Here is a 57,671-nt window from a genome sequence, read left to right as displayed (position 1 = left end):
GGCGTCCCCGGCGATCTCCTCGGGCAGGGCGACCTCGACGAAGGCCTCCTGTCCGCGGATCCACACCTTGCGCATCCCCTGGAAGCAGGGACCGTACTCGGTGCGTTCGTAGGTGCCGTCGACCGGCACCGGCTGGGCGTCCGCCGGCGGCCAGACGGGGACGTCGAACGGGGCGGTGTGCTCCGCTGCGGCGAGGGATCCGGTGGCGTGCCGGGTCCAGGGGGCGTCGACGGCGTCGGACGGGCGGGAGTAGAACGCGATGGTGCGGGTCCCCTCCTCGTCCGGGGCGCCGAGGACGACCTGGAGGGCGGTGGGCACCTTCTCGTCGAGCACCATCGGGGTGGACAGGACGAGTTCCTGGACCCGGCCGCAGCCGACCTGGTCGGCGGCGCGGACGGCCATCTCCAGGTAGCCGGTGCCGGGCAGGATGACCGTGCCGCCGACCTTGTGGTCGAGCAGCCAGGGGTGGACCTGCATGGAGATCTGGCTGGTGAACAGCGCGCCCTCGGAGTCGGCCAGCGGCACGGCGGCGCCGAGCAGCGGGTGGTCGGCGGAGACCAGGCCGGCGGAGCTGACGTCGCCGGTCAGGGCGGCCGGGCGGGGCCAGAACCGCTCCCGCTGGAAGGGGTAGGTCGGCAGTTCGGTGCGGCGTGCGCCGGTGCCCTCGAACCAGGCCGCCCAGTCGACGCGGACACCGGCGGTGTGGAGCCGGGCGAGGCCGGTGAGCAGCGCGGTCTCCTCGTCGCGGTCCGCGCGCAGCGCGGGCACGGCGACGGTGTCGGGGCCGGTGTCCAGGCAGCGCTGGGTCAGCGCGGTGAGGACACCGCCGGGTCCGGCTTCGAGGAACGCGCTCACTCCGGCGTCGGCCAGGGCGCGTACGCCGTCGGCGTAGCGGACGGTGCCGCGGACGTGGCGCACCCAGTAGTCGGCGGAGCACAGCAGTTCCGGGCCGGCGATCTCGCCGGTCACGTTGGAGACGACGGGGATGCGCGGCTCGGTGTACGTCAGTCCCTCCGCGACGGCGCGGAAGGCGTCGAGCATCGGCTCCATGAGCGGCGAGTGGAAGGCGTGGCTCACCGACAGGCGCTGCGTCTTGCGGCCCTGCGCGGCGAACTCGTCCGCCAGCGCGACGACTTCGTCCTCGGCACCGGACAGGACGACGGAGTCGGGTCCGTTGACGGCGGCCAGGGCCACGTCGGCGGTCAGCCTGGGGGTGATCTCCTCCTCGGTGGCCTGTACGGCGATCATGGCGCCGCCGGAGGGGAGTTCCTGCATCAGCCGGGCACGCGCCGCGACCAGCGTGCAGGCGTCCTCCAGCGACAGCACCCCGGCCACGTGCGCGGCCGTGATCTCGCCGACGGAGTGACCTGCCACGTGGTCGGGCCGTACGCCCCAGGACTCGACGAGCCGGTAGAGCGCGACCTCGACGGCGAACAGCGCGGGCTGGGTGTAGCCGGTGGTGTCGAGGAGCTCCGCCTCCGGCGTGTCCTCCTCTGCGAACAGCACGGTGCGCAGGGGGACTTCGCCGTCGGTGTCCAGGCGGGCCAGTACGGCGTCCAGGGCCTCGGCGAACACCGGGAAGGAGGCGTACAGTCCACGCCCCATCCCGGCCCGCTGGGAGCCCTGGCCGGAGAACAGGACGGCGGTGGTGCGGTACGCGGCGCGGCCCCGCGCCACCTCGAGGGGATCCCCGCCGGGTGAGGCGAGGAGGACCGCTCGGTGGTCGAGCAGGGCGCGGCCGGTGGCCAGGGAGTGGCCCACGTCCAGCGGGGACCTGCCGGTCAGGGCGGCGACGTTGGCCACCTGGGCGTCCAGGGCCTCCTCGGACTTCGCGGAGACGGGCCACGGCACAACCGTCGGGTGGGCCGCCGTACCGGTCGGCGCGGGGGCCGCCTCGGGTTCGGGTGCCTGCTCGATGATGGTGTGGGCGTTGGTGCCGCTGATGCCGAAGGACGAGATGCCCGCGCGCCACGGCCTGCCGGTCTCCGGCCAGGGGGACGGCTCGGTGAGCAGGCGCACCGCGCCCGCCTCCCAGTCGACGTGCGTGGAGGGCCGGTCGACGTGGAGGGTCTTCGGCAGGACGGCGTGCCGCATCGCCATGACGGTCTTGATGATGCCGGCGACGCCGGCGGCTGCCTGGGTGTGGCCGATGTTCGACTTGATGGAGCCGAGCAGCAGCGGGCGCTCCGGGTCGCGGCCCTGGCCGTAGGTGGCCAGCAGGGCCTGTGCCTCGATGGGGTCGCCGAGGGGGGTGCCGGTGCCGTGGCCCTCGACGGCGTCCACGTCGGCGGGGGTGAGCCCGGCGCTCGCCAGGGCTTGGCGGATGACGCGCTGCTGGGAGGGGCCGTTGGGCGCGGTCAGGCCGTTGGAGGCGCCGTCCTGGTTGATGGCCGAGCCGCGGACCACGGCGAGCACCTCGTGCCCGTTGCGGCGGGCGTCCGAGAGACGCTCCACCACGATCAGGCCGACGCCCTCGGACCAGCCGGTGCCGTCGGCGGCGTCCGCGTACGCCTTGCAGTGGCCGTCGGTGGCGAGACCGTTCTGCAGGGTGAAGCCGGAGAATCCGGACGGGGTGCTCATGAGGGTGACGCCGCCCGCTACGGCGAGGTCGCACTCGCCGGCCCGCAGCGCCTGGAGCGCCCAGTGCAGGGCGACCAGGGAGGAGGAGCAGGCGGTGTCGACGGTGACCGCCGGGCCCTCCAGGCCGAAGGTGTAGGCGAGCCGGCCGGAGACGACGCTGGCGGCGAGTCCGGTGCCGGCGTGGCCCTCCAGGTCCTCGCGGGAGTTCATGACGAGGGTGGAGTAGTCCTGGCCGTTGGTGCCGACGAACACGCCGGTGCGGCTGCCGCGCAGCCCGTCGGCGTCGATGCCGGCGCGTTCGAACGCCTCCCAGGTGGTCTCCAGGAGCAGGCGCTGCTGGGGGTCCATGGCGATGGCCTCGCGCGGGGAGATCCCGAAGAAGCCGGCGTCGAACTCGGCGGCGCCTTCGACGAATCCGCCCCGGAGGGTGGCGCTGCGGCCGCGGCCGTCCGCGCCGCCGGTCGCCAGGGTGGCGAGGTCCCAGCCCCGGTCCTCGGGGAAGGCCTCGATGCCGTCGCGGCCCTCGCTGAGCATCCGCCACAGGTCCTCGGGGGAGCGCACGCCGCCGGGGAGGCGGCAGGCCATGCCGACGATGACGATCGGGTCGTCGGACAGTCCGGCGGCGTTCACCCGGTCGAGGCCGGAGTCGGTGTCCTGTTCGCCGAGGAGTTCGGCGACCAGGTGCTCGGCCAGGGCCCGCGCGGTCGGGAAGTCGTAGACCGTGGTGGCGGGCAGGCGCAGCCCGGTGGCGAGGGCGAGCCGGTCGGGCAGTTCGATCGCGGTCAGCGAGTCGAAGCCCAGGTCGCGGAAGTTGCGGTCGGGGGCGACGGCCTCCGGTCCCGGGTGGCCGAGGACGGCGGCGGCATGGGTGCGGACCAGGTCGCCGAGGAGCGCGGTGCGGTCGGCGGCGGGCAGTTCCCGCAGCCGCGCGGCGAGCCCGGAGGCGGCCGTCTCGGTCTGCTGCCGCGCGGCGGCCGCGTCGGCCAGCGCCTGCCGGGCGTCCGGCAGGTCGCGCAGCAGGGCGCTGCCGCGGATGCCGATGAGGGTGTCCAGGACCTGTGGCTGACGCGGGTCGAAGACCACGGGCGCCGGTTCCGGCCGGGTCACGGCCTGCCGCAGGGCGGCGAGTGCGAGGTCCGGGTGCACGGCCGGGTGACCGGCGGTGCGGGCCGGGCGCGCGGAGGCGGCGCCGGTGCCGGTGGTGGCGGCACCGGTGTCCGTGCCCGGTTCCTCGTCGGTCCAGGCGCCCCAGGCGATGGAGGTCGCGGGCAGGCCCTCGCCCCGGCGGCGCCGGGCAAGCGCGTCCAGGACGGCGGTGGCGGCGGCGAGGCTCGCGCGCCCCGCGGTGCCGACCGTGCCGGCCACCGAGGAGCAGAGCACGAACGCCGTCAGGTCCAGGTCCCGGGTCAGCTCGTCCAGGTGGAGGGCGGGGGCGGTGCGGGCACGGTGCAGTGCGGCGAACCGCTCCGGCGTGAGGTCGTCGAGGACTCCGTCGTCGACGACGCCGGCGGCGTGCACCACCGCGGTCAGCGGGGTGTCTTCGGGGACGGCGTCGAGGACGGCGGCGAGGGCGTCGCGGTCGGCGGCGTCGCAGGCGACGACCGTCACCTGGGCTCCCAGCTCCCGCAACTCGTCGGCGAGTTCGGCGGCGCCGGGCGCGTCCGGACCGCGCCGGCTGACCAGCACCAGGCGCGCGGTTCCGGCGGCGGCGAGCCAGCGCGCCACGTGGGCGCCACGGCCTCCGGTGCCCCCGGTGACCAGGACGGTGCCGCTGGGCTCCCAGCCGGCGTCGGGTGCGGCCTCCGGCGCGGGCACGAGCCGGCGGCCGAAGACGGCCGAGTCGCGCACGGCCACCTGGTCCTCGCCGTCGTGTCCGGCGAGGACGGCGGCGAACCGCCTGGCGGCGCGGTCGTCCAGGGCGGCGGGCAGGTCGATCAGCCCGCCCCACCGCACGGGGAGTTCCAGTGCCGCGACCCTGCCGAGGCCCCACACCGCCGCCTGGCCGGGGGCGGTGAGCCGCTCCGTTCCGGCGACGGCGACGGCGCCGCGCGTCACGCACCACAGGGGCGCGGTGATCCCGGCGTCCAGCAGGGCCTGGAGCAGCACCGCCGTCGAGGCCGCGGGGGCCCCGGCGGTGTCGGTGAGGGCGAGCAGGGACAGCACTCCGGTGAGGGCGGTGCCCTCGGAGAGCAGGCCGCGCAGCTTTCCGGTGAGCACGTCACGGTCGGCGGTGCCGACGGTGAGCGGCACGACGTCGGCACCGACGGCCGTCAGGACGGCAGCCACCCACGGGTCGTCGGCGAGTGCCTCGGGGACGACGGCCAGCCAGGTGCCGGCGGCGGTGGGCGCGGAGGAGGGCAGCGACAGCGGCTTCCACGCCTCGTGGTGCCTGACGCCGTCGACCATCGCCTGGTCGCGCTGTCGGCGCCGCCAGGTGGACAGGGCGGGCAGGACCGCGCCCAGCGCGTCGGTGTCGACCGCGAGATCGGCGGCGAGCGTGGTCAGGTCCTCGCCCTCCACGGCCGTCCAGAACGCCGTGTCCAGGGGGTCCGCCCCGGTTCCGCCCGCTGTGGGGCGCTGGGCGTCGGGCCAGTGACGGGACCGCTGGAAGGCGTAGGTCGGCAGTTCGGTGCGGTGGGCACCGGTGTCGTCGAAGCAGGGCCGCCAGTCGACGCGTACCCCGGACACGTGGAGCCGGGCCAGCGACGTGAGCAGCGCGCTCTCCTCGGGCCGGTCCCCCCGCAGGGCGGGGACGACGACCGTGTCGGCGTCGGTGTCGAGGCAGCGGCGGGTGAGTGCGGTCAGGACGCCGTCGGGGCCGAGCTCGAGGAAGGCGTTCGCCCCGGCGCCGGTGAGCGCCCCCACGCCGTCGGCGTAGCGGACGGTGCCGCGGACGTGGCGCACCCAGTAGTCGGCGGAGCACAGCAGTTCCGGGCCGGCGATCTCGCCGGTCACGTTGGAGACGACGGGGATGCGCGGTTCGGCGTACGTCAGCCTCTCCGCGACGGCGCGGAAGGCGTCGAGCATCGGGTCCATCAGCGGCGAGTGGAAGGCGTGACTGACGGACAGGCGCTGCGTCTTGCGACCCTGCGCGGCGAACTCGTCCGCCAGCGCGAGAACTTCCGCCTCCGCACCCGCGACGACGACCGCGTCCGGACCGTTCACCGCCGCCAGGGCGATGCCGTCCGTCAGGCGCGGGACGATCTCCTCCTCCGTCGCCTGCACCGCCACCATCGCACCACCGGACGGCAGTTCCTGCATCAGCCGGGCACGCGCCGCGACCAGCGTGCACGCGTCCTCCAGCGACAGCACCCCGGCCACGTGCGCGGCCGTGATCTCGCCGACGGAGTGACCGGCCACGAACTCCGGCCGCACACCCCACGACTCCACCAGCCGGAACAACGCCACCTCGACCGCGAACAGCGCGGGCTGCGTGTAACCGGTGGTGTCGAGGAGTTCCGCCTCGGGCGTGCCTTCCTCCGCGAACAGCACCTCCCGCAGCGGCCGTTCCAGCTCGGCATCGAGCCGGTCCAGTACGGCGTCCAGCGCCCGCGCGAACACCGGGAACCGGGCATACAGCTCACGCCCCATCCCGGCCCGCTGCGAACCCTGACCCGAGAACAGCACCGCCAGCGACCGCTCGACGGCACGACCACGCGCCACCTCGACGGGAGCGCCGCCCTCCGCGTCGGCGAGGAGCACCGTCCGGTACTCGAACACCGACCGCCCGGAGGCCAGCGAGAAACCGACGTCCAGCGCGGACGCGGTGTCGGGGTCGAGGGAGGTGATCCGCTCCAGTTGGCCTTCCAGGGCCTCCTCGGACTTGGCCGACACCGGCCACGGCACGGTCTCGGGAACGCGCCCGGGCTCCACGGCCGGCGTGACCGGCTCGGTCTCCGGGGCCTGCTCGATGATGGTGTGCGCGTTGGTGCCGCTGATGCCGAAGGACGACACACCGGCACGGCGCGGACGTCCGGTCTCCGGCCAGTCGACGGTCTCGGTGAGCAGGCGCACCTCGCCCTCGGTCCAGTCCACGTGGGTCGACGGGGCGTCGATGTGCAGGGACTTGGGCAGCAGGCCGTGGCGGAGCGCCATGACGGTCTTGATGACGCCGGCGACACCGGCGGCGGCCTGGGCGTGGCCGATGTTCGACTTGATGGAGCCGAGCAGCAGCGGCCGGTCGGCGGGGCGGTCCTGGCCGTAGGTGGCCAGCAGCGCCTGCGCCTCGATCGGGTCGCCCAGGGTGGTGCCGGTGCCGTGGGCCTCGACGGCGTCCACGTCGGCGGCCGAGAGGCCGGCGCTCGCCAGGGCCTGCCGGATGACGCGCTGCTGGGAGGGGCCGTTGGGCGCGGTCAGGCCGTTGGAGGCGCCGTCCTGGTTGACGGCGGAGCCGCGGATCACGGCGAGCACCGGGTGGCCGTTGCGGCGGGCGTCGGAGAGGCGCTCGACGACGAGCATGCCGACACCCTCGGACCAGCCGGTGCCGTCGGCGGCGTCCGCGAAGGCCTTGCAGCGGCCGTCGGGGGCGAGGCCGCCCTGCCGGGTGAAGCCGGCGTAGCCCATGGCGGTCGACATCACGGTGACGCCGCCCGCGAGGGCGAGGGAGCACTCGCCGGAGCGCAGCGCGTGGGCCGCCCAGTGCAGGGCCACCAGGGAGGAGGAGCAGGCGGTGTCGATCGTGACCGCCGGGCCCTCCAGGCCGAAGGTGTAGGAGAGACGGCCGGAGATGACGCTGGTGGCGAGGCCGGTCGGGGCGTGGCCCTCGGCGTCCTCGCTGGAGTTCATGACGAGGGTGGTGTAGTCCTGGCCGCTGGTACCGACGAAGACACCGGTCTGGCTGCCGCGCACGGTCGCCGGGTCGATGCCGGCGCGTTCGAACGCCTCCCAGGTGGTCTCCAGGAGCAGGCGCTGCTGCGGGTCCATGGCGAGGGCCTCGCGCGGGGAGATCCCGAAGAAGCCGGCGTCGAAGTCGGCGACGTCGTGGAGGAATCCGCCCTCGGAGGTGGCGCTGCGGCCGTGGCCGCCCTGTCCGCCGCGCATGAGGGTGTCCAGGTCCCAGCCGCGGTCGGTCGGGAAGGCGGAGATGCCCTCGCGGCCCTCGACGACGAGCCGCCACAGTTCCTCGGGCGAGCTGACGCCGCCGGGCATCCGGCAGGCCATGCCGACGATGACGATCGGGTCGTCGGCCGTCGCGGGCAGGACGGTGCCGGCGGCCGCGGGCGTGCCGGCGACTCGTTCCTCCTCGAGGAGCGCGGCCACCAGGTGCCCGGCGAGCACGGTGGGCGTCGGGTAGTCGAAGACGAGGGTCGCGGGGAGCCGCAGGCCGGTGGCGGTGGTGAGGCGGTTGCGCAGTTCGACGGCGGTGAGCGAGTCGAAGCCGAGGTCGTGGAAGTCGCGGTCGGCCTCGACGGCCTTGGGCGAGGAGTGGCCGAGCACGGTGGCGGCCTCGCCGCGCACCAGGTCGAGCAGGACGCGGACGCGTTCCTCCTCCCGCGTCTCCAGGAGCCGGCGGATGAGGTCGGCGGCGACCCGGGCGCCGCCGACGGCGGTGGCGGCGGCGCGCCGGGTGCCGCGCACCAGGTTGCGCAGCAGCGGGGGCACCTCACCGGGCATCCGGGTGCTGCCGGAGGCGCCGATGGGCACGAGGTACGGCTCGTCGGAGACCGCGGCGGCGTCCCAGAGCGCGAGGCCCTGCTCGACGGTGAGGGGCGGCGCGGCCGAGGCAGCCATCCTCCGGGCGTCGGCTTCGGAGAGGGTTCCGGTCATGCCGCCGTCCTGGACCCAGGCGCCCCAGGCCAGGGAGAGGGCGGGCAGGCCGGCGGCGGCCCGCTGCTGGGCGAGTGCGTCCAGGAAGACGTTGGCCGCCGCGTAGTTGCCCTGACCCGCGCTGCCCATCACACCGGACACCGACGAGTACATGACGAAGGCGGCCAGGTCCAGGTCCCGGGTCAGCTCGTGCAGGTTCCAGGCGGCGTCGACCTTCGGCCGCAGCACCTCCGAGACCCGCTCCGCCGACAGAGAGGTCACCACGCCGTCGTCGAGGACGCCGGCCGTGTGGACGACCGCGGTGAGCGGGTGTGCGGCGGGGACGCCGGCGAGGAGGGCGGCGGTGGCGTCGCGGTCGGCGGTGTCGCAGGCCACGACGGTCACCTCGGCACCCAGCTCGCGCAACTCGTCGGCGAGTTCGACGGCGCCGGGCGCCTCCGGGCCGCGCCGGCTGGTCAGCAGCAGGTGCCGCATGCCCGAGGCCGCGAGGCGGCGGGCGAGGTGTCCGCCGAGCGCGCCGGTGCCGCCGGTGATCAGGACGGTGCCGTCCGGGTTCCAGCGCGGCGGCATCGTCAGCACGATCTTGCCGACGTGCCTGGCCCGGCTCATGAACCGGAACGCCTCACGCGCCCGCCGCACGTCCCACACCGTCACCGGCAGGGCACGCAGCGCACCCTCGGCGAACAGGCCCACCAGCTCCCGCAGCATCTCCTGCGTACGGTCGGGACCCGCCTCACCCAGATCGAAGGCCCGGTAGGCCACCCGGTCGATCGACCGAGGATCCCGAATGTCGGTCTTGCCCATCTCCAGGAACCGGCCGCCGTCCGCCGTCAGCCGCAGCGACGCGTCCACGAACTCGCCCGCGAGCGCGTTCAGCACGACGTCCACGCCCCGGCCACCGGTCACCGCCCGGAACTTCTCCTCGAAACCCAGATCACGCGAGGACGCGATGTGATCGTCGTCCAGCCCCAGACCCCGCAGCGTCTCCCACTTGCCCTCACTCGCGGTCGCGAACACCTCCGCACCCAGGTGCCGGGCCAACTGCACCGCCGCCATGCCCACACCACCCGCACCGGCGTGCACCAGCACCGACTCCCCCGCCCGCAGACCCGCCAGATCACGGAAGGCGTACAGGGCGGTCAGGAACACCAGCGGCACGGAGGCCGCCTGCTCGTCCGTCCACCCGTCGGGAACGTGGACGAGGTAGCGCTCGTCGATGAGCACGGTGTCGGCCAGGCCGCCGGGCACCATGCCCATCACCCGGTCGCCCGGCGCGAAGTCGGTCGTCTCGGGCCCGGTGGCGGTGACGACACCGACCGCCTCGGCTCCGAGCAGTCCCGCTTCCCCCGGGTACATGCCGAGCGCGTTGAGCACGTCGCGGAAGTTCAGCCCGGCCGCCCGCACGTCGAGCCGCACCTGCCGGCCCTCCGGAGCATCCAGCGCCTCCGGGCACGGAACGAGCGTGAGGGCGTCCAGGTCGCCCTTGCCGGTACTGTCCAGCCGCCAGGGTCCGTGGGCCGGGGGCAGCAGTCCGGCACCGGTGACCGCCCGGTCGAGGCGGCCGACGCGTACGTCCCCGTCCCGTACGACGAACTGGGCGTCGCCGCCCGCCAGCAGCTCCGGCAGCAGCGGCAGCACGGTCTCGACTCGGCCGTCCGCGTCGAGGTCGACGAGGGCGAAGCGGGTGGGGTTCTCGGAGTGCGCGGCGCGCAGCAGACCCCAGACGGCCGCGGCCGCCAGGTCCTCGACCCGGTCGCCGTGCCCGGAGCACATCGCGCCCCGGGTGACGAACACCAGCCGGGCCGTCTCGAAGCGGTCCTGCCGCAGCCACTCCTGCACCAGGTCGAGGGCGTGCGCGAGAAGCGTGTGCGTGGCCCGCGGTACGTCGTCGCCGTGGCCGTCGCCGGACACGGGGACGCACACCAGGGTCTCGGCGCCGGTGAGACCGTCCAGGGCGGCCGCGGCGGCGTGGGTGCCGAGCGCGGGCAGGACGGCGTGGCGGACCGAGGGGTCGGCGGCGGTCTCGGGGGCGGCGGTCCACTCCAGGCGGAGCAGCGAGTCCAGCTCGGTGCGGCGGGCGGCGGGCGCCTGCATCCCGGCGGGGACGCGCAGCACCAGCGACTCGGCCGACAGGACGGGCGCGCCCTCGACGTCCACGGCGGCGATCGAGACCGAGTCCTCACCCGTGCGGGCGACCCGGAAGCGGACCACGGAGGCGCCGCCCGCGTGCAGCGACACCCCTCCCCACAGGAACGGCAGCAGCTTGTGCTCGTCGTCCAGTCCGGCGAAGCCGACGGACTGGACGGCCGCGTCCAGCAGCGCCGGGTGCATGCCGTAGTAGCCGGCGTCGTCCGCCTCCGCCGGGAGCGCGGCCTCGACGAACGCCTCCTCGCCGCGCTTCCACACGGCGCGGATGGTGCGGAAGACGGGTCCGTACTCGGTGCGGTCGTAGAAGCCTTCCAGGTCGGCGGCGACCGCGTTCTGCGGGGGCCAGACACTCGCGTCGAAGCCGGCGGTCCGCGCGTCCGTGCCGAGCACGCCGGCCGCGTGCTCCGTCCAGGTCTCCTCCGGCGCGTCGGCGGCCCGCGAGTACAGGCTCACCTTGCGGGCGCCGGACTCGTCGGATGCCCCGACCCACACCTGGACGACGACGGCCCCGTCCTCGGGCAGCAGCAGCGGTGTGGCGAGGGTGAACTCCTCGACGCACGCGCAGCCGACCTCGTCACCGGCGCGCACGGCCAGTTCCAGGAAGCCGGTGGCCGGGAAGAGGACCATGCCGCCGCCGACGGTGTGGTCCGCGAGCCAGGGGTGCGTGGTGAGCGACAGGCGCCCGGTGAACAGCACGCCCTCGGAGGCGGCGAGCGCCGTGGCGGCTCCCAGCAGCGGGTGCTCGGCGGGGCGGAGCCCGGCTCCCGTGACATCGCCGGTGTGGGCCGCCGGGCGGGGCCAGTACCGCTCGTGGTGGAAGGCGTACGTCGGCAGCGCCACCCGGCGCGCACCCGTTTCCTCGAAGCACGTCGCCCAGTCGATGTCGACGCCGGTGACGTGGAGCCGGGCCAGCGCGATGAGCAGCGCGGTCTCCTCGGGACGGTCCCTGCGCAGCACCGGCACCGACACGACGTCCTTACCGCCGTCCAGCACCCGCGCGGCCATCCCGGTCAGGACACCGTCGGGACCCAGCTCCAGGAACGCGTTCGCTCCCCCGTCGGCCAGCGCGCGCACGCCGTCGGCGAAACGCACCGTGCCACGGACGTGACGCACCCAGTACTCCGCCGAACACAGCAGGCCGGGGTCGGCGATCTCACCGGTCACGTTGGACACGACGGGGATGCGCGGTTCGGCATACGTCAGTCCCTCCGCGACGGCGCGGAAGGCGTCGAGCATCGGCTCCATCAGCGGCGAATGGAAGGCGTGACTCACCGACAGACGCTGCGTCTTGCGACCCTGTGCGGCGAACTCCTCGGCCAGCGCGAGGACTTCCCACTCCACGCCCGCGATGACGACCGCATCCGGACCGTTGACCGCCGCGAGGGCGGTCCCGTCCGTGAGGCGCGGGGTGATCTCCTCCTCGGTCGCCTGGACGGCGATCATGGCGCCGCCCGCCGGGAGTTCCTGCATCAACCGGGCACGCGCCGCGACCAGCACGCACGCGTCCTCCAGCGACAACACCCCGGCCACGTGCGCGGCCGTGATCTCACCCACGGAATGCCCGGCCACGAACTCCGGCCGCACACCCCACGACTCCACCAACCGGAACAACGCCACCTCGACCGCGAACAACGCGGGCTGCGTGAACCCGGTCGTGTCGAGGAGCTCCGCCTCCGGCGTGCCCTCCTCCGCGAACAGCACCTCACGCAACGGACGCTCCAACTCCACGTCGAGGCGCGCCAGTACGGCATCCAGCGCCTGCGCGAACACCGGGAACCGGGCATACAGCTCACGCCCCATCCCCGCCCGCTGCGACCCCTGACCCGAGAACAGCACCGCCAACGACCGCTCCACCGCACGACCACGCGCCACCTCCACGGGGGCACCGCCCTCCAGGCCGGTGCCCGCGAGCAGCACCGTCCGGTGATCGAACAGCGACCGCCCGGAGGCCAGCGAGTAGCCCACGTCCAGGACGGACCCTGCGTCGAAGGAGGTCACCCGGTCGATCTGTCCCGGCAGGGCGTCCTCGGACCGTGCCGAGATCGGCCACGGCACCAGGACCGGCGAGACGGACGGCGCGGTGGCCGGCTCCGGTTCCGGCGCGGCCGGTTCGGGCTGTTCGAGGATGACGTGGGCGTTGGTGCCGCTGAGGCCGAAGGACGAGACGCCCGCGCGCCACGGCCGGTCCGTGTCCGGCCACTCGGTGGGCTCGGTGAGGAGCCGTACCGCGCCGGCCTCCCAGTCGACGTGCGTGGAGGGCCGGTCGACGTGGAGGGTGCGGGGCAGTTCGCCGTGGCGCAGGGCGAGCACCATCTTGATGACGCCGGCGACACCGGCGGCGGCCTGGGTGTGGCCGATGTTCGACTTGATGGAGCCGAGGAGCAGCGGGCGCTCCGGGTCGCGGTCGCGGCCGTAGGTCGCCAGCAGTGCCTGCGCCTCGATCGGGTCGCCGAGGGTCGTGCCCGTGCCGTGCGCCTCGACGGCGTCCACGTCGGCGGGGGTGAGCCCGGCGCTCGCCAGGGCCTGCCGGATGACGCGCTGCTGGGAGGGGCCGTTGGGCGCGGTCAGGCCGTTGGAGGCGCCGTCCTGGTTGATGGCCGAGCCGCGGACCACCGCGAGCACCTCGTGCCCGTTGCGGCGGGCGTCGGAGAGGCGCTCCAGGACGAGCAGGCCGACGCCCTCGGACCAGCCGGTGCCGTCGGCGGAGTCGGCGAACGCCTTGCACAGGCCGTCGCCGGCCAGGCCGCCCTGCCGGGTGAAGCCGGAGAAGTTCATCGGGGTCGACAGCACGGTGACGCCGCCCGCGAGGGCGAGGGAGCTCTCGCCGCTGCGCAGGGACTGGGCGGCGAGGTGCAGGGCGACCAGGGAGGAGGAGCAGGCGGTGTCGACGGTGAGCGCCGGGCCCTCCAGTCCGAGGGCGTAGGAGACCCGGCCGGAGATGACGCTGGTGGCGAGGCCGGTGCTGGCGTGGCCCTCGACGTCCTCGCGGGAGGTCATCACCAGGGTCGCGTAGTCCTGGCCGGTGGTGCCGACGAAGACGCCGGTGGCACTGCCGCGCAGGCTCTGCGGGTCGATGCCGGCGCGTTCGAACGCCTCCCAGGACGTCTCCAGGAGCAGGCGCTGCTGCGGGTCCATGGCGAGGGCCTCGCGCGGGGAGATCCCGAAGAAGCCGGCGTCGAAGCCACCCACGTCGTGCAGGAAGCCGCCGCGGCGGGTGGCGCTGACGCCCCGGTTGTCGTGGCCTCCGCCGAACAGGGCGTCCAGGTCCCAGCCTCGGTCGGTCGGGAACGCGGTGATGCGGTCCTCGCCGGCGGCGAGCATCCGCCACAGTTCGTCGGGGGTGGTGATGCCGCCGGGCATGCGGCAGGCCATGCCGACGATGACCACCGGGTCGTCGGCGACGTCGGCGGCCACGAGGGGGGCACCCGCGTCGCCGTGTTCGTCGAGGAGTTCGGCGACCAGGTGCTCGGCGAGGCCGTGCGGGGTCGGGTAGTCGAAGACGAGGGTGGCGGTCAGCCGCAGGCCGGTGGCGGTGGTGAGGCGGTTGCGCAGTTCGACGGCGGTGAGCGAGTCGAAGCCGAGTTCGCGGAACTCACGGCCGGGTTCGATGGCCTTGGGCGAGGAGTGGCCGAGCACGGCGGCGGCCTCGACCCGTACCAGTTCGACGAGGTGGCGGACGCGCTCGTCCTCGGGGAGGGCCAGCAGGCGGCGGGTCAGGTCGGCGGCGGTGCTCGCGCCGCCGACGGCGGTGGCGGCGGCGCGCCGGGTGCCGCGCACCAGGTTGCGCAGCAGCGGCGGCACCTCGCCCGGGATGCGCAGGTCGCCGCCGGTGGAGCCGATGGGGACCACGAGGGGTTCGGCGGAGCCGGTGGCGGTGTCGAAGAGGACGAGGCCGCGCTCGACGGGGATGGGGGCGGCGCCGGAGGCGGCGATGCGGTGCATGTCGGTGTCGGAGAGGCTGCCGGTCATGCCGACGCTCTGCGCCCAGGCGCCCCAGGCCAGGGAGAGGGCGGGCAGGCCGGCGGCGGCCCGCTGCTGGGCGAGCGCGTCCAGGAAGACGTTGGCCGCGGCGTAGTTGCCCTGCCCGGCGCTGCCCATCACACCGGACACCGACGAGAACATGACGAAAGCGGCCAGGTCCAGGCCCCGGGTCAGCTCGTGCAGGTGCCAGGCGGCGTCGACCTTCGGCCGCAGCACCTCCGAGACCCGCTCCGCCGACAGCGACGTCACCACACCGTCGTCGAGGACACCGGCCGCGTGGACGACCGCGGTCAGCGGGTGCGCCGTGTCGATCCCGGCGAGCAGTGCCTCGGCCGCCTCGCGGTCGGCCACGTCGCAGGCGGTGATGTCGACGACCGCTCCGGCGGCCGTGAGTTCGTCCCGCAGCTCGGCGGCGCCCTCGGCCTCGATGCCCCGGCGGGACACCAGGAGGAGACGGCGCACGCCCCGCGCGGTCACCAGGTGACGGGCCAGTTCCCGGCCCAGGCCTCCCGTGCCGCCGGTGATCAGGACGGTGCCGTCGGGGTTCCAGCGCGGCGGCATCGTCAGCACGATCTTGCCGACGTGCCTGGCCCGGCTCATGAAGCGGAACGCCTCACGCGCCCGCCGCACGTCCCACACCGTCACCGGCAGGGCACGCAGCGCACCCTCGGCGAACAGGCCCACCAGCTCCCGCAGCATCTCCTGCGTACGGTCGGGACCCGCCTCACCCAGATCGAAGGCCCGGTAGGCCACCCGGTCGATCGACCGCGGATCGCGGATGTCGGTCTTGCCCATCTCCAGGAACCGGCCACCGTCCGCCGTCAGCCGCAGCGACGCGTCCACGAACTCGCCCGCGAGCGCGTTCAGCACGACGTCCACGCCCCGGCCACCGGTCACCGCCCGGAACTTCTCCTCGAAACCCAGATCACGCGAGGACGCGATGTGATCGTCGTCCAGCCCCAGACCCCGCAGCGTCTCCCACTTGCCCTCACTCGCGGTCGCGAACACCTCCGCACCCAGGTGCCGGGCCAACTGCACCGCCGCCATGCCCACACCACCCGCACCGGCGTGCACCAGCACCGACTCCCCCGCCCGCAGACCCGCCAGCTCGGTCAGGCCGTAGTAGGCGGTCAGGAAGACCAGCGGCATCGACGCCGCCTGCTCGTCCGTCCACCCGTCGGGAACGTGGACGAGGTAGCGCTCGTCGATGAGCACGGTGTCGGCCAGTCCGCCGGGCACCATGCCCGTCACCCGGTCACCGGCCCGCAGCCCGGTGACCTCGGGACCGGTCTCGACGACGACGCCGACGGCCTCCGAGCCGAGGAGTCCGGCCTCACCCGGGTACATGCCGAGCGCGTTCATCACGTCGCGGAAGTTCAGCCCGGCCGCCCGCACGTCGAGCCGTACCTGCCGGCCCTCCGGCGCCTGGAGCGCCTCCGGGCAGGGGGCCAGGGTGAGCGCGTCGAGGGTGCCGTGGTCGTCGCTGTCGAGCCGCCAGGGCAGTCCGGCAGCCGGGAGCAGGCTCGCGCCGCTGGTCAGCCGGGCCAGTCGGGCGACACGCACGGTGTCGTCGCGGACGACGAACTGGGTGTCTCCCCCGGCCAGCAGGGCGGGCAGCCGTCCCAGCAGCGTGCGGGCGGCGGCGCCCGTGGTGTCCGCGTCGAGGTCGAGCAGGGCGAAGCGGCCCGGGTTCTCGGCCTCGGCGCTGCGGACCAGGCCCCAGGCGGCGGCAGCGGCGAGGTCGCGCACCCGCTCGCCGGTGTCGGCGGCGACGGCGCCGCGCGTGACGAACACCAGCCGGGACGGTCCGGACGGGTTCAGCTCCAGCCACTCGCGCACCAGGTCGAGGGCGCGGGCGGTGAGGGTGTGGGCGGCGGCGGGCAGTTCGCCGTCGCCGTCCAGCGGTACCAGGACCAGCTCGGGCCGCGGGGAGGCGGTCACGCTGTCGGCGAGGGCGGTGAGCGGGGTGCCCGGCAGTCCCGTGCCGCTGTCGAGGACGGCGCAGGGGACGTCCGTGTCGGCGCCGGTGTCGGGGGCGGGGGTCCACTGGAGGCGGAGCAGGCCGTCCTGTTCGCTGCTGCGCAGCGCGGGGGCCTGGATGGCGGAGGGGACGCGCAGGATCAGCGACTCGGCGGAGAGCACGGGCGCGCCCTCGACGTCGACCGCGGCGATGGAGACGGAGTCCTCGCCGACCCGGGCGACGCGGACGCGGACCACGGAGGCGCCGCCCGCGTGCAGGGACACCCCGGACCAGGAGAACGGCAGCAGCTTCTTGCCGTCGCCGAGGCCGACGAAGCCGACGGACTGCACGGCCGCGTCGAGCAGGGCCGGGTGCATGCCGTAGTACTCGGCGTCGTCGACCTGGCTCGGCAGGGCGACCTCGACGAACGCCTCGTCGCCGCGCCGCCAGACGGCGCGCAGTCCCTGGAAGACGGGGCCGTACTCGGTGCGTTCGTAGAAGCCCTCGAGGTCGGCGGCGACGGCGCCGCGCGGGGGCCAGACGCTCGCGTCGAAGGGGGTGGTGCGCTCGCCGGTGGTGAGGACGCCGTTGGCGTGCTCGGTCCAGCGCTGCTCCGGGTCGTCCATGGTCTGCGAGTAGACGGTGACCTTGCGGGCGCCGGTCTCGTCCGGGGCGCCGACCCACACCTGGACGACGGCGGCGGCGTTCTCGGTGAGGATGAGCGGCTTGGCGAGGGTGAGTTCGTCGATGCGGTCGCAGCCGACCTGGTCGCCGGCGCGGACGGCGAGTTCCAGGAAACCGGTGGCGGGGAAGGCGACCACGCCGCCCACCGTGTGGTCCATCAGCCAGGGATGGGTCTGCGCGGAGAGGCGTCCGGTGAACAGGACCCCGTCGAGGCCCGCGAGGGAGACCGCGGCACCCAACAGGGGGTGTTCGGCGGAGACCAGGCCGGCGGCCGACACGTCGCCGGCGGCGGCCATCAGGACGGGCCAGTACCGTTCGTGCTGCCACGGGTAGGTGGGCAGGTCGGTGCGGCGCGCGCCGGTCCCGTCGAAGCAGCGGGCCCAGTCGACGCGGACGCCCGCGACGTGCAGCCGGGACAGGGCGGTGAGCAGGGCGCGTTCCTCGGCGCGGTCCTTGCGCAGGGCGGCCGCGGACACCGTGTCGGCGGTGCCGTCGAGCACCCGCGCGGCCATGCCGGTGAGAACGCCGTCGGGGCCCAGTTCCAGGAAGGCGTCGGCGCCGGCGGCGGCCAGGGCGCGCACGCCGTCGGCGAAGCGCACGGCCTGCCGTACGTGGCGCACCCAGTAGTCGGCGGAGCACAGCAGCTCGGGGCCGGCGATCTCGCCGGTCACGTTCGAGACGACCGGAATCACCGGCTCGGCATAGCTCAACCCCTCCGCGACGGCACGGAACTCCGCCAGCATCGGCTCCATCAGCGGTGAGTGGAAGGCGTGGCTCACCGCGAGGCACTGCGTCCTGCGGCCCCGGTCGGCGAATCCGGCCGCGAGGGCGAGGACTTCCGACTCGTCACCGGCGACGACCACGGCGTCCGGACCGTTCACCGCGGCCACCGACACACCGGCGGTCAGCTCGCGGCTGACCTCCTCCTCGGTGGCCTCGATCGCCATCATGGCGCCGCCCGCCGGAAGTTCTGCCATCAGTCGGGCGCGGGCGGCGACCAGGGCGCAGGCGTCGTCCAGGGACAGCACGCCCGCCACGTGCGCGGCGGCGATCTCACCGACCGAGTGACCCCCGACGAACTCCGGTGTCACGCCCCACGATTCGACGAGCCGGTACAGGGCGACCTCGACGGCGAACAGCGCGGGCTGGGTGTAGCCGGTGGTGTCGAGGAGTTCCGCCTCGGGGGTGCGGCGTCCGGCGAAGACGACGTCGCGCAGCGGGCGGTCGAGTTCGCGGTCGAACCGGCGCAGTACGGCGTCGAGGGCTTCGGCGAACACCGGGAAGCGGGCGTACAGTTCACGGCCCATGCCGGCCCGCTGGGAGCCCTGGCCGGAGAACAGGACGGCCAGTGACCGTTCCGTGGCCCGGCCGCGGGCCACCTCGGCGGGTACGCCGTCGGCGCCGGTGAGCAGCACGGCCCGGTGCTCGAAGACCGAGCGGCCGGTGGCGAGGGAGTAGCCGGTGTCGAGGGCGGTGGCGTCGGTGGGTGCGGTGATCTGCGCGAGCCGGTCCCGCAGGGCGTCCTCGGTCCTGGCGGAGACCGGCCACGGCACGATCCCCGGGGTGAGGGACGGGGTGGCGGGCTCTTCGGGCTCCGGGGCCGGCTCCGCCTGTTCCAGCAGGACGTGGGCGTTGGTGCCGCTGATGCCGAAGGAGGACACGCCGGCCCGGCGGGGGCGGCCGGTCTCCGGCCAGGGGGTGCGCTCGGTCAGGAGCCGGACGGCGCCCGCGTTCCAGTCGACGTGTGTGGAGGGCCGGTCGGCGTGCAGGGTGGGCGGCAGGACGCCGTGGCGCATGGCCATGACCATCTTGATGACGCCGGCGACACCGGCGGCGGCCTGCGCGTGTCCGATGTTCGACTTGATGGAGCCGAGCAGCAGCGGGCGCTGCGGGTCGCGGCCCTGGCCGTAGGTGGCGAGGAGGGCCTGTGCCTCGATGGGGTCGCCGAGGGGGGTGCCGGTGCCGTGGGCCTCGACGGCGTCGACGTCGGCGGTGGTCAGGCCGGCGGACCGCAGGGCACGCTGGATGACGCGCTGCTGGGCGGGCCCGTTGGGAGCGGTGAAGCCGTTGGAGGCGCCGTCCTGGTTGACGGCGGAGCCGCGGATCACGGCGAGCACGGGGTGGCCGTTGCGGCGGGCGTCGGAGAGGCGTTCCAGCAGGAGCATGCCGACGCCCTCGGACCAGCCGGTGCCGTCGGCGTCGTCGGAGAAGGCCTTGCAGCGGCCGTCGCCGGCCAGTCCGCCCTGGCGGCTGAACTCCATCAGGGAGCCGGGCGCGGACATGACGTTGACGCCGCCCGCGAGGGCGAGGCCGCACTCCCCGGCGCGCAGCGCGTGGACGGCGGTGTGCAGGGCGACCAGGGAGGAGGAGCAGGCGGTGTCGACGGTGACCGCCGGGCCCTCCAGGCCGAGGGTGTAGGACAGGCGGCCGGAGGTGGCGCTGGCGGCGATGCCCGTGCCGATGTCGCCGGTGGCGTCGGCCAGGGAGCGGACCAGCAGGTAGGCGTAGTCCTGGCCGTTGGTGCCGACGAAGACGCCGGTGGAGCTCCCGCGCAGGCTCTGCGGGTCGATGCCGGCCCGTTCCAGGGTCTCCCAGGACGTTTCGAGCAGCAGGCGCTGCTGCGGGTCCATGGAGACGGCCTCGCGGGGTGAGATTCCGAAGAAGGCGGCGTCGAAGTCGGCGACGCCGTCGAGGAATCCGCCCTGCTGGCTGACGGAGTGGCCGCGGGCGTCCGTACCGGCGTCGCGCAGGGCGTCGAGGTCCCAGCCGCGGTCGGTGGGGAAGCCGGAGATGGCGTCGGTGCCGGACTCGACGAGCCGCCACAGGTCCTCGGGGGAGGTGACGCCTCCGGGGTAGCGGCAGCTCATCGCGACGACGGCGACGGGTTCCGCGACGGCTGCCGCGAGTTCCCGGTTCTGCCGTCGCAGCCGTTCGGTCTCCTTGAGCGAGGCCCGGAGAGCTTCGACAACTTTTTCGCTGGGCGTGGTCATGATCGCTCCGTCAGTCCCGCTGTTCGTCGAGGTTGCCGTTGAGTGCCGCCTGCACGAGGTCGTCGACCTCCATGGCGTCGATGGACGCGTCGGACACGTCCTCGGCGCCGGTGCCCTGCGCCGGTGTCCCGGCCGCCGGTGCCTGGGCCCGTCCGGCGAGCTTCAGGAGCGGTTCCAGGACGCCGATCTCACGCAGCCGGTCGAGGGGCACCGAGGCGAGGACGGCGCGCAGCGCGGTCTCGTCGGTGGTCTCGCCGGTGGTCCCGCCGCCCGGGGTGCCGGCTGGCAGCAGCCGGCCGAGGACGTGCTCGGCGAGGGCGGCGGGGGTGGGGTGGTCGAAGACGAGGGTGGCGGACAGGGTGAGTCCGGTGGCGGCGCCGAGCTGGTTGCGCAGCTCGACGGCGCCGAGTGAGTCGAAGCCGAGGTCGCGGAAGGCCCGGTCGGGGCCGACCAGGTCGGTTCCGGTGTGGCCGAGGACGTCGGCGGCGCGTTCCCGCACCAGGGTGAGCACCGCACCCAGGCGCCGGTTGCCGGGCAGCCGGGCCAGCCGGTCGCGCAGTTCGGGCGCGGCCCGTCCGGCGTCGTCTCCGCCGGCGGCCGCGGCGGCCGTGAGGGCGGCGTGGGCGGGCATCTCCGTCAGCAGGGCGCTGGGCCGCACCGTGGTGAAGGCCCGTACGAACCGCTCGGGGTCGACGTCGGCGACGACCGCGACCGGGTCGCTGCCGGTGACGGCCTGGCGCAGCGCCAGGACCGCGAGGTCCGGGTCGAGCGGCCGGATGCCGGTGCGCCGGGCGAGGGCGGCGGCGCGGCCGTCGCCGGCCATGCCGTCGCCGCCCCAGGCGCCGTAGGCGATCGAGGTGGCGGGCAGGCCGTCGGCGCGGCGGCGTTCGGCGAGGGCGTCGAGAACCGCGTTGGCCGCCGCGTAGTTGCCCTGGCCGGGGTTGCCGACCGCGGCGGACGCGGAGGAGAACAGGGCGAAGACGTCCAGGTCGTGGCCGCGGGTCAGCTCGTCCAGGAGGAGCGCGCCGGTGACCTTGGCGTGGAAGACCGCCTCGAACCGCTCGGGGGTGAGGCTGTCGAGCACGCCGTCGTCGAGGACGCCCGCGGTGTGGACGACGCCGGTGAGGGGCGCGTGGGCGGGGATGTCCGCGAGGACGGCGGCCAGGGCGTCCCGGTCGGCGGTGTCGCAGACGGTGAGGGTGACCTCGGCGCCGAGTTCGGCGAGCTCGGCGCGGAGCTTGCCCGCGCCGGGCGCGTCGGGGCCGCCGCGGCTGAGGAGCACCAGGTGGCGGGCCCCGGCGCCGGCGAGGCGGCGGGCGACGTGGGCGCCGAGGGCGCCGGTGCCGCCGGTGATCAGGACGGTGCCGGTGGGCTGCCAGTCGCGGGGGGTGCCGGGCCGTACGGCGGCGAGCCTGCGGCCGAAGACGGCGGCGGGCCGGATCGCGAGCTGGTCCTCGCCCTCGGGGTCGGCGAGGACCGCCGCGAGCCGCCGCGCGGACCGCTCGTCGAGGGTGTCGGGCAGGTCGACGGTGCCGCCCCAGCGGTGCGGGTATTCCAGGGCCGCGACCCGGCCGAGGCCGTGCACGGCGGCCTGGAGCGGCGCGGGCACGCTCTCGCCGGGCGAGACGGCGACGGCGCCGCGGGTGAGGCACCACAGCGGTGCGTCGACGCGGGCGTCGCCGAGCGCCTGGAGCAGCGCGGTGGTGAGCGTGGCGCCGAGCGGGGTGCCGGGTGCCTGCGGGTCGCCGCCCTCGGCGAGGGCGAGCAGCGACACCACGCCGGTGAACGGGGCCTCGTCGTTCCTGAGTTCGCGCAGCCGGGCGGCGAGGCCGGCCCGGTCGGCGCCGGTGGCCTCCAGGCGGACGGTCGCGGGGCCGAGGAGGCGCAGCACCTCGGCGGTCCACGGGTCGTCGGCGCCTTGGGCGGGCAGCACGGCCAGCCAGGTGCCGGCCGGGGCGCCGGTGGTGGCCCGGTTCAGGGGGCGCCAGGCGATGCGCTGGCGCCAGCCGTCCACGGTGGTCTGGTCGCCGCGCTTGCGGCGCCAGTCCCGCAGGGCGGGCAGCACCCGGGACAGGGACTCCCCGTCGACGCCCAGGTCACCGGCGAGGGCGTCGAAGTCCTCGCCCTGGACGGCCGCCCAGAACGCGGTGTCGTCGTCCCCCGCGCCGGCCGCGGTGTCCGGGGTGGCGGGGGCCGCGTCGGGCCAGAACCGGCGGCGCCGGAAGGCGTACGTCGGCAGGTCGACGCGGCGGGCGCCGGTGCCGTCGAGCAGCGCGGCCCAGTCGAGGGGCTGGCCGGCGGCGTGCAGCCGGGCCACCGCGCCGATCAGGGACCGCTCCTCGTCGCGTCCGGTGCGCAGCGCCGGTACGGCGGCCGGGGCCGGGCGGTTGTCGTCGGCGAGGGCGTCGAAGGTGTCCTGCGCCAGGGAGCAGAGCACGCCGTCGGGCCCGAGTTCCAGGTAGCGGGTGGCGCCGCGGGCGGCGAGGGTGCGTACCCCGTCGCCGAACCGGACGGCGCCGCGGACGTGTTCGACCCAGTACCCGGGGTCGCACACCCGCTCCGGTGCGGCCGTCTCCCCGGTGAGGTTCGACACCAGGGGCAGCGTGGGCGCGGTGTACGACACGCTCCGGGTGACCCTTGCGAAGTCCTCGAGCATGGCGTCCATGTGCAGGGAGTGAAACGCATGGCTCACCCGCAAACGCCTAGTCTTCCGGCCGAGTGCGGTGAATTCCTCGGCGAGGGCGGTGACCGCGTCCTCGTCGCCGGAGACCACGACCGCGTCGGGGCCGTTGACGGCGGCCAGTGACATCCGGTCGCCGAGCCGTGCGGCGACCTCCTCCTCGCTCGCCCGTACGGCGATCATGGCGCCGCCGGCTGGGAGGGCCTGCATCAGGCGGGCGCGGGCGGCGACGACCGTGCAGGCGTCCTCCAGGGTGAAGACCCCGGCGACGTGGGCGGCGGCGATCTCGCCGACGGAGTGCCCGGCCAGCAGGTCCGGGCGGACGCCCCAGGACTCGACCAGCCGGTAGAGGGCGACGCCGAGGGCGAACAGCGCGGGCTGGGTGTAGCCGGTGGTGTCCAGCAGGGCGGCCTCGGGTGTGCCCTCCTCCGCGAACATCACCTCGCGCAGCGGCCGGTCGAGCTCCGGGTCGAGGCGGGCCGCGACGGCGTCCAGGGCCTCGGCGAACACCGGGTACCGGTCGTACAGTCCACGGCCGGCGCCGGGCCGCTGGGAGCCCTGGCCGGGGAAGAGGAACGCCGTCCGGCCGCCGGGCGCGGCGCGGCCGCGCAGGACGTTCGGGGCGGTCCGGTCCCCGGCGAGCGCGGTGAGCGCGTCGAGGAGTTCGGCCCGGTCGGCGGCGACGAGCACGGCGCGGTGCTCGAACGCCGAGCGGGTGGTGCCGAGGGACAGCGCCAGGTCGGCGACCGAGGCGGTGGAGTGCGCGGCGGCCGGGTCCGCGCCGTCGGTGAGCCGGGCGAGCAGACGGTCCGCCTGTTCGGCCAGGGCGTCCCGGGTGACGGCGGACAGGGCCACCGGCAGCGGTCCCGCGGCCGCCGGGTTGTCCCCGGCGGACGGGGCCGGCGCCGTGGCGTCGGCCGTGGGCTGCTCCAGGACGACGTGGGCGTTGGTGCCGCTGGCGCCGAAGGAGGACACGCCCGCGCGGCGCGGACGCCCGGTCTCGGGCCAGGCGGTCGTCTCGGTCAGCAGCCGTACGGCGTCCGGGTCCCAGGCGACGTGCGAGGACGGCGTGCCGGCGTGCAGGGTCTTCGGCAGGGTGCCGTGCCGCATCGCCATGACCATCTTGATGACGCCGGCGACACCGGAGGCCGCCTGCGTGTGGCCGAGGTTGGACTTCAGCGAGCCGAGCAGCAGCGGGCGGTCACGGTCCTGGCCGTAGGTGGCGTGCAGGGCCTGTGCCTCGATCGGGTCGCCGAGCGCGGTGCCGGTGCCGTGCGCCTCGACGGCGTCGACGTCGCGGGCGGTGAGACCGGCCGCGGCCAGCGCCTTGCGGATGACGCGCTGCTGGGAGGGGCCGTTGGGGGCGGTGAGGCCGTTGGAGGCGCCGTCCTGGTTGATCGCGGAGCCGCGCAGCACGGCGAGGACCTGGTGGCCGTTGCGGCGGGCGTCGGAGAGCCGCTCGACGACGAGCATGCCCACGCCCTCGGCCCACGCGGTGCCGTCGGCGTCGTCGGAGAAGGCCTTGCAGCGGCCGTCCGGGGACAGCGCGCCCATCTCGCCGAACTCGACGAAGCCGACCGGGGTCGACATCACGGTGACACCGCCCGCGAGGGCGATGGAGCACTCGCCGTTGCGCAGGGCCTGCGCCGCGAGGTGCAGCGCGACCAGCGACGACGAGCAGGCCGTGTCGACGCTGACCGAGGGCCCTTCCAGGCCGAGGGTGTAGGACAGCCGGCCGGAGAGCAGGCTCGCCGACTGGGCGGTCTCGACGTGGCCGACCTGGCCGATGGCGGGACGGTAGTCGCCGCTGCCGCCGCCGACGAACACGCCGGTGTCACCGCCGCGCAGCCCGGCCGGGTCGATGCCGGCCCGCTCCAGGGCCTCCCAGGCGGCCTCCAGCACGATCCGCTGCTGCGGGTCGATGACCAGGGCCTCGCGCGGGGAGATGCCGAAGAAGTCGGGGTCGAAGTCGGCGACGTCGTACAGGAAGCCGCCGTGGCGGGTGACGCTGCGGCCCCGGCCGTCCCGGTCCCCGTTCAGGAGCCGGTCCAGGTCCCAGCCGCGGTCGGTGGGGAAGGCCCCGATGGCGTCGGTGCCGGCGACGGCCAGCTCCCACAGGTCCTCGGGCGAACGCACTCCGCCCGGGTAGCGGCAGCTCATGCCGACGATGACGATCGGGTCGTCGGCCGCCCTGGCGTCCGTCCCGCGCGCGGCCGGGGTGGCCGGGCCGGTGTCCTCGCCGAGGAGCCCGGTCAGCAGGTGCGCGGCGAGCGCGGTGGGTGTCGGGTAGTCGAAGACCAGGGTGGCGGGCAGGGTGAGCCCGGTCGTGGCGGCGAGCCGGTTGCGCAGGTCGACGGCGGTCAGCGAGTCGAACCCGAGGTCCTTGAAGGCCTGTTCGGCGGGTACGGCGTCGGCGCCCGCGTGGCCGAGCACCGAGGCGACCTCGGTGCGGACCAGGTCCAGGGCGTACGGGAGCCGGTCCCGCTCGTCCAGCTGCCGCAGCCGGGTGCGGAGCGTGTCGGCGGTGCCGGCGTCCGTGCGGTCGCCGCCGCCGGCCACGTCCAGCGCGCGCCGCGCCTCGGGCAGTTCGGTGAACAGGCGGCCGGGCCGGGTGCGGGTGAAGGCGGGCGCGAAGCGGTCCCACAGCACGTCGGCGACGGTCACCGAGGCCGGTGCCGACGGGTCGGCGACGGCGTCGCCGACGACCGCGCCGAGCACGGTCAGGGCCCGGTTCGGGTCCATCGCGGGCAGGCCGTTGGCGCGCAGGTGGGCGGCGAGCCCGTCCGGTCCGGCGCCGGACCAGGCGCCCCAGGAGACGGCGACCGCGGTACGGCCGTCCGCCCGGCGTGCCTGGGTGACGGCGTCCAGGTAGGCGCCCGCGGCGGCGCCCGCTCCCTGACCGCTGACGCCCCAGACCCCGGAGATGGAGCCGAACACGACGAAGGCGTCCAGGTTCCGGTCCCCGGTGGCCGCGTCCAGCGCGTCGAGGTCCCGGCGCACGGCGGCGAGGAGTGCGTCCGCGCCGGGGGCACCGGCTTCCTCGGCGGGGGCGCCGTCGTCGCCGGTGTGGATCACGGCGGTGAGCGGACGGCCGTCGGGCAGGGCGTCCACCGCGTCGGCGAGGACGGAGGGGTCCGCCGGGTCGTACGCCACCACGGTGAACTCGGTTTCCAGCTCGGCGAGTTCGGCCCGCAGCGCGTCGAGCGCGTGGGCGTCGGCTTCGCCGCGGACGGCCAGCAGGACGCCGGTGGCGCCGTTCCCGGCCAGCCAGCGGGCGACGTGGCCGGCGAAGCCCTCGGGGCCGCCGGTGACCAGCACGGTGCCGGTGGGCCGCCACGGGGCGTCCGGGCGCTGTGCCGCCGCCCGGACCAGCCGCCGGCCGTAGGCGCCGGAGGCGCGCAGTGCGACCTGGTCCTCGGCGTCCGGTCCGGTCACGGTCAGGACGGCCCGCAGGCGTTCGGCGGTGCGGGCGTCGGCCACGTGGTCGACGTCGATGAGACCGCCCCAACGGTCGGGCCGCTCCAGGGCGGTGACCCGGCCCATGCCCCAGACGGCCGCCTGCGCGGGGTCCGCTCCGGCGTCGGAACGGCCGACGGAGACGGCACCCCGGGTGACGGCCCACAGGCGGCCGGTGATCCCGGCGCCGTCCAGGGCGTCCAGCAGGGTGTCGGGCCAGGCGGCACCGGACGGCAGGGCACCGTCGGCGCCGCCGTCCGCCGCTGCCGCGAACAGGGACACCACACCGGCGTACTCGGTGCCGTCGGCGGCCTCCGCCAGCCATCCGCCGAGCGCAGTGTCGTCCGGGGCGCAGACCACGCGCACCGCGTCGGCGCCGAGGGCGCCGGCGACGGCCTCGGCCCACGGGTCGCCGTCGAGCACGGTGGGGATCAGGACGAGCCGGGGCCCGCCGGCGGCCGGGGACCTGCCGACGCCGGCCGTCAGCGGACGCCAGGTCACCCGGTACCGCCAGCCGTCCACCAGGGAACGCTCGTTGAGCCCGCGGCGCCACGAGGAGAGCGCGGGCAGCACGTTCGACAGGACGGTGTCGTCCAGGTCGAGCGTGGCGGACAGCGCCTGGAGGTCCTCCCGTTCCACGGCGGCCCAGAAGGCGGCGTCCGCCGGGTCCTGCCCGGCTCCCGCGCCGGGCGCGGCGGCCGGTTCGGGCCAGTAGTGCTCGCGCTGGAAGGCGTAGGTGGGCAGCTCGGTACGACGGGCGCCGGTCCCGCGGAACCAGGCGTCCCAGTCGATGTCGACGCCGGTGACGTGGAGCCGGGCCAGCGCGGTGAGCAGCGCGGTCTCCTCGGGACGGTCCCTGCGCAGCACCGGCACCGACACGACGTCCCCGCCACCGTCCAGCACCCGCGCCGCCATCCCGGTCAGGACACCGTCGGGGCCCAGCTCCAGGAACGCGTTCACACCGGCACCGGACAGCGCCCGCACACCGTCGGCGAACCGCACCGTACCGCGGACGTGACGCACCCAGTACTCCGCCGAACACAGCAGCCCCGGGTCCGCGACCTCACCAGTCACGTTGGACACGACGGGGATGACCGGCTCTGCGTAGGCGAGGCTCTCGGCGACCCGGCGGAACTCCGCCAGCATCGGCTCCATCAGCGGCGAGTGGAAGGCGTGACTGACCGACAGGCGCTGCGTCCTGCGGCCCTGCGCGGCGAACTCGTCCGCCAGCGCCACGACCTCGGACTCGACACCCGCGATCACCACCGCGTCCGGACCGTTCACCGCCGCCAGGGCGGTGCCGTCCGTCAGCCTCGGAGCGATCTCCTCCTCCGTCGCCTGCACCGCCACCATCGCACCACCGGACGGCAGTTCCCGCATCAGCCGGGCACGCGCCGCGACCAGCGCGCACGCGTCCTCCAGCGACAGCACCCCGGCCACGTGCGCAGCCGTGATCTCCCCCACGGAATGCCCGGCCACGAACTCCGGCCGCACGCCCCACGACTCCACCAGCCGGAACAACGCCACCTCGACCGCGAACAGCGCGGGCTGCGTGTAACCGGTGCTGTCGAGGAGTTCCGCCTCGGGCGTGCCCTCCTCCGCGAACAGCACCTCACGCAACGGACGCTCCAACTCCGCGTCAAGACGCGCCAGTACGGCATCCAGCGCCTCCGCGAACACCGGGAACCGGGCATACAGCTCACGCCCCATCCCCGCCCGCTGCGACCCCTGACCCGAGAACAGCACCGCCAACGACCGCTCCACCGCACGACCATGCGCCACCTCGACGGGCCGCTCCCCCTCGGTGCCCGCGAGGAGCACCGCCCGGTGCTCGAACGCGGTGCGGCCGACGGCCAGGGTGTACGCGGTGTCGAGGGCCGGGACGTCCGGGTGGGCGGCGGTGAACGACACCAGTCGCCCGGTCTGGTCCTCAAGGGTCTCGGTGGTACGGGCGGACACGAGCCAGGGCACCTCGGTGGGCGCCACGGGAGCCGCGTCGCCGTGCGGCTCGACGTCCGCCGGGGCCTGCTCCAGCAGGACGTGGGCGTTGGTGCCGCTGACGCCGAAGGCGGAGACGCCGGCGCGGCGGGGCCGTCCGGTCTCCGGCCAGGCGCGGCGCTCGCGGAGCAGCGAGACCGTACCGTCGGACCAGTCGACGTGGGTCGACGGGGTGTCGATGTGGAGGGTGCGGGGCAGTTCGCCGTGGCGCAGGGCGAGCACCATCTTGATGACGCCGGCGACACCGGCGGCGGCCTGGGTGTGGCCCAGGTTCGACTTGACCGTGCCGAGGAGCAGCGGGCGCTCCGGGTCGCGCCCGTCGCCGTAGGCGGCGATGAGGGCGTGCGCCTCGATGGGGTCTCCGAGGGTGGTGCCGGTGCCGTGCGCCTCGACGGCGTCCACGTCGGCCGGGGTGAGGCGGGCGTCGGCGAGGGCGGCGCGGATGACGCGCTGCTGGGCGCGGCCGTTGGGGGCGGTCAGGCCGTTGGAGGCGCCGTCCTGGTTGACGGCCGCGCCGCGGACCACGGCGAGCACCTCGTGCCCGTTGCGGCGGGCGTCGGAGAGCCGTTCCAGGACGAGGACGCCAGCGCCCTCGGACCAGGCGGTGCCGTCGGCGGAGTCGGCGAAGGCCTTGCAGCGGCCGTCGCCGGCGAGGCCGCCCTGGGCGGTGAACTCGACGAAGGCGTCGGGGCTGGACATCACCGAGACGCCGCCGGCCAGGACCAGGGAGCACTCGCCGGAGCGCAGCGCCGTGGCGGCCATGTGCAGGGCGACGAGCGCCGAGGAGCAGGCGGTGTCGACGGTGACGGCCGGGCCCTCCAGGCCGAGGGTGTAGGACAGCCGTCCGGACATGACGCTGGCGGTGGTGCCGGTGGCGGCGTGGCCCTGCACGTCGGTGGTGCCGCGGCGCAGCATGGTGGCGTAGTCCTGGCCGTTGGTGCCGACGAAGACGCCGGTGGCGCTCCCGCGCAGGCCCGCCGGGTCGATGCCGGCGCGCTCCAGGGCCTCCCAGGAGGTCTCCAGCAGCAGGCGCTGCTGCGGGTCCATGGCCAGGGCCTCGCGCGGGGAGATGCCGAAGAAGGCGGCGTCGAACAGGCCGGCGCCGTCGAGGAATCCGCCCTCCAGGGTGGCGGAGCCGCCGCGGGCGAGGGTGTCGAGGTCCCAGCCCCGGTCGGCGGGGAAGCCGGTGATCGCGTCGCGGCCGTCGTACAGCAGGTCCCACAGGTCGTCGGGTGAGTCGACGCCGCCGGGGAAGCGGCAGCCCATGCCGACGATGACCACGGGGTCGTCGTCGCTCGCGCGTCCGGTGGTGTCCGTGGCGGCGCGGCCGTCGGCCGGCTCGGGCAGGGTGCCGAGCAGCTCGGTGAGGAGGTGGGCGGCCAGGTCGCGGGTGGTGGGGTGGTCGTAGACGAGGGTGGCGGGCAGCCTCAGGCCGGTGGTGGCGTTGAGGGTGTTGCGCAGCTCGACGGTGGTCAGCGAGTCGAAGCCGAGGTCGGTGAAGGCCTGGTCGGGTTCGACGGCGGCCGGGTCGGGGTGGCCGAGGACGCCGGCGACCTGGGCGCGCACGAAGTCCAGGACGTACCGCTGCCGGGCGGGTCCGGTGAGCGCGGCGAGTTCCCGGCCGAGCGCCGGACCGGCGGTGGTGGCCGCAGCCGTGGAGCCGGCGGTGGTGGCGCGCAGTTCGGGCAGGTCGCGGACGAGGGGGCGGTGGGCGGCGAAGACCGCCGCGTACCGCTGCCAGTCGATGTCGGCGACGGTGAGCGCGGTGTCGCCCTGCTCGACGGCGGTGTCGAGGGCGGCGAGCGCGTCCTCGGCGCTCGTCGGGGTGAATCCGCCGCGCCGGACGCGGTCCTCCACTCCGGTGCCGTCGCCGGCCATGCCGGTGCCGGCCCAGGGGCCCCAGGCAACGGAGGTGGCGGGCAGGCCGGCGGCGCGGCGGTGTTCGGCGAGGGCGTCCAGGTAGGCGTTGGCGGCCGCGTAGTTGCCCTGGCCGGCGGCGCCGAGGCTGCCGGCGGTGGAGGAGAACAGCACGAAGTCGGTGAGGCCGCTGTCGCGGGTCAGTTCGTGCAGGTGTGCGGCGGAGTGGGCCTTGGCCCGCAGGACGGTGTCGAACCGCTCGGGGGTGAGGGTGTCGAGGACGCCGTCGTCGAGCACGCCGGCGGTGTGGACCACCGTGGTGAGGGGGTGTTCGGCGGGTACGGCCGCGAGGACGGCGGCGAGGGCGTCGCGGTCGGCGGTGTCGCAGGCGGCGATCGTCACCTGGGTGCCCAGTTCCCGTAGCTCTGCCGCGAGTTCGGCGGCGCCGGGCGCGTCCGGGCCGCGGCGGCTGACCAGCAGCAGGTGCGGGGTGCCGCGTCCGGCGAGGCGGCGGGCGACGTGGGCGCCGAGGGCGCCGGTGCCGCCGGTGATCAGGGCGGTTCCCTCGGGGGCGAAGCGTCGGGGTGCGGTGCCGTCGGGCGCGGGGTGGTGGATCAGGCGGCGGGCGTAGGTGGCGGAGGCGCGGACGGCGAGGTCGGTCTCGTCGCCCGGTTCGGCCAGGAGGTGCGCCAGGCGGCGTACGGCCCGGGCGTCGAGGTGTTCGGGGAGGTCGACGGCGCCGAAGCGGCGCTCGGGGTGCTCCAGGGCGGCGACCCGGAGGAGGCCCCGTACGGCGGCCTGCCCGGGGTGGGCGAGGCGGTCGGCGCGGCCGGTGGTGACGGCCCGGCGGGTGAGGATCCACAGCGGGGCGTGGATCCCCGCGTCCCCGAGGGCCTGTACGGCGGTGGCCGTGGGCAGGACGCCGCCGAGGCCGGCGGGGTCGCCCGCACCGGAGTCGTCGGCGCCGAGGGCGAGCAGGGACAGGACGCCGGTGAAGCCGCCGTCGGGCGCGGGGAGTTCCCGCAGGAGGTCGGCGAGGCCCGTGCGGTCCCGGCCGTCGGTGGTCACGCGTACGGCGTGCAGGCCGAGGGCGTCCGGCAGTTCGGCCGCGTCGGTGTCGGGGCCGGCGGCCGGGAGCAGGACGAGCCAGGTGCCGGCCGGCCGGGCGGTGGGGGCGCCGTCCAGCGGCTTCCACACGGCGCGGTGGCGGCGGGCGTCGGCGGCGGCCCGTTCGGTGCGGCGGCGGCGCCACGCGGACAGGGCGGGCACGAGCGCGGCGAGGGTGTCGTCGTCGAGGCCGAGGTCGGCGCCGAGGGCGGGCAGGTCGGCGCGCTCGACGGCGGACCAGAAGGCGGCGTCCGCGCCGTCGGCCGGGCCGGCCGCCGGCGTCGGGGCGGGCCCGTGGGTGGTGTCGGGCCAGTAGCGGCTGTGCTGGAAGGCGTAGGTGGGCAGGTCGACGCGGCGGGCACCGGTGCCGTGCAGGACGCCGGACCAGTCGACGCGGGCGCCGTGGACGTGGAGGCGGGCCAGGGCTGCGGTGAGCGCGGTGACCTCGTCGCGGTCGCGGCGCAGCGCGGGCACCGCGGTCACCTCGGCGTGCGCCGCGGTGACGTCGGCGGCGTCGAGGGTGTCGCGGGCGGCGGCGGACAGGGTGCCGTCGGGGCCGATCTCCAGGAAGGAGGTGTGTCCCTGCCGGGCGAGGGTGCGCACGGCGTCGGCGAAGCGGACGGTGGCGCGGACCTGGTGCACCCAGTAGTCGGGGGTGCGCAGCGCGTCGGTGTCGGCGGGTTCGCCGGTGACGGTGGACACCAGCGGGACGGACGGCAGGTGGTAGGTGAGGCCGCGGGCGACCCGCGCGAAGTCGTCGAGCATGGCGTCCATGCGCGGCGAGTGGAAGGCGTGGCTGACGCGCAGGGCGCGGGTCCTGCGGCCGTCCCCGGCGAGCCGGGCGGCGATCCGGGTGACGGCGTCCTCCTCGCCGGACAGGACCACGGCGCGGGGGCCGTTGACGGCGGCGAGGGAGACCTGGTCCTCCAGGCCGGCCAGCAGCGGCAGCACCTCGTCCTCGGCGGCCTGTACGGCGACCATGGCGCCGCCGGCCGGCAGGGCGGCCATGAGGCGGCCCCGGGCGGCGACGAGGGTGCAGGCGTCGTCCAGGGAGAGGACGCCGGCGACGTGGGCGGCGGCGAGTTCGCCGACGGAGTGGCCGGCGACACTGTCGGGGACGGTGCCCCAGGACTCGACGAGCCGGTAGAGGGCCACTTCGAGGGCGAACAGGGCGGGCTGGGTGTAGGCGGTGTCGTGCAGGAGGGCGGCGTCCTCGGTGCCCTCCTCCGCGAACAGCACGTCCCGCAGCGGACGTTCGAGTTCCTGGTCGAAGCGGGTGAGGACGGCGTCCAGGGCGTCCGCGAAGACCGGGTGGCGGCCGTACAGTTCGCGGCCCATGGCGGCACGCTGGCTGCCCTGCCCCGTGAAGAGGAAGGCGAGGCGGCCACGGCTGGGGGCGCCGGTGACGAGGGCGCCGTCGGGGGTGCCGTCGCGCAGGGCGGTCAGGGCGCGCAGCACGCCCTCGCGGTCGCCCGCCAGGACCGCGGCGCGGTGTTCCAGGGTGCCGCGGGTGGTGGCCAGGGAGTGGGCCACGTCGAGCAGCGGGACGTCCGGGTGGGCCCCGGTGTGGTCGAGGAGCCGGCCGGCCTGGGCGCGCAGGGCGGGGGCGGTACGGGCGGACAGGACCAGCGGCACTCCGGCCGGCAGGGTGTCGGGGTCCGCGGCGGGCGCGGTCCCCGGCTGCTCCGCGTCGGGGGCGTCGGGGGCCTGTTCGACGACGGTGTGGACGTTGGTGCCGCTCAGGCCGAAGGAGGAGACGGCGGCGCGGCGGGGCCGGCCGGTCTCGGGCCAGGGCACGGTGTCGGTGGCCAGGTCGATGGCGCCGGAGTTCCAGTCGACGTGGCGGGAGGGGGTGTCCACGTGCAGGGTGGGCGGGACGGTGCCGTGGCGCATCGCCATGACCATCTTCATGACGCCGGCGATGCCGGACGCCATCTGGGTGTGGCCGATGTTGGACTTCACCGAGCCGAGCAGCAGCGGCCGGTCGGCGGGCCGGCCCTGGCCGTAGGTGGCGAGGAGGGCCTGTGCCTCGATGGGGTCGCCGAGCGCGGTGCCGGTGCCGTGGCCCTCGACCACGTCGACGTCGGCCGGGGTGAGGTTCGCGTTGCTGAGGGCCTGGCGGATCACCCGGGCCTGCGAGGGGCCGTTGGGGGCGGTGAGGCCGTTGGAGGCGCCGTCCTGGTTGACGGCGGAGCCGCGGATCACGGCGAGCACGGGGTGGCCGTTGCGGCGGGCGTCGGAGAGCCGTTCGACCAGGACGAGGCCGACGCCCTCGGCGAGGCTCATGCCGTCGGCGCCCTCGGCGTACGCCTTGCAGCGGCCGTCGGGGGCCATGGCGCGCTGGCGGCTGAAGCCGGTGAAGGCGCTGGGGGTGGCCATGACGCTGACGCCGCCGGCGAGGGCGAGGGTGCTCTCGCCGTTGCGCAGCGACTGGCAGGCCAGGTGCAGGGCGACGAGCGAGGAGGAGCAGGCGGTGTCCAGGGTGACGGCCGGGCCCTCCAGGCCGAAGGTGTAGGCGAGGCGGCCGGACATCACGCTGGAGATGGTGCCGGTGATGAGGTGGCCCTCGGCGCCCTCGGTCGAGGCGCCGCCCGCCGTGTAGTCCTGGTAGCTGGCGCCGATGAAGGTGCCGGTGAGGCTGCCCCGGAGGGTGGCGGGGTCGATGCCGGCGCGTTCCAGGACCTCCCAGCCGGTCTCCAGCAGGAGCCGCTGCTGCGGGTCCATGGCGAGGGCCTCGCGCGGGGAGATGCCGAAGAAGGCGGCGTCGAAGTCGGCGACGTCGTGGAGGAAGCCGCCCTGGGTGGAGTAGGTGGTGCCGGGCTTGTCGGGGTCGGGGTCGTAGAGGGCGTCGGCGTCCCAGCCGCGGTCGGCGGGGAAGCCGGTGATGGCGTCGCCGCCGGCCGCGACGAGGTCCCACAGGGCCTCGGGGCTGGTGATGCCGCCGGGGTAGCGGCAGCTCATGGCGACGACGGCGATGGGCTCGTCGTCGACGGCGGCGGTGGTGCGCGCCGGTGCGTCGTCCTCGGTGCCGGGGCCGCCGACGAGGCCGCGCAGGTGCGCGACGAGGGTGAGCGGGTCCGGGTAGTCGAAGACGAGGGTGCTCGGCAGGGTGAGGCCGGTGACGGCGGCGAGCCGGTTGCGCAGGTCGACGGCGGTGAGGGAGTCGAAGCCGACGTCGCGGAAGGCGCGGCGTTCGGACAGCACCTCCGGGGAGGCGTGGCCGAGGACGGTGGCGGCCTCGGAGCGGACCAGGTCCAGCAGGAGGCGGTCCTGTTCGGCGGCGGGCAGCGCGCGCAGCCGGCCGGTGAACTCGCCGCCGTCGGCGGCGCGGGCCTCGGCCTCCTCGGTGAGGCGCCGTACGTCGGGGACGTCCTCGAACAGGTCGGTGGGCCGCGAGGAGGTGAACACCGGGTGGTAGCGGTCCCAGTCGACGTCGGCGACGGCGAGGACGCCCTCGTCGGCGTCGAGGGCCTGGCGCAGTCCGGCGAGGGCCAGTTCGGGGTTCATGAAGACCAGGCCGCTGCGGCGGATCTGGCCGGGGTCGACGCGGCCGAGCTTCATGTCGTCGGCCCAGATGCCCCACGAGATCGCGGTGGCGCGGGCGCCGCGGGCGCGGCGGTGCTCGGCGAGCGCGTTGAGGTGGGCGTTGGCGGCGACGTACGCGGCGTGCCGGCCGCTGCCCCACAGGCCGGCGGTGGAGGAGTACAGGACGAACGCGTCGAGCTGGTCGTCGTCGAGGAGTTCGTCGAGGTGGGCGGCGCCGGCGGTCTTGGCGTGCACGACCTTGGCGAAGGCGTCGAGGCTGGTCTCGTCGATCGACTGGAGTTCGATGACGGCGGCGGTGTGGAAGACGCTGCGGACGGTGCGGCCCTCGGCGGCGAGCCGGTCCAGGAGCGCGGCGACGGCGTCCCGGTCGGTGACGTCGCAGGCGGCGACGGTGGCGGTGCAGCCGCGTTCGGCGAGGTCGGCGACGAGTTCGGCCGCTCCGGGCGCGCTGTCGCCGCGGCGGCTGGTGAGGACCACGTCGCGGGCACCCTGGTCGGCGAGCCAGCGGGCCAGGTGGGGACCGAGGGTGCCGGTGCCGCCGGTGACCAGGACGGTGCCGCGCGGGCTCCAGCCGGGACCGCCGGACGGCGCGGGCGCCGGGGCGACGCGGCGGGCGAGGACGCCGGAGGCGCGGACGGCGAGCTGGTCCTCGCCGGTGCCGCCGGTGAGGACGGCGGCGAGCCGCTGGGCCGCGCGGTGGTCGAGGGTGTCGGGCAGGTCGACGGTGCCGCCCCAGCGCTGCGGGTGTTCCAGCGCGGCGGTCCAGCCGAGGCCGTGCACCATGGCCTGTACGGGCCGGGTGAGCCGGTCGGCGCGGCCGGTGGAGACGGCGCCGCGGGTCAGCGCCCACAGGGGCGCGTCGACGCCGGCGTCGCCGAGGGCCTGGACCAGGGTGACGGAGAGGGCGAGCCCGGCGGGCAGCACGGGGTGGAGGGTGCCGGTGTCCTCGGCGGCGGCCAGCAGCGAGACCACGCCGGTGGGTTCGGGCAGGTCGCGCAGGCGGGCGGCGAGGTGGGCGCGGTCGGTGTCGGCGGCGTCGAGGCGCAGCGGCACCGGGTCGGCGCCGTGCGCGGCGAGCGCCTCCCGCACGGCGGCGGTGTGCCCGGGGTCGGTGCCGTCGGCGGTGACCAGCAGCCAGGTGCCGGTGAGGACGGCGTCGGGCAGGGCGCCGAGCGGCTTCCAGGTGGCGCGGTAGCGCCAGGAGCCGACGGTGGAGCGGTCGCGGCGCTGGCGTCGCCAGGTGGACAGGGCGGGCAGGACGGGGGCGAGGGCGTCGCGGTCCAGGTGCAGGCGGGTGGCGAGGGAGTCGACGTCCTCCTGCTCGACCTCGGTCCAGAACTCGGCGTCGGCGGGGTCGCCGTCGCCCGCGGCGCGCGGCGGCGCGGCCTCGGTCCACAGGTGCTCGCGCTGGAAGGCGTAGGTGGGCAGGGGTGTCCTGCGGGCGCCGCAGCCGGCGTAGACGGCGGCCCAGTCGGCGCGGCCGCCGCGGACCCACTGCTCGGCGAGGGAGGCCAGGAAGCGGCCGGTGCCGCCCTGTTCGCGGCGCAGGGTGCCGGTGACGGCGACGTGGTCGCCGGTCTCCTCGGCGGTGGCCTGCACCGCCATGGTGAGCACAGGGTGCGGGCTGATCTCGACGAACACGGTGTGTCCGGAGCCGAGGAGGGCGCGTACGGCCTCCTCGAAGCGGACGGTCTGCCGCAGGTTTCGGTACCAGTAGCCGGCGTCCGTGGTGGCGGCGTCGAGGATCTCGCCGGTGACGGTGGAGTGGAACGGCACCCGTGCCTGACGGGGCGTCACGGAGGCGAGCAGTTCGAGGAGTTCGTCGTGGACGCGCTCGACCTGCGGGGAGTGGGAGGCGTAGTCCACGGCGACGCGGCGGGCGCGTACGTCCCGGGCGGTGAACTCGGCGTGCAGGGCGTCGAGCGCGTCGGGGGTGCCGGCGAGGACCACGGAGCGGGGACCGTTGACGGCGGCGACGGAGACGGCGCCGTCGTGGGCGGCCAGGTACTCCTCGGCCTCGGCGGCGGGCAGCTGGACGGACATCATGCCGCCGGCGCCGGCCAGGACGCGGCCGATGGCCTGGCTGCGCAGGGCGACGACGCGGGCGCCGTCCTCCAGGGACAGGGCGCCGGAGACGACGGCGGCGGCGATCTCGCCCTGGGAGTGGCCGACGACGGCGTCCGGGGTGACGCCGTGGGCGCGCCACAGCTCGGCCAGGGACACCATCACGGCCCAGGTGGCGGGCTGGACGACGTCGACGCGGTCGAAGTCGGGTGCGCCGTCGGCGCCGCGGATGACGTCGACGAGGGACCAGTCGGTGAACGGGGCGAGCGCGGCGGCGCACTCGTGCAGCCGCTCGGCGAACACGGGTGAGCTGTCGAGGAGTTCGGCGCCCATGCCGGCCCACTGGGAGCCCTGGCCGGGGAAGACGAACACGGTGCGTCCGTCGGTGTCGGCGGTGCCGCTGACGACCTGGGCGGTGGACGCGCCGTCGGCGAACGCGGTGAGCGCGTCGGTGAGTCCGGCGGTGGTGGTGCCGAGGGCGACGGCACGGTGTTCCAGCACGGAGCGTGCGGTGATCAGGGTGTGGCCGACGTCGGCGGGGTGCGGCCCGGCGGCGGTGACGTGCTCGGCGAGGTTGCGGGCCTGGTCGCGCAGGGCCGCGGGGGCGGCGGCGGACAGGATCCAGGGCAGGGTGCCGCCGGCCGGGAGGGCGGGCTCGGTGGCCTCGGCGGGCTCCGGGTCGGCGGGCGCCTGTTCCAGGATGGCGTGCGCGTTGGTGCCGCTGATGCCGAAGGAGGAGACGGCGCAGCGCAGCGGGGCGTCGTCCTTGTGCCAGTCGGTGGTCTCGGTGACGAGGCGGACGGCGCCGCTCGACCAGTCGACGTGGGTGGACGGCCGGTCGGCGTGCAGGGTGCGCGGCAGGGTGCCGTGCCGCATCGCCATGACCATCTTGATGACGCCGGCGACACCGGCGGCCGACTGGGTGTGGCCGATGTTGGACTTCACCGAGCCCAGCAGCAGCGGCCGCTGCGGGTCGCGGTCCCGGCCGTAGGTGGTGAGCAGGGCCTGCGCCTCGATGGGGTCGCCGAGCGCGGTACCGGTGCCGTGCGCCTCCACCACGTCGATGTCGTCGGGGGCGAGCCCGGCGGCGCCCAGGGCCTGGCGGATGACGCGGACCTGGGAGGGGCCGTTGGGGGCGGTCAGGCCGTTGGAGGCGCCGTCCTGGTTGATGGCGGAGCCGCGCACGACGGCGAGGATGTCGTGGCCGTTGCGGCGGGCGTCGGAGAGGCGTTCCAGGACGAGGACGCCGATGCCCTCGGCGAGGGTCATGCCGTCGGCGTCGTCGGAGAACGCCTTGCAGCGTCCGTCGCGGGCCAGGGCCCGCTGCCGGCTGAACGCGATGAACGACATCGGGTTGGTCATGACGGTGGCGCCGCCCGCGAGGGCGAGGCTGCTCTCACCGTTGCGCAGCGACTGGCAGGCCAGGTGCAGCGCGACCAGGGAGGAGGAGCAGGCGGTGTCGACGGTGACCGCCGGGCCCTCCAGGCCGAAGGTGTAGGCGAGGCGGCCGGACAGGACGCTGGGGCTGGAGCCGGTGACGGCGTGCCCGGCGGAGCCGTCGTCCATGGCGACGCCGTAGTCCTGGTAGGTGGAGCCGATGAAGGTGCCGGTGGGCGTGGAGTGCACCGCGGCGGGGTCGATCCCGGCGTGTTCGAACGCCTCCCAGGTGGTCTCCAGGAGCAGGCGCTGCTGCGGGTCCATGGTGACGGCCTCGCGCGGCGAGATGCCGAAGAAGCCGGGGTCGAACTCGCCCGCGTCGTGCAGGAAGCCGCCGAGGGTGGAGTAGGTGGTGCCGGGGTTGTCGGGGTCCGGGTCGTAGAGGGCGTCGGCGTCCCAGCCGCGGTTGACGGGGAAGTCGGAGATGGTGTCGGTGCCGTCGGCGACGAGCCGCCAGAACGCGTCGGCGGAGCGGGCGCCGCCGGGGAAGCGGCAGCTCATGCCGATGATGGCGATGGGCTCGTCGGTGGCGGCCGGGCCGGCGGTGGCGGGCGACGCGCTGTCGCCGGTGCCGAGGAGTTCGTCCTGGAGGTGGCGGGCGAGGGCGGCCGGGTTGGGATGGTCGAAGACCAGGGTGGTGGGCAGGGCGAGGCCGGTGAGCGCGGCGAGGCGCTTGCGCAGTTCCACGGCGGTCAGCGAGTCGAAGCCCGCGTCGCGGAAGGCACGCTTGGCGGGGACGCCGTCGGCGGAGGTGTGGCCGAGGACGACGGCGGCCTCGGAGCGCACCAGGTCCAGGAGCAGCCGCTCCTGCTCGTCGCCGGTCAGGCCGCGCAGCCGCCCGGCCAGTTCGGAGACGGCGGCGGTGGTGTCCGCGGGGGTGGCCAGGGCGCGGACGGTGTCGATCTCGTCGAACAGGCGGCTGGCGCGCACGGCGGTGAAGACCGGGTGGTACTGCTCCCAGTCGACGTCGGCGACGGTGACCGCGGTGTCCCCCTGGACGAGGGCGCGGCGCAGCTCGGTGACGGCGGTGGCGGGAGCCAGCAGGCGCAGTCCGCTGCGTTCGAGGGTGTCGGAGACGGAGTGGTGCGTGTGGGCCATGCCGATCTCGGCCCACGGGCCCCAGGCGACGGCGGTGGCGGCCAGGCCGCGGGCGCGCCGGTGCTCGGCGAGGGCGTCGAGGTAGGCGTTGGCGGCGGCGTAGGCGCTCTGTCCGGCGCTGCCCCACACTCCGGCGACGGACGAGTAGAGCAGGAAGAAGTCCAGGTCGTGACCGTCGAGCAGGGCGTCGAGGTGGGCGGCGCCGAGGGTCTTGGCGGCCATCGCGGCGGCGGTGTCGGCCAGCGGGGTGGCGGACAGCGGCGCGGCCTGGCCGACGCCCGCGGCGTGCACCACACCGGTGAGCGGGGCGTCCTCGGGGATCGCGGCGAGGACGGCGGCGAGGGCGTCGCGGTCGGCGCTGTCGCAGGCGACGAGGGTGACGCGGGCGCCCGACTCCTCCAGTTCGGCGGCGAGTTCGGCGGCGCCCGGGGCGTCGGGGCCGCGCCGGCCGGTGAGGATCAGGTGGGCGGCGCCGGCGCGGGCCAGCAGGCGGGCGGTCTCGGCGCCGAGTCCGCCGGTGCCGCCGGTGATGAGGACGGTGCCGGAGGCGGTGAGGGCGTCCTCGCGGGGGAGGTCGGCGCCGGGGTGGCGGACGACGCGGCGGACGAGGACGCCTGAGGCGCGGACGGCGACCTGGTCGTCGCCGTCGCGGGCGGCGAGCACGCCGGCCAGGCGTTGCGCGGCGGGCGCGTCGAGGACGGCCGGCAGGTCGACGAGGCCGCCGGGCTGCTCGGGGCGTTCCAGGGCGGTGACCCGGCCCAGGCCCCAGTGGGCGGCGCGGGCGGGGTGGGTGAGCGGGTCGCCGGTGCCGGTGGAGACGGCGCCGCGGGTGACGGTCCACAGCGGGGCGGTGGTGCCGGTGTCGCCGCAGGCCTGGGTGAGGACGACGCCGAGGGCGAAGCCGGGCGGGAGGCCGCCGGTGGCGGTGTCCCCGGGTGCCCCGTCGGTGGGGTGGGGGCCGTCGGCGAGCGGCAGCAGGTTGAGGATGCCGGCGGCTTCCGTGGCCCCGGCGGCGCGCAGGGCGTCGGCGAGCCGTTCGCGGTCGAGGTGGGAGGCGTCCAGTTCGAGGCGCCGGAGCAGGGCGCCGTGGCCGCGCAGCGCGTCGAGGACCTCGTCGGCCTCGTCGCCGGCGGTGGTGACGGCCAGCCAGGTGCCGTCCAGGACGGGGGCGCCGGTGGCGGTGGCGGGCCGCCAGGCGACCTGGTAGCGGGCGGCGTCCAGGACGGACTTCTCCTGCCGGGCGCGACGCCAGGACGACAGCGAGGGCAGCAGCGCGTACAGGGAGGCGTGTTCCTCGTCGCGCAGGCCGAGCAGTCCGGCGAGCCCGTCGGCGTCGCCGCGTTCGACGGCGGTCCACAGGGCGGCGTCGGCGGGGTCGGAGACGGCGCGGCGGGCGCCGGGGGCGGTGGTGTCGGGCCAGTACGTCTCGTGCTGGAAGGCGTAGGTGGGCAGTTCGACGGTGGTGGCGCCGGTACCGGTGTGCAGGGCGGACCAGTCCACGCGGACCCCGCGCACGTGCAGGCGGGCGAGGGCGGCGAGGGCGCTGACCTCCTCCGGGCGGTCGGTGCGCAGCAGGGGCACCGCGTCGGTGCCGGCGTCGTCGCCGAGGGTGTCCTCGGCGAGGGCGGCCAGGGAGCCGCCGGGGCCGAGTTCGAGGTAGGTGGCGGCGCCCGCCTCGTGGGCGGCGCGCACCGCGTCGGCGAAGCGGACGGTGCCGCGGACGTGGCGCACCCAGTAGTCGGCGGTGCGCAGGTCGTCGCCGGTGGCGGGGCGGCCGGTGAGGTCGGAGACGACCGGCACGGCCGGCTCGTGATAGGTCAGGCCCTCGGCGACCTGCCGGTAGGCGTCGAGCATCGCGTCCATGCGCGGCGAGTGGAAGGCGTGGCTGACCCGCAGCCGGCGGGTGGTGCGGCCCTGGCCGGCGAAGTGGGCGGCGACGCGTTCGGCGGCGTCCTCGTCCCCGGCGACCACGACGGAGCCGGGGCCGTTGACGGCGGCCAGGGAGACCTGGTCCTCCAGGCCGTCCAGCAGCGGCCGCACCTCGTCCTCGGTGGCCTGCACGGAGTACATGGCGCCGCCCTCGGGCAGCGCCTGCATGAGCCGGGCGCGCGCGGCGACCAGGGCGCAGGCGTCGTCCAGGGAGAGGACGCCCGCGGCGTGGGCGGCGGTGATGCCGCCGATGGAGTGCCCGAGGAGCACGCCGGGGCGCACGCCCCAGGAGCGGACCAGGTGGTACAGGGCGGTTTCGAGGGCGAACAGGGCGGGCTGGGTCCAGCCGGTCTCGTAGAGCGCGGCGGCCTCGGGGGTGCCGTCCTCGGCGAAGAGGACGTCCTTGAGGGAGCGCGGCGCGGCCTGTGCCTCCGGGTCGGTGAGCAGCGGGTCGAGCTTCGCCACGACCTCGTCCAGCGCCTCGGCGAACTCCGGGTACCGGGCGTACAGTCCGCGGCCGGTGCCGGGGCGCTGGCTGCCCTGTCCGGTGAACAGCAGGGCGGTGCGGCCGGCGCCGCCGGTCTCGCCGAGGACCAGCGCCGGGTCGGGCCGGTCGGCGGCGAGGGCGGCCAGGGCCCGCCGCACGTCGTCGGGGGTGCCGACGGCGACGGCGCGCTGCTCGAACGCGGGCCGGGTGGTGGCCAGGGAGAGGCTCACGTCGGCGGGCGCGAGGGCGGGGCGCTCGTCCAGGTGGGCGAGCAGGCGGGCGGCCTGGGCGCGCAGCGCGGGCCGGGTACGGCCGGACAGGACCCAGGGCAGGACGGCGGGGGCGTCGGCGTCCGTGCCGGTGCGCGCGGGGCGGGGCGCGGGCTGCGGTGCGGGCTGTTCCAGGACGACGTGCGCGTTGGTGCCGCTGATGCCGAAGGAGGAGACGGCGGCGCGGCGGGGGTGGCCCGTCTCGGGCCAGGCGGTGTGCTCCTGGAGCAGGGCGACCGCGCCGGACTCCCAGTCGACGTGGCGGGAGGGGCGGTCGGCGTGCAGGGTGCGCGGCAGTTCGCCGTGGTGCATCGCCATGACCATCTTGATGACGCCGGCGACACCGGCGGCGGCCTGGGTGTGGCCCAGGTTGGACTTCACCGAGCCGAGCAGCAGGGGTCGTTCGGGGTCGCGGTCCTGGCCGTAGGTGGCGAGCAGGGCCTGCGCCTCGATCGGGTCGCCGAGGGTCGTGCCCGTGCCGTGCGCCTCGACGGCGTCCACGTCGGCGGGGGTCAGCCCGGCGGCGCCGAGGGCCTGGCGGATGACGCGCTGCTGGGAGGGGCCGTTGGGGGCGGTCAGGCCGTTGGAGGCGCCGTCCTGGTTGACGGCGGAGCCGCGCACCACGGCCAGGACGCGGTGGCCGTTGCGGCGCGCGTCGGACAGCCGCTCCAGGACGAGGACGCCGACGCCCTCGGACCAGCCGACGCCGTCGGCGTCGTCGGAGAACGCCTTGCAGCGGCCGTCGGGCGACAGGCCGCGCTGGCGGGAGAACTCGATCAGGGAGGTCGGCGTGGACATCACGGTGACGCCGCCGGCCAGGGCGAGGGAGCACTCGCCGGAGCGCAGGGCCTGCATCGCCCAGTGCATGGCGACCAGGGAGGAGGAGCAGGCGGTGTCGACGGTGACCGCGGGGCCCTCCAGGCCGAGGGCGTAGGAGACCCGGCCGGAGGCGATGCTGGGCGCGGTGCCGCTGCCCTGGTGGCCCTCGAAGCGCTCGTCGGCGAGGGTGGCGGAGTAGTCGCTGTACATGACGCCGGCGAACACGCCGGTGCGGCTGCCGCGCAGGGAGACCGGGTCGATGCCGGCGTGCTCCACGGCGGTCCAGGACGCCTCCAGGAGCAGCCGCTGCTGGGAGTCGGTGGCCAGCGCCTCGCGGGGGCTCATGCCGAAGAAGGCGGGGTCGAAGTCGCCCGCGTCGTGCAGGAAGCCGCCGTGGCGGGTGTACGAGGTGCCGGGGTGGTCGGGGTCCGGGTGGTACAGGGAGTCCAGGTCCCAGCCGCGGTTGACGGGCAGGCCGCCGACCGCGTCGGTGCCCTCGGTGACCAGGCGCCACAGGTCGTCGGGGGAGCCGACGCCGCCGGGGTAGCGGCAGCTCATGCCGACGATGACGATCGGGTCGTCGGCGGTGGGCGCGGCGGTGGCCGCCGGGGCGGCCGTGTCCGCGTCCGCGTCGCCGGTCAGCTCCTCCAGCAGGTGGGCGGCGAGCGCGGAGACCGTCGGGTAGTCGAAGACGACGGTGGCGGAGGTGCGCAGGCCGGTGACGGCGGCGAGCCGGTTGCGCAGTTCGACGGCGGTCAGGGAGTCGAAGCCGAGGTCCTGGAAGGCGCGTTCGGGGTCGATGTCCGCGGCGGAGGCGTGGCCGAGTACGGCGGCCACCTGGGCGCGCACCAGGTCGGTGACGGTCTCGGTGCGGGCCTCGGCGTCGAGCCGGGACAGCCGCTGGGTGAGGCCGAGGGCGGCCTCGGAGCCGGTGCGCACGGTGCGGCGGCGGGCCCGGATCAGGCCGCGCAGCAGCGGCGGCACCTCTCCCTGGCCGCGCAGTGCGGCCAGGTCGAGCCGGACGGGCAGGACGGCCGCGCGGGGCAGGGCGAGGGCGGTGTCGAAGAGGGCCAGACCCTCCTCGGGGGTGAGCGGGGGCGTGCCGGAGCGGGACAGGCGGCGCAGGTCGTGCTCGGTCAGCTCGCCGGTCATGCCGGTGCCGGGCGCCCAGGGGCCCCAGCCGAGGGACAGGCCGGGCAGCCCCGAGGCGCGCCGGGTCGCGGCGAGGGCGTCGAGGAAGGCGTTGGCGGCGGCGTAGCCGGCCTGGGCGGGGGCGCCCGCGGTACCGGCGAAGGAGGAGAAGACGACGAACGCGGCGAGGTCGAGGTCGCGCGTGGCCCGGTGCAGGTGCCAGACGGCGTCGGCCTTGGGCCGCAGGACGGCGGTGAGGCGGTCGGCGGTGAAGGACTCCACGAGCCCGTCGTCGAGGACGCCCGCGGTGTGCACCACGGCGGTGACGGGGTGGTCCTCGGGGATGGCGGCGAACAGCGCGGCGACGGCGTCGGGGTCGGCGGCGTCGCAGGCCCGGAGGGTGACCTCGGCACCCGACTCGCGCAGGGCGTCGGCGAGTTCGGCGGCGCCGGGGGCGTCGGGTCCGCGCCTGCCGGCGAGGAGCAGGTGCCGTACGCCGTGTTCGGCGACGAGGTGGCGGGCGAGGACGGCGCCCAGGCCGCCGGTGCCGCCGGTGATCACGACGGTGCCGTCGGGGTTCCAGGCAGGGGTGTCCCGCTCGGCGGGCGGGCGGACGCGGGCGAGGCGGGCGCCGAGGACCGCGCCGTCGCGGACGGCGGTCTGCGGTTCGTCGGTGGTGAGGGCGGCCGCGAGGGCGGCGGGGTCGGCCGTGGACACCGGGTCGAGGTCCACCAGGCCGAAGCGGCCGGGGTGTTCGGTCTGCGCGGAGCGGACCAGGCCCCAGACGGCCGCCGCGGCGGGGTCGGTGACGCCGCCGCCGTCGGTGGCGACGGCGCCCCGGGTGACGAAGACCAGCCGGGAACCGGACCGGGCCGGGTCGTCGAGCCAGTCCCGCAGGTGGCCGAGGGCGCGGGAGGTGACCTCGTGCACGGAGGTGAGCATGTGGTCGTCGCCCGCGCCGGCGACGGGGGCGAGGACCAGGTCCGGCGCGCCGTCGCCGACGTCGGTGACCGTCACGCCGGCGGTGGTCAGGGCGGCGGTGAGGCGGAACGGGTCGGCGCCGAGCAGGCCGACCGCGGTGGGCGGGGCGGTGCCGTCGGCGGAGTTGGTGATCCGGGTCCAGTCCAGGGCGAACAGCGCGTCCCGCTCCAGGGCGGAGGCGGCGGTGGCGCGCGCGTCCGGGGCGGTGCGCAGCACCAGGGAGGCCACGGAGGCGACGGGCGCGCCGGTGGCGTCGGTGACGGCGATCGACACGGCGTCGTCACCGGCCGGGACGAGCCGCACGCGGGCCTCGGTGGCGCCGCTCGCGTGCAGGGTGACGTCCTGCCAGGAGAACGGCAGGCCGCCGCGTCCGTCCTCGCCGAGCGGGGCGAAGGCGGTGGCGTGCAGGGCCGCGTCGAGGAGCGCGGGGTGAAGGCCGAAGGAGGGCGCGTCGCCGGCGGGTCCGGCGTCGAGGGCGACCTCGGCGAAGGTCTCCTCGCCGCGCCGCCACACCGCCCGCAGGCCGCGGAAGGCCGGGCCGTAACCGAAGCCGGCGTCGGCGAGCGAGTCGTAGAAGCCGTCCAGGTCGACCGGCTCGGCGCCGGCCGGGGGCCACACGGCCGCGTCGAAGCCGTCCTCGTGGCGGGCGCCGGGGGCGAGGGTGCCGGTGACGTGCCGGGTCCAGGGCCGGTCGTCGTCGCCGTCGGGGCGGGCGTAGAGGCTGAGGGAGCGGCGGCCGGTGCCGTCGGGGCCGGCGATCCAGACCTGGACCTGGACTCCGCCGTCCTCGGGCAGGGCGAGCGGAGCGGCGAGGGTGAGGTCCTCGACGCGGTCGCAGCCGACCTCGTCGCCGGCCCGCACCGCCAGCTCCAGGAAGGCGGTGCCGGGCAGCAGGACGGTGCCGCGGACCGCGTGGTCGGCGAGCCAGGGGTGGGTGCGCACCGAGAGGCGGCCGGTGAGCAGCAGTCCGTCGGAGTTGGCGAGGGTGACGGCGGCGGCCAGCAGCGGGTGGTGGGCGGCGCCCAGGCCCGCGGCCCGTACGTCGCCGGCCGTGCCGGTGACGCCCTTGGGCCAGAACCGGCGGTGCTGGAAGGCGTACGTCGGCAGGTCGGCGCGGCGGGCGCCGGTGCCCTCGAACCAGTTGTCCCAGCGCAGCGGCACGCCGTGCAGGTACAGGCCGGTGGCGGTCTCGGTGAGCGCGGTGGGCTCGGGGCGGTCCTTGCGCAGGGCGGGCAGGACGGCGGCGTCCTCGTGTCCGGCGGCGTCCAGACAGGCGCGGGTGAGCGCGGACAGGGTGCCGTCGGGGCCGAGTTCGAGGAAGACGCCGGTGCCGTGGCCGGCCAGCCAGGAGACGCCGTCGGCGAAGCGGACGGCGTGGCGGACGTGGTCGGTCCAGTAGTCGGCGGAGGTGAGCTGCTCGACCGTGGCGGGCCGGCCGGTCAGGTTGGAGACCACGGGCAGCGCGGGGGCCTGCGGGGCCAGTCCGGCGACGACGTCACGGAACTCCGCGAGCATCGGTTCCATCAGCGGCGAGTGGAAGGCGTGCGAGACGCGCAGCCGGCGGGTGCGGCGGCCGAGCCCGTCGAAGTGGGCGGCCACGGCGTCGACGTCGTCGGCGGCGCCCGCGACGACCACGGCGGAGGGGCCGTTGAGGGCGGCGACCGACACCCGGCCGGCGCGCTCGGCGACGAGCGGGGCCACCTCGTCCTCGGTGGCCTCCACGGAGACCATGGCGCCGCCCTCGGGCAGCGCCTCCATCAGCCGGCCGCGGGCGGCGACCAGGGTGCAGGCGTCCTGAAGGGAGAAGACGCCCGCGACGTGCGCGGCGGCGATCTCGCCGACGGAGTGGCCGGTGACGTGGTCGGGGGTCAGGCCCCAGGACTCGACCAGCCGGTACAGGGCGACTTCGAGGGCGAAGAGGGCGGGCTGCGCGTATCCGGTGCGGTCGAGCAGGGCGGCCTCGGCGGTGCCCTCCTCGGCCAGCAGCAGGGGGCGCAGCGGGCGGTCGAGTCCGGCGTCGAGGTGGCCGAGGACCTCGTCGAGGGCGCGCGCGAAGACGGGGAAGCGGGCGTACAGGTCGCGGCCCATGCCGGGGCGCTGGGAGCCCTGGCCGGAGAAGAGCACGGCGAGCTTGGGCCGGCCGCGGGTCCGGCGGACGGTGAGGCCGGGCGCGTCCTCGCCGGCGGCGAGCGCCGTGAGGGCGGCGAGGGCGGTGTCGCGGTCGGCGGCGGTGAGGGCGGCGCGGTGCTCGAAGGCGGAGCGGGTGGTGGCCAGCGCGTGGGCGGTGTCGAGGGCGGTGAGCGCGGGTCGGTCGCGCAGGTGCGTCAGCAGCCGGCCGGCCTGCTCGCGCAGGGCGTCGGTGGTGCGGCCGGACAGCAGCCACGGCAGGACGCCGGGCTCGACGGCGGGGGCGTCCTGCGCCTGGGGAGCGGCGGACTCCCCGGCGGGCGTCTCCGCGGGGGCTTCCTCGATGATGGTGTGCGCGTTGGTGCCGGACAGGCCGAAGGAGGAGATGCCGGCCCGGCGCGGGGCGTCGTCGCGGCGCGGCCACGGTACGGGCTCGGTGAGGAGGCGGACGGCGCCTTCGGTCCAGTCGACGTGGGTGGACGGACGGTCCACGTGCAGGGTGCGCGGGAGCAGGTCGTGGCGCATCGCCATGACCATCTTGATGATGCCGGCGACACCGGCGGCGGCCTGGGTGTGGCTGATGTTGGACTTCACCGAGCCGAGCAGCAGCGGCCGTTCGGCGTCACGGCCCTGGCCGTAGGTGGCGAGCAGGGCCTGCGCCTCGACGGGGTCGCCGAGGACGGTGCCGGTGCCGTGCGCCTCGACCGCGTCCACCTCGGCGGCGGAGAGGCGGGCGTTGACCAGGGCGGCCTCGATGACGCGCTGCTGGGAGGGGCCGTTGGGGGCGGTGAGGCCGTTGGAGGCGCCGTCCTGGTTGACGGCGGAGCCCCGGACGACGGCGAGCACGTGGTGGCCGTTGCGGCGGGCCTCGGAGAGCCGTTCCAGGACGAGGACGCCGACGCCCTCGGACCAGCCGGTGCCGTTGGCGGCGTCGGCGAAGGACTTGCAGCGGCCGTCGCCCGCGAGGCCGCCCTGGCGGGCGAACTCGACGAAGGTGGTGGGGCTCGCCATCACGGTGACACCGGCCGCCAGCGCCAGCGAGCACTCCCCCGCGCGCAGCGACTGGGCGGCCAGGTGCAGGGCGACCAGGGAGGACGAGCAGGCGGTGTCGACGGTCACGGCGGGGCCGACGGCGCCGTAGAAGTAGGAGAGGCGGCCGGACAGGATGCTGGTGGCGTTGCCGGTGAGCTGGAAGCCCTGGACGTCGTCGTCGGGGCCGACGCGGTAGTCCTGCGGCATGGCGCCGACGAACACGCCGGTGCGGCTGCCGCGCACGCCGGACGGGTCGATCCCGGCGCGCTCGAAGGCCTCCCAGGAGGTCTCCAGGAGCAGGCGCTGCTGCGGGTCCATGGACAGGGCCTCGCGGGGCGAGATGCCGAAGAAGTCCGCGTCGAAGGCGGGCGCGTCGTGCAGGAAGCCGCCGGCGAAGTCGGCGGGCCCGTCGCCGATCGCGGCCTCCCAGCCGCGGTCGTCGGGCATGGGGGTGATGCCGTCCTCACCGGCGACCAGCATCCGCCACAGGTCCTCGGGACTGTTCACGCCGCCCGGGTAGCGGCAGCTCATGCCGACGATCGCGATGGGCTCGGTGGCCGCCGCCTCCAGCTCGCTCACCCGCTGCCGCGAGCGCTTCAGGTCGGCGCTGGCTCGCTTGAGGTAGTCCCGGAGCTTCTGTTCCTTGTCCATTTCAACGCAACCCATCTGGAAGAAGACCGGCGGACGGCTGGTGGTCCGGCGGGGACACCGGGTGTTCGGGGCGGCCGTTCGGCGGGACGGCCGGGGTGTCGGAAGGAGGGAGGGGAGGAGGCGGGGCCGGCGGGGCGGGGCGGCCGGTGCGGGAGGTCACGCGCCGGGCGGACCGGGCCGTACGCGGTGCCGGGGTCCGCCGGTCCGCGGCGGATCCCCGGCACCACGCCGGGCGGGGACCGCCGCGGCGACTCCTCCGCACCACGCGCACCACGCGCACGGCGGGCGTGATGGGCGTGGTGGGCACGCACTTCCGCAGACCATGGGCCCAGTCTCGGGCGGCGCGTCTGCGGAAATCCCTAGTGTGTGTCGCCGGGGCGCGGGGCGGTCCGGCGGCCGGAGGGGCCTACCAGCTGCCGGCGGCGGCCACCAGCCGGCTGTAGTCGCGGTCGCGGGAGGCCTGGCGCAGGTCGGACTCGACCATCATGCGCATCAGCTGCTCGAAGTCGACGTCGGGTTCCCAGCCCAGCTCCTTGCGGGCGTTGGCCGAATCCGCGCACAGCGTCTCGACCTCGGCGGGCCGCACCAGGCCGGGGTCGACCACGACGTGGTCGCGCCAGTCGAGGCCCACGTGCTCGAAGGCGATGCGTGCCGCGTCGCGCACGGTGTGCATCCGGCCGGTGCCCACGACGTAGTCGCCGGGCTCCTCCTGCTGGAGCATCAGGTGCATGGCGCGCACGTAGTCGCCGGCGAACCCCCAGTCGCGCTCGGCGTCCAGGTTGCCGAGGCTGACCTTGTCCATCAGGCCCAGCTTGATCTGGGCCACCGCCAGGGTGATCTTCCGGGTCACGAACTCGGCGCCGCGGCGCGGGGACTCGTGGTTGAAGAGGATCCCGGAGACGCCGTACATCCCGAACGACTCGCGGTAGTTGCGGGTGATGTAGTGGCCGAAGGTCTTGGCCACGCCGTAGGGGCTGCGGGGGTGGAACCTGGTCGTCTCGCTCTGCGGGCTCTCGGCGACCTGGCCGAACATCTCCGAGGACGACGCCTGGTAGAAGCGGATCTGGCCCCGGGGACCGCCGCCGGAGGACCTGCCGAGTCCGCTGACCATGCGGATGGCCTCGAGCATGCGCAGCACGCCGGTGCCGTTGACCTCGGTGACCAGTTCGGGCTGCTGCCAGGACATGGGGACGAAGGAGATCGCCCCCAGGTTGTAGACCTCGTCGGGCTGGACCAGGTCGACCGCGGAGACCAGGCTTCCCTGGTCCATCAGGTCGCCGTCCACGAAGGACAGGCCGGGGATCAGCTCGGCGATCCGGTCCTTCCGCGGGTTGGCCTGCCCACGGCAGAGCCCCCACACCCGGTACCCCTGGCTCAGCAGGTGTTCCGCCAGGTACGAGCCGTCCTGTCCGGTGATTCCGGTGATCAGTGCGCGCTTGGACATCTTCTCTCTTTCCACCGCCACGGAGAGGACCGGTCGGCGGGAGTCCGCACCGTGCCCGCGGACCGGAAGCGGCGGCATCCGACGCGAGACGCGCACCGGCCGGAGGGCCGGTCCTGCCGCATACCGGGACGCACGGCCTGCGCTGACTCACGAGCCGTCCTCGTGGCAGCCATGCAAACACCGAAACGGCTAAGGAATTTCCGAGTCTTCGGGGACGGGCGGGCACCGGGCGCGGGGCCTTCGCCGGCTCACCGGTCGTTCTGCACCACTCCACGCGTGGAGAAACTGACCGGTGTGCCGGACGGGAAGTCCCCGGGAGGGATGCCCGGGTGGTGTCCCCCGGGCGGCGGCGCGGGGACGGTACGGGGACCGAGGGCGAGCCGCGAGACGATGCGGTACCGGTCTCCCCGGTAGAGCGAGTGGACGTACTCGACCGGGCGGTCACCGGTGTCGGTGGTGAGGCGTTCGAACAGCAGGGCGGGCGACAGTTCGGGCACCTCCAGCAGCTCCGCCTCCGCGCGGGTCACCACGGTGGGCTCGATGGACTGCACCGCCTCATCGACCCGCACGCCGTGGCGGTCGCGGAAGTGCTCGTACAGATCGCCCTGTTCCAGTTCCTCCCTGGTCAGCTCCGGCACGAGGTCCGCCGGGACGTGCAGGTACTCGATGGCCATGGGCGAGCCGTCGACCAGCCGGAGGCGGGCCACGTACCGGATCCGCGCCGCGGGCGACACCCGCAGTCTGCGGCCCACCCGCGCGCCGGCCGGCAGGGTACGGAGTTCCAGGACCCGGCTGGTCCACACACCGCCGGCCCGCGGCACGGCGAAGGAGCCCCGCGCGGAGACCAGTTCCTGGGTGATCTTCTCGGCGGCGACGAACATGCCGCGGCCGTGCTCGCGCACCAGCAGTCCCGCGACCACGAGTTCGTCCACGGCGGCGCGCAGCGTGGGCCGGGACACGCCGAGCCGGGCGCACAGGCTGCGTTCCGAGGGGATGGCGTCACCGGGGCGCCGGGCCTCGATGAGCTCGAGGATCGCGTCGCGGACCCGTTCGCGCTTGAGCACGGCGCGCGAGGCGGCGGGATCGATCTCCATGCGGGACCCTCGTTCGTCGTCGGACCGGCGGGTCGTCGTGGCACCGGTACGGCTTCGACCCTAACTGGTCCGCCGCCCGAGGGGGACCGTGGGAGAACATCAAGTCCCGTTCCTGCCAGGAGGGTTGACGGCCATATTGGTCTATGCCACCTTCGTTCGACATCGACTGGTAAAGCCTCGGGGTCCAACTGGTCAATCCCGAGGGCCGTACGTGTACCGCCGCTCACCGTCCGCCCGCGACCGCACGTGTCCCGCGAGGTCCGGACCGCCCCTCGCGCTCCACGGCGCGCGGCGGCACCCGCACACGCCGCACAGACGATCCACCGTGCGCCACCCCCACAACGAAAGGACACGGATGAGCACTCGTCCCGCCGGCCGCCGCACCCGCGCGGCACTCGCGCTGACCGCCCTGCTCGGCAGCGCCGCCCTGGCCGGCCTCCCCGCCACGACCGCCGCCGCCGCGGACGGCGCCGTCACCGTGCAGTACCGCACCAGCGCGGGCGGAGCCACCGCCGACCAGAGCGAGCCCTGGCTCAAGGTCCGCAACACGGGCTCCACGACCGTGCAGTTGAGCCAGGTGAAGGTCCGCTACTACTTCAAGGCGGACGCCCCGAACGCCACGTACCGCTTCGCCTGTTCCTGGGCGGTCAGGGGCTGCTCCGCCATCACCGGCACGTTCGGCACGCTCGCGCACCCCACCGCGACCGCCGACCGCTACCTGGAGATCGGTTTCACCCCGTCCGCCGGCTCCCTGGCGCCCGGCGCCGATACCGGGGACATGCAACTGCGCTTCCACCAGGCCGGCTGGCAGACGCTCAGGCAGAGCGACGACTACTCCTTCGACGGCGCCCGGACCTCGTACGCCGACTGGGACAAGGTCACCGCCCGGCTCGCCGGCGCCACCGTGTGGGGCACGGCCCCCGAGGGCAACGATCCGACCGACCCCCCGGACCCGACCGACCCGCCGGGCGGCGGCCAGACTCTGTTCGACGACTTCGACTACACCTCGCACACCGACCCGGCGATCTCCGCGCACGGCTGGAGCGTGCGGTCCAACTCCGGCGGCCCCGGTGTGCCCGGCGCGACCTGGGACCCGTCCAAGGTCACCTTCAGCGCCCCGGGCGGCACCTCGGTGATGAACCTGGAGACCTCCACCGCCGGCACCGGCGCCTCCACCGTCCACACCGAAGTCCTCACCAAGAGCATGAAGTTCAGGAACGGCACCTACGCCGCCCGCGTGCGGTTCTCCGACACCCCGAAGTACGGCCCCGACGGCGACCGCGTCGTCCAGACCTTCTTCACCATCAACGACCTCAAGGCCCCGATGGCCGACGACTACGCCGAGTACGACTTCGAGTACCTGCCCAACGGCGGCTGGGGCGAGCCCTCCAACATCCTCTACACGACCTCCTGGGAGACCTACAATCCCGACCCCTGGCAGGCCGTCAACCAGCACACCGAGAGCCGGCGGAGCTTCGCCGGCTGGCACGACCTGGTGGTGACCATCGACGACAGCGCCATCACCTACTACGTCGACGGTCAGCACTTCGGCACGCACGACGCCGCGTACCTGCCGGAGCGCCCGATGTCGATCAACTTCAACCAGTGGCTGATCGACCTCGAAGGCCAGACGTCGACCACCCCCCGCGCCTACGACCAGCAGGTCGACTACGTCCTGCACGTCAAGGACCAGGTGCTCACCCCCGCCCAGGTGACCGCGAAGATCAACGCCTACCGAGGCGCCGGCACGTCCTTCGTGGACGAGATCCCCGCTCCCTGAGCCCTCGCGCGGCGGCGTGATCCCCGCCGACCCGCCGACCGGGTCCGCTCCGTGCGGACCCGGCCGCATTCCGGTGGGCGCCCGTCCGTTCCCCCCGCGTTCACGCAACCTTCCAGGGCTTCCAGGGCTTCCGCCGACGAGCCACGGGCCGGACCGGGGTCGCGGGACGGTGGTCACCCCATCGTGGGCAGTGCGCGGTGAGAGTGCCTTCACGGGGTAGAGGAGCTGCGATCAGTGACCGCTTTCCCGTGAGGAAGGGACATCCGGACATGACCGACGACGCCTACCTGGTCCTGCTCGACGACGCGGACGGACCGCTCGGCGTCCCCCTGGCCGCTGTGGGGGAACTCGCCTGCCTGGACACGCCGGCGGTGCGGGCCTGGCTCGGCGCGCAGGGGGTCACCGTCACCTCCTCCCGGTTGCGCCTCCTCCCGCCCGAGGAGACGGGGGCCATTCCGGAGGGCACCGAACGCCTTCCCGTTCCGCTCGGCGCCGAGGAGCTGAGCCGCCTGCGCGGTGAACTCACTCCCCCGGACCAGGCGCGGGTTGAGGAGGAACTGCTGGCCTACCGGTCCTGCACGAACGGACGGGACGGACTGCTGACGCGGGCGCTGGCCGCCGGGGTTCCGGCCCACCGGATCGCGGAACTGACCGGTGAGGACCTCACGACAGTGAAGGCGGCGGCCCACTGAGCGACGCGGCGTCCGGCCGCGGCGGGAAGCGGGAGCGACGCCGGTCTTGCCTGCGACGGGCGGCCGGCGCAGGCTGGTCCCATGGGTGCGGGCCCGACGCTCATCACCTCCGTGCAGCGTGCCTTCCGGCTGCTGGAGGCGGCGGGCGCCCATGAGAACGGCGCGCCGGCGAAACAGCTGGCGCGGGAGACGGGGCTGCCCCTGGCCACGGCCTACCACCTGCTGCGCACGCTGGTGCACGACGGGTATCTGCGCAAGCTGGACGACGGCGGATTCGTCCTGGGCGACCGGTTCCAGACCCTGCACACGGCGGGCCGCGGCCAGGCGCTGCTCAGCCGGGTCCGGCCGGCGCTCGCCGCGCTGCGGGACGAGCTGTCCACCGCCGCCTACCTCACCTTCTACGAGGACGGTGAGATCCGCGTCGCCGAGATCGTCGACAGCCCCCGCACCCCGCGGGCCGAGCTGTGGGTGGGGTTCGAGGACGCCGGGCACGCCACCGCGCTGGGCAAGTCGGTGCTCCGGGAGCTCGACGACGAGGCACGCAAGGAGTACCTCTCCCGGCACCCCCTCAACGACCTCACCCCGCGGACGATCACCACGGCCGAGGAGCTGGTCCGCCGGCTGGAGAGCAGCGACCTGGCCCCGGCCGTCACCGACCTGGAGGAGTACTCCCTGGGCACCGTCTGTGTCGCGGTGCCGGTCTACAGCGGGGACACCCTGGGCTCGCTCGGCGTCTCCATGCCGAAGGACCGGCTGCACCGGCTCGACGAGGTCCGCGAGCGCCTCCTGCCGACCGCCGGACGGGTGACCCGGGGACTGTCGTTCACTATCTGAAAAGCACACCCTTGTGACGTTCGCAACGATCACCTTTCCTATTTAAGTCAGACATTACGGATGCGCGTGCGCCGCGCAAAGGTGAGGACTGCGGACGACACATGAGTCACGCCCGTCAGCATGGACGCGACCACTGGCCGATGCGGCAGTACAAGCGGGGGGTCCGCCACACGTGGTCGCCCCGGGCACGGGCCGCCGCGCACGGGGCCGCCGGCACGCCCGCCCTCTCCGTACTGATCGTCTTCCTCGTCGTGTTCGTCGACCTCGTCGGCGGAACGGGCAAGGTCTGGCTGCCGCTGCTCGCCGCCGGACCGGCGCTGGCGGCGGCCACCAGCCGGCCGGCCGGGGTCCTCGGGGTGGGTCTCCTCGCCTCCCTCCTCGGCGCGGTGATCGGCACCCGGCACGGCATGGCGGCCCCGGAACTGGCCGTCGCACTCGCCGCACTGGTGACCGTCGCCCTGGCCGGCACGTTCACCAGCGCCCTGCGCGGACGCCGGGAACGGGTGCTCGCGGCCGTCCGTTCCGTCGCGGAGACCGCGCAGCACGCCCTGCTCAAGCCGGTCCCGGAGACCGTCGGCCCGTTCCAGGCGGCGGTCCACTACAGCGCCGCCGCGGCGGAGGCCCGGATCGGCGGCGACCTCTACGCCCTCATCCCCACTCCGCACGGGATCAGGATGATCGTCGGCGATGTGCGCGGCAAGGGACTGCCGGCCGTGGGGACGGCCGCCCTGGTGCTCGGTGTCTTCCGGGAGGCCGCCCACGACGAGCCGGACCTGCTGGACGTCGTCTGCCGGATCGAACGGAGCCTGGCCCGCAACCTCGGCCACGACGACTTCGTCACCGCCGTGGTCGCCGGCTACCCGGAGCCGGGGCGGCTGGAGCTGGTCAACTGCGGACACGCTCCCCCGCTGCTGGTCCGCGGCACCGAGGTGGTGCCGGTGGACCCCGACCATCCGGCGCCGCCCCTGGGGCTGCGCGCCCTGTCGGGCGATTCCCCCGGCCTCCAGGTGGTGTCCTTCACCGAGGGGGACCAGCTGCTGTTCTACACCGACGGGGTCACGGAGGCCCGTGACGCCGGCCGTGCGTTCTACCCGCTGGCCGAGGGCCTGGCCCGGCACCTGTGCGACGAGCCGGCCCGCACGCTCGCCGCACTGCACCAGGAACTGCTGGACCACGTGGGCGGCCGGCTGCACGACGACGCGGCGCTGCTCCTGCTGCGCAAGCCCGTCGCCACCGCCGGGGCGGCGGACGCGGGCTCCCCCGTCGTCCTGCCGCTCACGGCACGGCCGGAACCGGACGCCGACGGCGCCTCCGACGATCGCGAAGGCGCCGCCTAGGCGGCCGGCCCGTCAGGGCCGCTGGGCGGCGATCATGCGCCGGTACCAGTGGTAGCTGTCCTTCGGGGTGCGCTCCTGCGTGTCGTAGTCGACCCGGACGATGCCGAAGCGCTTGTCGTAGCCGAAGGCCCACTCGAAGTTGTCGAGCAGCGACCACACGTAGTAGCCGCGCACGTCCACGCCGGCGTCGATCGCGGCCCGCAGCGCGGTGAGGTGGTCGCGCAGGTACACCACCCGGTCGGTGTCGTGCACGGCGCCGTCCGCGCTCACCTCGTCGTCCTCGGAGGAGCCGTTCTCGGTGATGTGGACCGGCGGCAGGGCGTCGCCGTACTGCTCCTTCAGGTCCACCAGGAGGTCGGTGAAGGTGTCCGGGGCCACCGGCCAGCCCATCGCGGTGTGCCGGACGCCGGGCAGCGACGTCTCGGCGTAGCGGTTGTCGGTCGCCACGCGCAGGGCGGGGTCGTCCTCGCGGTACGGGGCGTCGGCGACGACGATCGGGCGGTAGTAGTTGATGCCCAGGAAGTCCAGCGGCTGCGAGATCAGCTCCAGGTCGCCGTCGCGGCGGAAGTCCTGTCCGGTGATCAGTTCGCCCCAGGTGTCCTCCTCGGTGTCCGGGTAGCGCCCGGCGAGGATGGGCTCCGTCCACACCAGGTTGTGCAGGGTGTCGGCGCGTACGACGGCCTCCCGGTCGGCGGCGGAGCCGGTGGCGGGCAGGTGGTGGTCGAGGTTGAGGGTGATGCCGACCTCGCGGACCCCGGCGGACCGGAGCGCCTGGACGGCGAGTCCGTGGCCGACCAGGAGGTGGTGGGCGGCGGCCAGGGCACCCCGGCCCTCGCGGGCGCCCGGCGCGTGGCGGCCGACGGAGTAGCCGAGGAAGGCGCTGCACCACGGCTCGTTGAGGGTGATCCAGCGGGGCACCCGGTCGCCCAGGTGCTCGGCGACGACGGCCGCGTACTCGGCGAACCGCTCCGCCGTGTCCCGCACCCTCCAGCCGCCCCGGTCCTCGAGGGCCTGGGGGAGGTCCCAGTGGTAGAGGGTGGCGGCGGGCTCGATGCCGGCGGCGAGGAGTTCGTCGACCAGGCGGGAGTAGAAGTCCAGGCCCTTGGGGTTCACCGGGCCGGACCCGCCCGGCACGATGCGCGGCCAGGCGATCGAGAAGCGGTACGAGCCGACGCCGAGGTCGCGCAGCAGGGCCACGTCCTCGGGGTAGCGGTGGTAGTGGTCGCAGGCGGTGTCACCGGTGTCGCCGTTCGCGACCAGGCCGGGGGTGTGGCTGTAGGTGTCCCAGATCGACGGGCCGCGGCCGTCCTCGTACGCCGCGCCCTCAATCTGGTACGAGGCGGTCGCGGCGCCGAAGACGAAGCCGGGCGGGAAACGGGGGAAGTCGCTCATGCGGTGCGCGTCCATCTCGGTGCGTGCGGTGATCACTTGACGGAGCCCCCGGTGATGCCGGCGGCGATGTACTTCTGGGCGAGGACGAGCAGGATCGCGGCCGGGACGGCGGAGAGCACGGACGCGGCCATCACGGCGCCCCAGTCGCCGACGTGGGCACCGATGTACTGGTAGATGCCCAGCGTGATCGGTTTGACGTCGTCGGTGGTGTTCAGGGTGAGCGCGAACATGAAGTCGCTCCACGAGAACAGGAACGCGAACAGGCCGGAGGTGATCAGCGAGTTGCGGCTCATCGGGAGCACCACCCGCAGGAAGACCCG

At 75.3% G+C, this 57,671-nt stretch carries 10 protein-coding genes (2 of these 10 cut by a window edge); 4 read left to right on the top strand and 6 right to left on the bottom strand.

Features of this window, described 5'->3' with window-relative positions; genetic code table 11:
- From ACF1DX_RS29565 to ACF1DX_RS29550, 4 genes are all read right to left on the bottom strand, one after another.
- Positions 1–20,109: part of a type I polyketide synthase coding region (locus ACF1DX_RS29565; protein ID WP_391794182.1), annotated on the bottom strand (this coding region is incomplete at its 3' end). The annotated region extends 1,311 nt beyond the left edge of the window; the window shows 20,109 of its 21,420 annotated nt.
- Positions 20,110–20,119: 10 nt separating this feature from the next.
- Positions 20,120–48,778, bottom strand: a complete 28,659-nt coding sequence (locus ACF1DX_RS29560) for a type I polyketide synthase (RefSeq protein WP_391794181.1) — start codon at positions 48,776–48,778, stop codon at positions 20,120–20,122.
- 406 nt (positions 48,779–49,184) lie between these two features.
- Complete coding sequence (locus tag ACF1DX_RS29555) at positions 49,185–50,222, bottom strand: GDP-mannose 4,6-dehydratase (protein WP_391794180.1); 1,038 nt, start codon at positions 50,220–50,222, stop codon at positions 49,185–49,187.
- Positions 50,223–50,470: 248 nt separating this feature from the next.
- Complete coding sequence (locus ACF1DX_RS29550) at positions 50,471–51,316, bottom strand: GntR family transcriptional regulator (RefSeq protein WP_391794179.1); 846 nt, start codon at positions 51,314–51,316, stop codon at positions 50,471–50,473.
- A 355-nt stretch (positions 51,317–51,671) separates the two neighbouring features.
- Between ACF1DX_RS29550 and ACF1DX_RS29545 the strand changes: the two genes are divergently transcribed.
- From ACF1DX_RS29545 to ACF1DX_RS29530, 4 genes are all read left to right on the top strand, one after another.
- Positions 51,672–53,096 carry a cellulose binding domain-containing protein gene (locus tag ACF1DX_RS29545; RefSeq protein ID WP_391794178.1) on the top strand — a complete coding sequence of 475 codons (1,425 nt, stop codon included), beginning with the start codon at positions 51,672–51,674 and terminating at the stop codon, positions 53,094–53,096.
- Between the two features lie 269 nt (positions 53,097–53,365).
- Entirely contained in the window at positions 53,366–53,788 is a 423-nt protein-coding gene (locus ACF1DX_RS29540; RefSeq protein ID WP_391794177.1) for a DUF6003 family protein, read from the top strand.
- An 81-nt stretch (positions 53,789–53,869) separates the two neighbouring features.
- Positions 53,870–54,622: an IclR family transcriptional regulator gene (locus ACF1DX_RS29535; RefSeq protein WP_391794176.1), complete on the top strand. Its 753-nt coding sequence runs from the start codon at positions 53,870–53,872 to the stop codon at positions 54,620–54,622.
- 101 nt (positions 54,623–54,723) lie between these two features.
- Complete coding sequence (locus ACF1DX_RS29530) at positions 54,724–55,959, top strand: PP2C family protein-serine/threonine phosphatase (protein WP_391794175.1); 1,236 nt, start codon at positions 54,724–54,726, stop codon at positions 55,957–55,959.
- A gap of 12 nt (positions 55,960–55,971) precedes the next feature.
- On the opposite strand, the gene ACF1DX_RS29525 is transcribed toward ACF1DX_RS29530, so the two are convergent.
- Both ACF1DX_RS29525 and ACF1DX_RS29520 read right to left on the bottom strand, forming a co-directional pair.
- Entirely contained in the window at positions 55,972–57,351 is a 1,380-nt protein-coding gene (locus tag ACF1DX_RS29525; protein WP_391794183.1) for a GH1 family beta-glucosidase, read from the bottom strand.
- A gap of 32 nt (positions 57,352–57,383) precedes the next feature.
- On the bottom strand, positions 57,384–57,671 hold the 3' portion of the coding sequence (locus ACF1DX_RS29520; protein WP_391794174.1) for a carbohydrate ABC transporter permease. It continues 540 nt past the right edge of the window; only the last 288 of its 828 coding nucleotides appear in the window; its start codon lies beyond the right edge, outside the window; the stop codon is at positions 57,384–57,386.

The organism is Streptomyces sp. NPDC014676 (assembly GCF_043084105.1).
In the GTDB taxonomy this organism is placed as follows: Bacteria; Actinomycetota; Actinomycetes; order Streptomycetales; family Streptomycetaceae; genus Streptomyces.
Note: the sequence above shows the minus strand (reverse complement) of the source record. Positions and strands in the feature narration are given on the sequence as shown.

Excerpts from the sequence above, each read along its gene's own strand:
- ACF1DX_RS29530 (WP_391794175.1), top strand. The coding sequence starts at position 54,724 with ATGAGTCACGCCCGTCAGCATGGACGCGACCACTGGCCGATGCGGCAG.
- ACF1DX_RS29525 (WP_391794183.1), bottom strand. The coding sequence starts at position 57,351 with ATGAGCGACTTCCCCCGTTTCCCGCCCGGCTTCGTCTTCGGCGCCGCG.
- ACF1DX_RS29560 (WP_391794181.1), bottom strand. The coding sequence starts at position 48,778 with ATGGACAAGGAACAGAAGCTCCGGGACTACCTCAAGCGAGCCAGCGCC.
- ACF1DX_RS29535 (WP_391794176.1), top strand. The coding sequence starts at position 53,870 with ATGGGTGCGGGCCCGACGCTCATCACCTCCGTGCAGCGTGCCTTCCGG.
- ACF1DX_RS29555 (WP_391794180.1), bottom strand. The coding sequence starts at position 50,222 with ATGTCCAAGCGCGCACTGATCACCGGAATCACCGGACAGGACGGCTCG.
- ACF1DX_RS29550 (WP_391794179.1), bottom strand. The coding sequence starts at position 51,316 with ATGGAGATCGATCCCGCCGCCTCGCGCGCCGTGCTCAAGCGCGAACGG.
- ACF1DX_RS29540 (WP_391794177.1), top strand. The coding sequence starts at position 53,366 with ATGACCGACGACGCCTACCTGGTCCTGCTCGACGACGCGGACGGACCG.
- ACF1DX_RS29545 (WP_391794178.1), top strand. The coding sequence starts at position 51,672 with ATGAGCACTCGTCCCGCCGGCCGCCGCACCCGCGCGGCACTCGCGCTG.